This window comes from Actinomyces haliotis (assembly GCF_015355765.1).
GTDB classification, from domain to species: domain Bacteria; phylum Actinomycetota; class Actinomycetes; order Actinomycetales; family Actinomycetaceae; genus Actinomyces; species Actinomyces haliotis.
The window spans coordinates 1-57181 of record NZ_JACWNA010000024.1; the positions used below are offsets into that span (position 1 = coordinate 1).

Below are 57181 nucleotides of genomic sequence, written 5' to 3' on the forward strand. Positions count from 1 at the left end.
CCAAACTTATATCGGCCCGGGGCGGGCCCCCCCCCCGTGGGGGGCCCGCCCCCCGCCGCGCGTGGGTGGAGGAGCGTCTCAGCGCCGGGGCTGCGAGTCAGTCCTCGTCGTCGTCCTCGTAGTCCTCGTCATCCTCATCGTCGTCATAGTCGTCATCGTCGTCCTCGTAGTCGTCGTCGTCCTCATCCTCGTCGTACTCGTCATCGTCGTCCGAGTCGTCGGTGTCGACGATGTCGAAGGGCAGCTCGATGCCGTGGGCGGTGAAGAGGGCGTCGTCGTAGGTGAAGAAGGCGTCCTGGAGGGCGTTCTCGGCGGCGACGACCGCGGGCGAGAGCTCGTCACCCGTCGCGGCCGCGTCGAGGTGCGCCTCAAAGGCGGCGATGAGTCGGTTGAGCGCGGACCGCGGGTCGTTCGTCATGCCCTCAGCCTACCGGCCCGCCGCAACGGGTGACACCCCGCCCGCGGTCCCAGCCGCGGACGCCGACGGCGGCCGCCCACCGTGAGGTGGACGACCGCCGTCAAGCGTCCGCGACGCGATCAGTCGGTGACGCCGAGGGTCTCGCGCATGCGGGTGTCGAAGATGTCCGCGCCCTTGATCCGGGTCGCCTCCTCCGGGCCGACGACGACGCGCACGCCGTCGCGCAGGAGCTGCGCGGCGCCGCCGTCCGGGCCGAGCGGGAGGACGACCTGCTCGGGCTGGGGAGCGTAGGTCGCGCTCGGGGTGCCGCCCGCGATGAGGGAGCGGATGTTCTCCGCGACGACCGCGGCGTGGGCGCGAGCGGCGTCGGCGCGCTTGGTCTCGCGCACGTCCGTGATGTCGCCGATGGCCCAGACGCCCGGGTGGTCGACGACTCGCAGCTGGTCGTCCACCCGGATCGTGCCGTTGTAGTGCCGGATGTCGTCGTAGGCGTCGCCGAGGAAGCCCGTCGCGGCCGCGGCGCCGTAGGCACGGAACCACATGTCAGCCTCGATGGAGCGGCCGTGCTTCGTGCCGACGCGGAACGGCGAGAGCACGCCCGGGTCGACCGGGGGGAGCGAGCTGAGGTGGTCGCCGGTGATGATCTCGACGCCGCGCTCCTGGAGCTGGAAGGCGATCGCCTCGCGCAGCTCGGGCTTGTTGCCCTTGCGGGGCAGGATCTCGTCCTCGCGCTCGAGGAGGATCACCTCGACGCCGGGGAAGGCCGAGGTGATCTCGCCGACCATCTCGATGCCGACGTCGCCGGCGCCCGTGACGAGGACGCGCTTTGCCTGCTCCAGGTTCGCGTGCGCGCGCTCGATGCGGGCCTTGGCGATGACCGAGGAGGACTCGAGGTGCTTGGCGGGGAACGGGTAGGCCGTGCCGGTGGCGAGGACGAGGTAGTCGGCCTCGACCGGGCCCTCCCCGGCGACGTGGACCGTGGTGCCGTCAACGGCGAGGGCGGTGCCGTGCAGGACGCGTCCGTTCGCGAGGAGGTTGTCGTAGGGCAGGAAGATCTTCTCCGCCCACTCGCGGTCGACCGTGGCGCGCAGGGCCGCGGCGTGGTTGACGAAGGTGTCCTTCTGCTCGACGAGGGTAACCTCGGCGACGTCGTCGAGGGCCTTGGCGACCGTGATGCCGCCGTACCCGCCTCCGACGATGGTGACGCGAGCCATGGATGTCCTTCCTTCCGGTGCTGGTTCGGCGCCGTCGCGCGTGCGGCGGCGCCCGCTGTGGGTGAGTCTAGGGGGCCGTGCGCGGCTCACGCGAGGCCGCGGCGGCGCAGGAGCGGCCCGATCTCCGGGTCGCGCCCCGTGAAGGCGCGGTAGGACTCGGCGGGGTCGCGCGAGTCGCCGCGCGAGAGGAACTCGCGTCGGAAGCGCTCACCGGCCTCGCGGTTGAGGCCGAGGTCCCCGTCCTCGGCGCCCTCACCGTCCGTGCGGAACCACTCGGTGGCGTCGGCGTCCATGACCTCGGACCAGATGTAGGCGTAGTAGGCGGCCGAGTAGCCGCCCGCGAAGGCGTGCTGGAAGTAGGTCGTGCGGTAGCGCGGCGGCACGAGGGCGTCGTCGATGCCCTCCTCGGCGAGCGCGGCGTGCTCGAAGGGCTCGACCTGCTCGGGGTCCGTGGGGACGTCCTCGGGCGCGAGCGTGTGCCAGTGCTGGTCAATGAGGGTGGCGCCGAGGTACTCGGTGGTGGCGTAGCCCTTGCCGAAGGCGCCCTGGCTCCGGAGCTGCTCGGCGAGCTCGGCCGGCAGCGGCTCGCCGGTGTCGACGTGCTTGGCGTAGGAGGCGAGGACCTCGGGGTGGAGGGCCCACTTCTCGTTGACCTGGGAGGGGAACTCGACGACGTCACGCGGCACGGAGGTTCCGGACTCGCTCGGCCAGCGCGTGTCGGCGAAGAGCCCGTGGAGGGCGTGGCCGAACTCGTGGAAGGCGGTGATGACGTTGTCCCAGGTGAGGAGGGTCGGGCCGGACTCGGGCCTGGTGATGTTGAGGCAGTTGATGATGACGGGGCGGCGGCTGAGGAGGTGCGACTGGTCGACGAGGTTGTTCATCCAGGCGCCGCCCTCCTTGCCCTTGCGCGCGTAGTAGTCGCCGACGAAGAGGCCGAGCAGGGGCGCGTCCCGCCCCTCGCCGTCGTGGACCTCCCAGACGCGCATGTCGGGGTCGTACATGTGCTCGGCGAGGTCGGGGCGCTCGTGGAAGGTGATGCCGTAGAGGCGGTTCGCGGCCATGAAGACGCCGTCCTCGACGACCCGCGACAGCTCGAGGTACGGGGCCAGGACGGCGTCGTCGACGCCGAAGCGCTCCTTGCGCTCAGCCTCTTCGTAGCGGCTCCAGTCGGCGGCACCGAACTCCTCACCGGGAAGGGTCTCCGGGTCGGCCGCCATGCGGGCGGCGTAGACCTCGGCGTCCCGGCGGGCGTTCGCCATGGCGGGCGCGGTGAGCTGGGCGAGCATCGCCGTGACGGCGGGCGTCGTCCGGGCGGCGGACTCGGAGGCGACGAGGGCCGCGTGGTGCTCGTAGCCCAGGAGGCGGGCGCGCTCGGCGCGCAGGGCGACCTCCTCGAGGATGAGGGCGCGCGTGTCGTGCTCGCCGGAGAGGTTGCGTCCCTTGGCGCGCTCCAGGAGCGCGACGCGCGCCTCGTGGGGAACGGTCGTGGCGAGGGCGGGCGTCTGGGTGAAGTTGGCGACGTCGGCCTCGTGCATCGCGTCCGCGATGTGCGTGCCGACCTTCGTCGACAGCGTCGCGAGGCGGGCGTTGATCTCGCGGAGACGGTCCGCGTCAGCACCGGCGAGGGCCACGCCCTGGCGCTCGAGGTCCTCGACGCCGAGGCGGATGAGGCGGGCGGTCTCGGAGTCGATGACGGCACCGTCGGCGTCGACGGGCTCGGTGCCGGCGTCGCGTGCGGCGGAGACGAGGTCGTCGAGGGCCTTGTAGCGGCCGTAGATCCGCGGGTCGAGGCGGAAGGCGTCGTAGTGGCTGGACAGGTCCGGACCGAGGCGCTCCTCGAGGGCGTCGAGGTCGGGGCAGTCGGTCGTGGAGGTGAGGGTGAAGAGCACGGTGAGAGCGCGGTCGAGGAGCTCGCCGGCGCGCTGGAGGGCCTCGATCGTGTTGGCGATCGTGGGGCGGTCCGCGTTCGAGGCGATCGCCTCCCACTCGGCCCGCTGCTGAGCCATCCCGACGCGGACGGCGGGCTCGACGTCCTCGTGGCGGACGGCCGCGAAGTCCGGGAGGCCGAGGTCGAGCGACCACGGGTGGGCGAGGCTGTTGGAGCCGGGCAGGGACTCGGGGGCGCCGTCGGCGGTGGCGGACGTGTCGGGGGTAACGCTCATGGGCGCCATCGTGCCACGGTGGACGTTCCATCCTTCACATCACGAGGTCTCCTATAGGTCGTCAGTCCTACGAGCCAGTAGCCTTATGACCATCGAGGCGCACACGGGCACGATCCCGGCGCCGCTCCCCCATCCACCAAGGAAGAAGCGCATGAACGTAGCCGAACAGCTCGTCTCCCAGCTCGTCGACGCGGGCGTCCACCGGATCTACGGAATCGTCGGTGACTCGCTCAACCCGATCGTCGACGCCGTCCGCAAGACCGGCGGCAGCGCCAAGGGCGGGATCGACTGGGTCCACGTGCGCCACGAGGAGGCCGCGGCCCTCGCCGCCGCCGCCGACGCCCAGCTGACCGGCGAGCTCGCCGTCTGCGCCGGCTCCTGCGGCCCGGGCAACCTGCACCTCATCAACGGCCTCTACGACGCCCAGCGCTCCGGCGCCCCGGTGCTCGCGATCGCCTCGCACATCCCGAGCGTCCAGATCGGCGAGTCCTACTTCCAGGAGACCCACCCGGACCGCCTGTTCAACGAGTGCTCCGTCTACTCCGAGCTCGTCTCCACCCCGGCGCAGGCCCCGCGCGTCATCAACTCGGCGATCCGCCACGCCGTCGCACTCGAGGGCGTCTCCGTCATCACCCTGCCGGGCGACATCTCGCACGAGAAGGCCACCGCCCCGACGCCGGTCTACGCCCCGGCGCGCCGCGCGGCCCTCACCCCGAACCCGGCGGACGTCGAGGAGGTCGCCAAGGCCCTCAACGACGCCAAGAAGGTCGCCATCTTCGCCGGCGCCGGCGTCAAGGGCGCCCACGACGAGGTCCTCGCCTTCGCCGACGCCCTCAAGGCCCCTATCGGGCACTCCCTGCGCGGCAAGGACTTCATCCAGTACGACAACCCCTTCGACGTCGGCATGACGGGCCTGCTCGGCTACGGCGCCGCCGCTGAGGGCATGAAGGACGCGGACGTCCTCCTGCTCCTGGGCACGGACTTCCCCTACGACCAGTTCCTCCCGGACACGACGACGATTCAGGTCGACAACCGGGCCGAGAAGCTCGGCCGTCGCACGGACGTCACCTACGCCGTGCACGCGGACGTCATCCCCTTCATCGAGGCAGTCCTGCCGCGCCTCAAGGGCCGCCGCTCGGACAAGTTTCTCAAGGACACGATCAAGCGCCACGCCAAGATCATGAAGGCGCCGGTCGGCTCCTACACGCGCAACGCGGAGAAGCTCAAGCCGATCCACCCCGAGTACGCCGCGCACCTGCTCAACGAGCTCGCCGACAAGGACGCGATCTTCACCGCGGACACCGGCATGTGCAACGTGTGGACCGCCCGCTACATCGACCCGCTGGGCTCGCGCCGTCTCATCGGCTCGTTCCTGCACGGCACGATGGCGAACGCCCTGCCGCACGCGATCGGCGCGCAGGTGGCCTACCCAAACCGTCAGGTCATCTCGGTGTCCGGTGACGGAGGCCTCTCGATGCTCCTCGGCGAGCTCGTCACGGCGCGCATGCACAACCTGCCGCTCAAGGTCGTCACCTTCAACAACTCAACCCTCGGCATGGTCAAGCTCGAGATGCTGGTGGACGGCCTGCCGGACTTCGGCACAAACGTCCACGACGTCAACTACGCGGGGGTGGCCGAGGCCATCGGCTTCCACGCCGAGCGCGTCGACGACCCGAAGAAGCTCAAGAAGGCCCTGGAGAAGGCCTTCGCCTTCGACGGCCCGGCCCTCGTCGAGATCATGACCGACCCGAACGCCCTGTCGCTGCCCCCGGAGATCACCGGCGAGCAGATGCTCGGCTTCGCCACCGCCATGAGCAAGATCGTCCTCAACCGCGGCGCCGGCGAGGCGGTCTCCATGGCCACCTCGAACATGCGCAACATCCCGCGCTTCTGAGCGTCGGCGCCGGGCACCGTCCGCGACGGTAGTCCGGGCCCACGGACGACGACGGCGGGGCGCCCTCCTTCGGGAGAGCGCCCCGCCGTCGTCCTGCGAGCTCGCGCCGTGAGGCCGGGCAGCACTGGCGCCGCCCCGTAGATCACTCGGCGGTCTCGCCGCGCGCCAGCCGCAGCATGAGGTCGACGGCGTCCGCCTCGACCGGGTCGTGGGCGATCGAGCCGGTGGCGAGCCGTGACCAGTACCCGTCGGCCGCGAGCAGCGCGACCCGCTGTCCCGGAGAGAGAGCCTCACGGGGCCCGACCCACTCGGCGCAGAACTCGTCCCAGGCCTGGTTGACGCGCGTCGCGGCGTGGAGCCCTGAGAGCAGGAAGGCGAGCTCGCCCGGACGCACCGTCCCCTCGATCCCGGAGCGCACGAGCGCGACGACGCGCTCAGCGGGGCTCGCGTCCTCGGCCGGCTTGCCGAGGGCGTCCAGGAGCTCGGCCTTCCAGCCGGCCAGGAGGTGCTCGGCCATGCCCTCGACGAGCGCCTCCCGGGTCGGGAAGTGGTAGACGACTCCCCCGCGCGTGAGCCCGGCGCGCTCGGCGACCGACTCGAAGGTGAGGGCGTCGACGCCGTCGTCGGCGACGACGGAGAGCGCGGTGTCCACGATGAGCGCCTTCTTCGACGACCTCACGCGGCTGCCTCCGCCGTGACGGACCCGTCCGGGACCTTCCGGGAGCGGCCCGTGGGTGAGGGGACGTGGCGGAAGGCCATGACGGCGGCCGCGAGGACGAGCACCGCGGCCAGCGACGCCGTCACCTGCATGGCGTGCGTGAAGGCGGTCTGCCCGTGGGCGAGGAGCTCGAGGGAGGCCGGGTCACCACGGTCCGTCGCGGCGGACAGGGAGGCCAGCGAGCCGTGGCCGACGGCCTCGGCGTGCCCCGCGCCTCGCAGGAATGCACGGTAGCCAAGGTCCTGGACGGTGCCGAGGACCGCGATGCCCAGCGCCGCCCCCATCTCCATACCGGTCTCCGAGATCGCGGAGGCGGCGCCGGATCGCTCAGCCGGGACGGAACCGAGGACGGCGTCCGTGGCCACCGTGAAGGCGATGCCCGAGCCCGCCCCGATGAGGGCGAGGGCGCCTCCGAGCCAGACGTAGGAGCTCGCGCTCTCGGCGAGGGCGAAGCCAGCAAGGCCGAGCGCGCACAGCAGCTGCCCGACGCCGATCGCGCGCCCCTGCCCGAGCCGCGCGACGAGCGCGCCGATGACGATGACGACGGCGATCGAGGCGAGCGAGAGCGGGAGCTCCGCCAGGCCCGCGCGCAGCGTGGAGTACTCGCGGACGAGCTGGAGATACTGGCTGAAGAAGTAGAGCAGCCCCACCATGGCGAAGATCGCGATGACGGAGGAGAGGACCGACCACGTGAAGGCGGGCAGACGGAAGAGGCTGACGTCGATGAGGGGCTGGGCGAGGCTGCGCTGACGCCGCAGGAAGAGGGAGCCGAGGCCGAGACCGAGCACGGTGGACACGATGACTGTCAGGTTCGGCCCGTCATGGGCGAGGGTCTTGACGGCGAGGACGAGCAGCACGATTGCACCGATGGACAGGAGCGAGAAGAGGAGGTCGACCCGGGAGCCGTCCGCGTTGCGCGACTCAGGCAGCAGGAGGACTCCCGCGAGGAGCACCACCACCATGATGGGGGCGTTGATGAGGAAGACGCTGCCCCACCAGTAGTGCTGGAGCAGGAAGCCGCCGAGCGCCGGCCCGACGGCCATGCCCGCGGTGGAGCCGGCGCCCCACACGGCGATCGCGGTCGTGCGGGTCGCGGGGTCCGGGAAGATGTTGCGGATGAGCGAGAGCGTGGACGGCATGATCGTCGCGCCGAAGACGCCCTGGAGCGCGCGGGCGGCGATGAGGACGCCGGAGGTCGGGGCGAAGGCAGCGAGGACGCTCACGGCCCCGAAGCCGGTGGTGCCGATGAGCAGGAGACGACGGCGCCCGACGCGGTCGGCGACGTTGCCCATCGTGACGAGCAACCCAGCCAGGACGAAGGAGTAGACGTCACCGATCCACAGGATCTCCGTGGCGCTCGGGGCGAGGTCACGGGCGAGTGCGGGGATCGCGAGTCCGAGGACCGTGCCGTCCACGCCGAGGAGCGCGACCGCGAGCGTGAGGACCGCGAGGGCGGACCACTCGCGCGCGCCGGCACGGGGCTCAGCGGATCGAGTGCGAGGTGTCTGGGTCATGCCTCAAACTTTACTGGACGTGCAGTACAGAAATCACGCGTCGAGACGGGGTCTGGCTCGTCACACCGACACGGCACCCCCACCACCCTTCTGCGCCGGGATCGGGCGATCCTGACTCCGGGACCGGGCGACCTGCTCCTTCTCGTCCAGGGCGTCGATCAGACCGTCAGCCGTCGAGCCCCAGCACACCGACGACGTCGGGCCGGAAGTAGCCGGGGCCCTTGAGGACCTTGCCGTCCTCGCGGTAGATCGGCTTGCCGTCCTCGCCCAGCTTGGACATGTTGGAGCGCTGCACCTCGGACAGGACGGCGGCGAGGTCGATCCCGGTCTCCAGGGCCATGCCGTAGATGACGTACACGAGGTCCGCGAGGGCGTCCGCCGTCTCGACGACGTCACGGGTGCCGTCGTCGGCGGCGACGGCACGCTCGTAGGCGGCGTCAACCTCGGCGCGCGCGGCGGGCCCGTAGACGGCGCCCACGAGCTCGCCGAGCTCCTCGGCGATGAGGCTCATGCGCATCCCGAGGCTCGCCCGGTCGAGGCTCGGCCCGTCCGTCTGGACCGGGAGCCCGTAGACGTGGTGGAAGCGGCGGACGAGGGCCTCGGGGTCGTCACCCTCGCGCTGGCCGACGCCGTCGTGCGCCACGAGCGGCGTGGTGGCGCCGGTCGTGTGGGCGGAGCCGTTGCCACGGCCGGTCGGGGCGGGCGAGACGGGAGTGGGCCCGTCCCAGGGTGCGCGGGGCTCACGGGGCTCACCTGGCAGGAGGGAGGCCGTCCACTCGTCGAAGAAGTGGTCGCCGCGGTGGTACGTGCGGCGGCGCAGGCCCTCCTTGACGAAGCCCAGACGCCAGGCGACGCGCCAGGAGGCCCAGTTGGGCACGCCGTCGTCGATGAGGCAGGCCCAGCCGAGCACAGGCAGCGCCAGCGGTCCGGAGGGATCGAGGACCGTCTCGATGAGGGTCTCGAGCGCCCGGTGGAGGAGTCCCCGGCCGCGCGACTCCGGGTCGAGCCAGAACCCGAGCTCGCCTCTCCTGTTGCCCAGGATGAGGACGTCGACCATGCCGACGAGCCGACGCGCGCCGTCGGCGAGCTCGTAGACCGCCCAGGTGAGGTCGCGGTCCTTCGACCAGCCGGGCTCGACGACGTGCTCGATGAAGCCGACGGCGTCCTCACGTGCGTAGGGCGAGGGGACCGTCGTCCACCGCTGGATCTCGGGGTCCTGGCAGATCTCAGCGATCCGGTCGACGTCATCGGCTGTGGGAGCCGAGAGGAGGAGCTCGGGCAGGATGCTGCCGTCCTCGCGCTGGACGGCGGGGACGCGGATCTCGAAGGGCTGCATGGCGGCAGCCTAGCGAGGGTGTGCGACAGCGATCCGCGTCGTCCCGAGAGGCTCTCGGCCGGCCCGCGGTCTCACCGGTCGCGGCAGGCGCTCAGACGCCTGCCGACTGAGTGCCGGCCGTCGTGCCCGCCGTCGCGTTGGGCCGCGGCCCCTTCGACAGCGCGGGCCAGGACAGGAGGAGTACGAGACCGCCGAGGACGCCGTAGACGAGGGCGACCCAGGTGCCGTGGGCGTCGGCGAACCAGCCCACGATCGGCGGGGCGATGAGCATGATGACGCGGGCGAGCCAGGACACGAGGGTGAGGCCGAGGCCGGGGCGCAGGCCCGGGATGTCGTCGGCGGCCGCGTAGGCGACCGGGACCGCGACCGCGCAGCCGGCCCCGGAGACCATGAGCCCGAGGATCGTGCCGGTGACCGAGCTGAGGGCGAGGGCGAGTCCCATGCCGGCCATGACGAGGACTCCCCCGCCGGCGATGACCGCGCGCGCCCCGAGGCGGTCGATGACGGTGTCACCGAGGAGCCGGCCGATGATCATGACGCCCTGGAGGGCAACCATCCCCATCCCGGTCATCGACGTGCGCGCGCCCTGCTCGGTGAGCAGGAGGGAGGACCAGTTGCTGGTGACGTCCTCGGGGAACATCGCGGCCGCGCACATGAGCCCCAGGACGACGACGAGCACCGCCGTGACCATCCTCGGGACGGACCCGCCAGCAACGGTGCGCACGGCGGCGCGCTCGGAAGAGACGTCAACGGGCACGGTCGCGGCCCCGGCTCCCGCCGCGGCGTCCTCGAGGGCCTCCGCCAGGGGGGCCGAGGGGCCGCCGGTCACCGCCGGGTCCTCCGCGAAGCCGACGACGCGCCGGTCGTCCGAGTCCGGTCCCTTGATCGTCCACGGGTAGGCGAGACCCGACACCGCGGCGAGCAGCACGAGGACGCCCGCCATGTGCCAGCCGATCGGGACACCCGCACCGGCGATCGCCTGTCCCATCGCGGCGCCGGCGACGGCGCCGAGCGACCAGGCGGCGTGGAAGCTCGTGATGATGGACCCGCCCCAGCGACGCTCGACGCGCAGGCCGTGGGCGTTCTGAGCGACGTCGACGACGGCGTCCATCCCGCCGACCCAGGCGAACGCGAGGGCGAGGACGATCCAGGAGCTCGAGACGCCCGCGACGAGGAGGCCGGCCCCGAGGACGACCATGCCCAGGCTCGCGACCTTGGCGGAGGTGAGGCGGTTGATGAGCCAGGACGCCGCGAGGCCGGCCACGAGCGCTCCCACGGAGACGAACATGAGCGCCTGACCGAAGGCGGCCTTCGTGATGCCGAGGTGGGCGACGAGCTCCGGGTAGCGAGGCACCAGGTTGGAGAAGCCGACACCGTTGGCGAAGAAGGTGAGGTAGACGGCAGTGCGGGCCCGGACGAGCTCGGCGGGGCGGCGGTCACGGCGGCGCTGGGGACGTGCGGGGTTGGTCACGGTGGCGTCCTTGGAGTCAGACGGGGATGCGCGGGGACCGCCGACGCGGGAAGTGCGGACGTGCGGCTCGCTGAACGGACCAGCCGGTCGGCACCCCGGGCGTGTTCACGCTGACGGAGGAGCACGGGGCGAGCACGACGGAGGCCCCGATCCAGTGGATCGGGGCCTCCGTACCGTGTGTCCGAGGGGGGACTTGAACCCCCACGCCCGTTTAATGAGGCACTAGCACCTCAAGCTAGCGCGTCTACCTATTCCGCCACTCGGACTGTGTTGTCATCGCCTCTCGGGTTCAGCACCTCGCGGCGACGCAGAGAAAGTTAGCACGGTCCCTCCCTGTCGGAGCAAATCGGTTCCGGGTGCCGTCCGTCACAGCGACTCGACAGAGATCCTCGCTCCCACGGAGACGCTCTCCCCGGGCTCCAGGACGACGGCGTTTCCGCCGACCCGGGCGCACTCGACGCACAGCATCGAGGCGAACTCGTCGTCCGCCATGTCCTTGAAGGCAGCCGCCCCCTCGCGCCACGGGTTCCACACGACGACGTCGGTGGCGTCGACGGGACGCACGAGGATCCGTCGCGCCCCGGCCGGATCGGTCACGGTCACGGCGCCGAGCGCCGGGTAGATCCGGTCGACGGGACCCGCCACGCGCAGCTCGCCGTCCTGGACGTGGATCGCACCGCCGTCCGTCTTGTCGACGTACTCCGCACCCTCAAGACCCGTGAGACTCACCGCCGTCACGTCCCCGACAGCGAGGTAGGTGTGCAGCGCGGCCTCGACCCGCTTGGGGAGGGAACCGGTCGCGCGGAGCGACACCGACAGGCTCAGCTCCTCGCCGAACCGGGCCTCGTAGAGCGCGGCGACGCCGTCCTGCTGCGCCGAGAGCACGAGGGACACCGCGCCGTCGGGCTCGCGCTGGGCCGAGCGCAGGAACCAGGGACTGACGCGGCCCCAACCGTGGGACGGGCGCTGGTCGCCGTCGGGGCCCGCCGCGAACCAGGGCAGGCACAGCGGGACGCCTCCCCGGATGGCGGTGGCGCCGTCGAACACCGCCTCGCGGGAGGTGAAGATGACCTCCTTCGCTCGGCGGGGCGCCCACGAGGTCAGGTGCGCACCGTGCAGGTAGAGCTCACCGCTCGCCGCCGGGGCGTCGATGACGAGCCGCTCCTGCCCGCCTCGCCCCGGCGCGAGCGCCACCGTGCGCGGGAGGCGGACGCCGTCGGACGTCGATGGACGGAGGGCGGACCCCATCGTCTCGGACACGGAGGACCAGTGGGAGGCGGCGCTGCGCAGGAAGCTCATGGGGGCACGCTAGTAGGCTGATGAGCGTCCCGTCAGCGAGAGCAAGGCGCCATCCCATGACCTCGTCGGTCTCCCGACCCACCTCCGGCAGCGCCGGCCCCTTCGACGCCGTTCTCGTCGACCTCGACGGGACCCTCACGGACTCCGCGCCCGCGATCCTGTCCTCCTTCGAGGCGGCGCTCACGGAGCTCGGGATCGACTACGGATCCCGTGACGAGCTCATGCGTCTCGTGGGCCCTCCGCTGTCGGAGGGCTTCCGGCTCTTCGCCGGCCTCACCGGCGAGGCCAACGCGAACGCCGTGGCCGTCTACCGACGCCACTACCGCGAGCACATGCTCGACTCCCCCGTGTGCGACGGCATGGCCGAGCTGCTCCGCTCCCTGCACGGCCAGGGGGTCCCTCTCGCGCTGGCCACGTCCAAGCGCGAGTCCATGGCGGTGCAGATCGTCGAGCACAAGGGCCTCCTGCCCCTCTTCACGGCGACCTCGGGTGCCGACGACGCCGATCAGCACGGCGCCAAGGCCGACGTCATCCGCACCGCGCTGGAGCGGCTCCGGAGCGCCGGCGCGCCCACGGGGCGCGTCGTGCACCTCGGCGACCGCGCCCACGACGTCGACGGCGCCCACGAGGCGGGCGTCGAGTGCGTCGGCGTCCTGTGGGGCTATGGCGACGAGGCCGAGCTGGGGCACGCCGAGCACCTCGCCCACGACGTCTCCGAGCTGGCGCGCCTCCTTGGGGGTGAGGCCGCGTGAGCAGCATCGACGACGAGCGCAGGGACGTCCCGCGCGACACCGTGGGCGGCGCGGCCGCCAAGGCGGACGCAGGCACCACGGCTCCCGCTCCCGCAGACGGGTCGACCCGGCTCAGTGAGGGCGGCGGCTCGTCCCTGCTGGACGCGCACGACGCGCCTCCCGGCACCACGAGCTCCGACGACTCGGCCGCCGAGGACTCAGCCCCTGACTTCGAGTGGGAGGGCGAGGTCGCGGCCGTCGAGGTGACGGCCGCACGCGACCTGGCCCGCCAGACGGGGGCCGATCGCGACAGCGACCTGTCCCCCGAGCCCCGGGAGCCTGAGGCGCCCGTGGAGCCCGAGGACGCCGACCGCGCCACGGCGGGCCGCTCACGGGCGAGCGGCGGCGCACGCCTCATCGGGCGACTCCGCGACGCGCTCAGCGCCCAGATCCAGCGGGCCGACGAGCGCCGCGAGGCGGAACGGGTCTCGACGCTGCGCTACGAGGAGGCCGCCTCACTCCCCGCGCCCGCGGCCCCTCCGTCCCAGGAGACCTCGACCCGCGTCACCGCCCCGGAGGGCATCACGGTGCGGGACGCCGCCATGGAGACGCTGCCGCGGTGGCTCGTGCGCGGCGGCATCGGCGCGTGGCTGCTGCTCGGCATCATCATCATCGTGGCTCTCGTCTTCCTGGCCACCTCGAAGGTCATCCCCGTCTTCATCGGCGTCTTCCTCGCCCTCGTCGTCACGGCGATCCTCCACCCCGTGGTGGAGGTCTTCGCACGCGTCATGCCGCGCTACCCAGCCACCTTCCTGGGGCTCCTCGTGGCGCTGGCGGTGGTGGCCGGCCTCATCACCTACGTGGTCACCTCGGTGACGAACCAGTGGAACACGCTCGCCGTCCAGTTCTCCGACGGCGTCAACACGATCCTCGACTTCATCGAGCACGGGCCGCTGCCGGTGCATCTCAGCCAGCAGGAGCTCGTCGCGCAGGTGCAGAAGGCGGTCGGCGAGGCCCAGAACTACGTCCAGACGAACGCCCCGTCGCTCGCCAGCGAGGTGCTCGCCAACGCGGGCACGGTCGCGGACGTCTTCGTCGTCCTGGCGCTGGCGCTGTTCACGACGATCTTCTTCCTCGCCTCCGGCGGACGCATGTGGCGCTGGTTCCTCAACGAGCTTCCGGCGACCATGCGCGAGCGCGTGCACCGCGCCGCGGGCGCCGGCTGGTATACCTTCGCGGGCTACGCGCGCGGCACCGTCATCCTGGCGGGCACCGACGCCGTCATGGCGGGGATCTTCCTGCAGATCGTGGGGGTCCCGCTCGCGGCGCCGCTGGCCGTGCTCGTCTTCATCGGCGCCTTCATCCCGCTCATCGGCGCACCGACGGCGATGGTCGTCGCGATGATCGTGGCGCTCGCCGCGAAGGGCTTCGTGGCCATGGTGGTCGTCGGCCTGGGCGTGGCGGGCATCGGACAGATCGAGGGGCACATCCTCCAGCCGCTCATCATGGGTCGGCAGGTCTCCCTGCACCCGGTGGTGGTCATCATCGCGGTGGCCGTGGGCACCTTCTCGATGGGGCTGCTCGGCGCGGTCATCGCGGTGCCGCTGGTGAGCGTGGTGTGGTCGGTGTACTCCGAGCTGCACGTCAGGGACGCCCCGGTGGTGGGCGAGCTCCCGACCTACAACGCCGAGCGCAACGCCTGACCACTCGTCTCACGCCCAGTCCCGGCTGCCGGCGGAGACGACCCCGGTCAGGACCTCGAGGTGCTCGGCGAGGAGGGCGGTGACGCCGTCGCCGGACTCCACCGTGCCGCGCACGACGACGGCGGGCGCGCGCCGGCCGACGTTCCGGTACCGCTTCCACATGCCTGCGGAGCAGACGACGTTGAGCAGGCCGGTCTCGTCCTCGATGTTGAGGAAGACCGTGCCTGCGGCCGTGTGGGGCCGCTGGCGGTGCGTGACGACGCCGGCGACCCGGACCCTCTGCCCGTCAGGGCGGTGCGCGACCTCGCTCACCGGGATGACGCCCGCAACGGTGAGGTCCTCGCGCAGGAAGACGGTCGGGTAGGACTCGGAGGACACGCCGGTGAGACGCAGGTCCGCGACCTGCCGCTCGTGCGCGGTCATCTCCCGCAGCGCCGGGGCGTGAGCCCCGACGGCGGTCCCGGGGAGCGGCGGCTGGTACCACGCCTGCACGGGCTCCGCGCGGACCACCGGACGGTGCGACCCCCTTCTGCGCCGCCCCGTGCGCACGGAGTGCTGCTCATGCTTCTTCCCCTGAGATGACGGACCTTCCAGGAGGTGCCGCTGCCCGTACTCCCCGGCCAGGACGCCGGCGGCCCACAGCGCCTCGCGGCGCTCGACCCCGAGCGAGGCCAGCGCCCCGCAGGCGGCGAGGGTCTCGAGGCGGGTGCGCGAGAGCCGCACGCGGCGCGCGAGGTCGGCGACGTCCGTGTAGGGACCGTGGGCGTCGCGCTCGGAGACGATCGCCTCCGCGACGTCATCGCCCAGGCCCTTGACCCGGGCCAGGCCGAGGCGGACGGCGAGGTCGGGGTGGACGTCCAGACGGGTGAGGGCGTCCGGTGAGGGGCGCTGGGGCACCCAGGCGCCGTCCTGCTCGGCGTCCCGGTCGTCATCCCCGTCAGCACCGCCGGGACGCTGCTCGACGTCGGCCTCCTCGCGGGAGGCGTTGACGTCCGCGGGCAGGACGCGCACGCCGTGGCGCCGGGCGTCAGCGACGAGGGTCTGCGGGGACCAGAAGCCCATGGGCTGGGCGGCGAGGACGCCGGCGTAGAAGTCCTCCGGCTTGCGCGCCTTGAGCCAGGCGGAGGCGTAGACGAGGTAGGCGAAGGAGAAGGCGTGCGACTCCGGGAAGCCGAAGTCGGCGAAGGCACGCAGCTTGTCGAAGACGGCCTCCGCGGTGGGCTCGTCGACGCCGCGCTCCCTCATGCCTTCGACGAGCCTGGCGTGGAGCGCCTCCATGCGCTCCACGGAGCGCTTCGAGCCCATCGCCTGACGCAGGGCGTCCGCCTCCGCGGGGCTGAAGCCTGCGGCGTCGATGGCGATCTGCATGAGCTGCTCCTGGAAGAGCGGTACCCCGAGGGTCTTCTCCAGGGCCGGTCGCAAGGACTCGTGCAGGTAGGTGACGTCCTCCTTGCCCAGGCGCCGTCGGATGTAGGGGTTGACGGCGTCGCCCTGGATGGGACCGGGGCGGATGAGGGCGACCTCGACGACGATGTCGTAGAAGACCGCGGGACGCAGCCGGGGCAGGGTCGCCATCTGGGCGCGGGACTCGACCTGGAAGACGCCGACCGTGTCCGCGGCCGTGAGGAGCCGGTAGACGGCCGGGTCGTCCTCCGGGAGCGTGTGCAGCCCCCAGGCGCGACCGACCTGCGCCGGCCGCAGGAGGCCGTCGTCGCCGGGGACGCGGGTTCCGTCCGGCAGGCGCCCGACCTCGAGGTCCGGGACGGTCTCGCCGCGCTCGGCGAGCGTGGTGAAGGCCAGCCGCAGGGCGGTGAGCATGCCGAGGCCCAGGAGGTCGAACTTGACGAGGCCGGCGGAGGCGCAGTCGTCCTTGTCCCACTGCAGGACGGTGCGCCCCTCCATGGCGGCCCAGCGCACGGGGCAGACCTCGGTGACGGGCTGCGCGCACAGCACCATGCCGCCGGAGTGGATGCCGAGGTGACGGGGCAGCAGGAGGAGGCGGTCCGCCACCTCGAGGACCTGCTGCGGGATCGTGTCGGGGTCCGCGGGCGTGGTGCCGGGCTCTGCCGCGACGCCCGGGGGGCCCGTGCCGGCGCTGCCACCGGCACGGGCAGGGACAGCAGCCTCAGGGCCCTCCATGCTCTCCGTGCCCTCCGCCTCCACGGCGTGCTCGGGCGGGACGGGCTCGTCCGCCCACTTGCCGGGCGTCCCGCGCCTGCGCCCGCGGGACCAGCCGTGGTCGATGCCGGAGGCCCAGCGGTCCTGGAGACCGACCGGGTGGCCGAGGGCGCGGGCGGCGTCGCGCACGGCGGAGCGGGGCCGGTAGGAGATGACGTTGGCGACCTGGGCGGCGTAGTCGCGCCCGTAGCGGGCGTAGACGTCCTGGATGACCTCCTCACGACGGCACGCCTCGATGTCGAGGTCGATGTCCGGGTAGCCGGAGCGGCCTGGGGAGAGGAAGCGCTCGAAGAGCATCTTGTGGCGCACGGCGTCCACGGCGGTGATGCCCAGGGAGTAGCACACGGCGGAGTTGGCGGCCGAGCCGCGCCCCTGGCACAGGATGCCGGCGCTCTCACAGAAGTCGACGATGGAGCGGACGATGAGGAAGTAGCCCGGGAAGTCGAGGGCCTCGATGACGTCGAGCTCGTGGGAGAGGACCTCCCAGGCCTCCGGGTCCTGCTCCGGGGTACCGTAGCGGTCCAGGGCGCCGCGACGGGTGAGCTCGCGCAGCCAGGAGGCGGGCGTGTGCCCCTCAGGGACGTCCGGGGCGGGCAGGTCCGGGACGACGAGGGAGAGGTCGAAGGCGAGGTCGCCGGCGACCTCCGCGGCCGCGTCGACGGCGTGCGGGGCGCGGCGGTGCAGGCGGGCCATGTCCTCCGGCCCGCGCAGCCAGCGGCCGACGGCGGGCAGGTGGCCGCGAGCGCCGTCGAGGTCGGTGACGAGCCGGGTGGCGGTGAGGACGTCGGCGAGGCGGGCGTCGCCCGGGCGGGCGCAGCGGACGGCCCCGGTGGCGAGCAGCGGCAGGCGGTGCTCACGGGCGAGGGAGGACAGGGCCTCGGTGAGGGCGGCGTCGGTGGGGCCGCCGTCGAGGGCGATCTCGACGGCGAGGGTGGGGCTGCCGGCGGTGACGAGGAGGTCGCTCATCTCCCCCAGGACCCGGGAGGCGGCGGCCAGGTCCCAGGTGTCGGGGCGGTGCGGGTCGCCCAGGGCGCGGCGCAGGGGGCCGTTGGCGGTGCCGGTGAGGACGAGGCAGGCGGGCGCGGCGTCGGGCTGTCCCTCCGGTCGCAGGGCCTCGGCGAGGTCGGGCAGGCTGTGGGCGGGGTCGGCGCGGTGCCCGGCGTCGAGGTTGTGGTGGGAGATCGCGGCGGACAGGCGCCGGTAGCCGAGGGGGCTGCGGGCGAGGACGGGCAGGTGGGAGCCGTCGGCCAGGGTGAGCTCGGCGCCGTGGACGGTGGGGACGCCGTGGGCGCGGCCGGCCTCGGCGTGCTTGACGATGCCAGGCAGGCCGTCGTGGTCCGTGAGGGCGAGGGCCTCGAGCCCGAGCTCCGCGGCGGCGGTGGCGAGGTCCTCGGGCTCGTTGGCGCCGTCGAGGAAGGAGTAGGCGGAATGGGCGTGCAGCTCGGCGTAGCGGTGCGTGGAACGGGCGCCTCCGCCCGCTCCCCCGCTGCTCACCGACACCTCTTCGAACACGCGTACAGAGTAGCGCTCCCCTCGGACACGTGAACGGGGGTGGTTGTCCGTCCCGCCGCGCCCCAGGACCGCCCACCCTGCGGTCGCCGCAACGTCCACGGAACGGGACGGCGCTACGGTGCGCCCACCGGCACGAACGGTCGACGTCGGGGTCTGCCGGACCCCGCGATCCCCTCCGCGGAAGGTCACCATGTCCAGCACCCCTACGGCTCCCGAGGCCGCCACGAGCGACGAGGGCCTGCGCCGCTCCCTGCACAGCCGCCACCTCACGATGATTGCCATCGGCGGCGCGATCGGCACCGGCCTCTTCGTCGCCTCCGGTGCGACCATCTCGCAGGCGGGCCCCGGTGGCGCGCTCCTCGCCTACGCCCTCGTCGGCATCATGGTCTGGCTCATCATGCAGTCCCTGGGCGAGATGGCGGCCTACCTGCCCGTGGCCGGCTCCTTCGGCGAGTACGGCAGCCGCTTCGTCTCCCCCTCCTTCGGCTTCGCGATCGGCTGGAACTACTGGTTCAACTGGGCGATCACCGTCGCCGCCGAGCTCGTGGCCGCGGCGCTCGTCATGAAGTACTGGTTCCCAGGGACGCCCTCGATCGTGTGGTCGGCGCTGTTCCTCCTCGTCCTGTTCGTCATCAACGCCTTGTCCGCCCGCGCCTACGGCGAGAGCGAGTTCTGGTTCGCGACGATCAAGGTCGTCGCCGTCGTCGTCTTCCTCGTCCTGGGCGTCGCGATGATCGCCGGGATCATCGGGACGTCGCCGGGCACCGGGAACTGGACCACGGGCGAGGCGCCCTTCGTGGGCGGCCCCAAGGGAGTCCTGCTCGTCCTGCTCGTGGCGGGCTACTCGTTCCAGGGCACGGAGCTCATCGGCACGGCGGCAGGCGAGGCGGAGGATCCCGGTCGCACCATCCCACGCGCGATCCGGACGATCTTCTGGCGCATCCTGCTCTTCTACATCGGCGCGATCGCGGTCATCGGCTTCCTCATCCCCTACACGAACCAGAACCTGCTCTCGAGCTCCGAGTCGAACATCGCGGTGAGCCCCTTCACCCTCGTCTTCGACAAGGCCGGCGTCCTCGGCGCGGCCAGCGTCATGAACGCCGTCATCCTCACCTCGGTACTCTCGGCCGGCACCTCCGGCCTGTACTCCTCGACGCGCATGCTCTTCGCCCTGGCGGAGCGCGGTCAAGCCCCGAAGTTCCTCATGCGCCTGTCGCGTCACCAGGTGCCGATGAACGCGCTCATCACCACGACCCTCGTGGGCCTCGCGGGCTTCATCACCTCACTCGTCGGCGACGGCGCCGCCTACGAGTTCCTCCTGACGATCTCCGCGCTCGCGGGCTTCGTCACGTGGGCGGGGATCTCGTGGTGCCACTGGCGCTTCCGCGCCGCCTTCAAGGCTCAGGACCGCAGCCTGGACGAGCTGCCGTACCGTGCGCGCTTCTTCCCGGCCGGCGCGATCGTCGCCCTCGTCGCCTGTATCGCGATCATCATCGGTCAGGCCTACGAGCCGCTGAGCGAGGGAGCCTCCGTGGGCGAGGTCCTGCTGCCCTTCACCGGCGTCCCCGTCTTCTTCGGCCTGTGGTGGGGGCACAAGCTCGTGACGCACGCCCCGGCCGTGGACCTGGCGACGGCGGACCTGGGCCGCGACTGAGCGGCCGGTAGCGCCCTCAGGTCAGGCGACGACGAGGAGCGCCCCGAGGACGGCCAGCGTCCACGAGGTGAGCGAGCCGATGAGGAACTCCTCGGCCTTGAGGCCGCTGGGGTCCTTGGAGATCTCGGGGAAGCGGATGACGCCCTTCGCGGCGATGATCGCAGCGAGGGCGACGTTCGCACCGGCTCCGGCGAGGAGGATGAGGAGGACGCGCTCGAGCGGGCCGATCCAGCGGCCTCCGTGGAGCGCGGGAACCGCGTTCTCAGGCGCACCTGACAGCATCCCGTCGTTCGCAACCGATGTTGCGCCTGATGACTTGCGATCAGCCTGAGGATCGTTCGAGCCGTCTCGTCCCGCCGTGACGGCGTCGGAGACCGATGGTGAGAGGGCGGCGTCCGGCGACGCGCCGTCGAGCCTCACCCCGTCCCGCCGGGCGCGGCCGGCGACGTCGGCGCCGCGGGCGAGCGCGAGGACGGCGGCGACGACCTCGTTGGCGGGCGTCGTGAGGAGCATGAGGGCTCCGGCACCAGCCGTGAGGCGGTCGACGCTCCCTGCCGGACCGAGACCGTGACCACCGGAGTGGGCGTCGATGACCGCGCACAGGGCGACGACGAGGATCATGACGCCCCACCGGGTGACGACGGTCCGCTCGTCGGCGGTTCGCAGGGTCGTGAAGGCCCACGCCGCGGCTCCCACGAGTGCCACGGCGGTGCCGATGAGCCCGGCCCCCAGGAGGACGAGCCCGGCGAGGACGGCGACGAGCCCGAGGCCGGCCCCGATGAGCAGGAGGGCGGTGCGACGAGCGGCCCGCGGCCGGCCGGAGGTCACCTGGAGCGCGAGGGAGACGGCGCCGAGCAGGAGGACGAGGAGCGCTGTCATCGGACCTGCTCCTTCCTGCCCCTGGTCGATCTTCTGTCCTCGACGCCCTCCCCAGCCCGCTCGTCACGGCGGCCGGACTCACCATCGCGGCCGACCGCGGCGAGGAGCTCCTGGGCGGCGAGGATCCCTGCGCCGGCGCCGCGGGCGAGGGCGGAGACGGCCTGCTGACTCAGGCGCTCCTCCCGGGCGACGTCCACCTGGGTCCGTCCGAGCAGGAGGGCGCCGAGGACGCGGCGCTGGCGGGCCTGGAGACGGGATACGGTCTGGTCGCGCAGCAGGAGCATCGCGTTGGCGAGCGACTGCCGACTCGCGGCGTCCTCGGGACCGTCGGCGACGCGGAGCTGCGTGAGGGCGAAGTCGCGTCCCGAGTCCTGGAGGGCGTGGGCAGCCTCGATGGCGTCTCGGGCGGCCCACCACGCGGCCCCGTCCTGGACGACGTCCTCGGCGTCGGGGTCGACCTCGCGGACCTCGCCGAGGCCGAGCCCGAAGCGCAGCCGCAGCCCCTCAGGCAGGAGGAGGGAGACGCGCAGGGTGAGGTCGAGGGCGGCACCCAGGTCGGGGGCGATCACCTGGAACTCGTCGCCGACGGTGGGGTGCGCGCGCTCGAGGAGGTCGAGGCCCTCGCCGGCGGCCTCGAGGACGTCGAGGAAGGTGCGCTGTGCGCCAGCGCGGTCCTCGAGGCGTCGGGAGCCGACGATGTCGGCGATGACGGCGCAGACGGGCGCGCCGGACGGGGACGCGTTCGCGGAGGTGGGGGCCGAGTCGCGAGCGCCGGTGGTGGAGGAGGTCACGACTCCACGATATTACTTGTACTCCTTGATCTACAATCGCTTTCCCGGAGGAGGTGCCGACGGACCTTCCACGACCCTGCTTGTGAGCATCCGTCTACAAGCGGGATCGAGGAGTCACACGTCGGAGAGCGCACCGCCGGCGTCGAGGTAGCACTTCCCGCACAGGGACTCGTACGTGACGTCGACACCGTCGATCGCCACCTGGTCGCCGTCGAGGACGAAGCGGTCCCCCACCTTGCGCGCGTTGAAGATCGCCTTGCGACCGCAACGGCAGATCGTCTTGAGCTCCTCCAGCGAGTGGGCGATCTCGAGCAGGCGCCGGGACCCCGGGAAGGACACCGTCCGGAAGTCGGAGCGGATGCCGTAGGCGAGGACGGGGACGTCGTCGACGAGGACGAGCTCCATGAGCTGATCGACCTGGCGCGGGGTGAGGAACTGCGCCTCGTCGACGAGGACGCAGTCGACGCCCTCGAGGAGGGACCGCGTGGAGGTGGCGTCGCCGAGCGCGCGCTCGCGCACGAGGGCGCGGACGTCGTCCTCGGGCGTGACGAGGAGGTCGACCTCGCGGGCGAAGCCGAGGCGGGAGACGACGGTCGACTCGCCCTTGGTGTCGACGTCGGCCTTGATGAGCAGGACCCGCTGGCCGCGCTCCTCGTAGTTGTAGGCGGTCTGGAGGAGGCCGGTGGTCTTGCCGGAGTTCATGGCGCCGTAGCGGAAGTAGAGCTTGGCCATGGTTCTCCTCTGTGACGGGTGGGGATCGGGAGGGAGGCGGGGTGCCACCGCCTGCTGGAGGCGCCTGCGCCCGGCAGCGCCCGACCGCGCGCGCGTAGGAGCGGGCGCGGCCCGATGCTACCTGCGGTGAGGGGGCCGAGCGGTGGCCGTCGGGCCGCAGACGCTCCCGGCGGGCGCCCTCACCGCTCCATGGATAGGCTCGCGGGCATGTCCTCACGCAGCGCAGACGGTCGCGGACGGCTCCGGGCCAGGATCGAGCAGGCTGAGCGCGTCCTCGCCCCGGCGCTCGATCGGCTCCCGGGCGCGTGGCGCACTCGAGCGGCACTCGTCCTGGCTACGGTCGGTGCGGCGGCGCTCGCGCTGTTCACTGCGATCGCCGACGGCGCCATCGAGAACGACGACCTCTCGGCGCTGGACCCGGCGGTGACGGACTGGGCAGTGCGCAGCCGCGAGACCGCCCTGACCTCGGGCGCGTGGTTCTTCACGGACCTGGGCGGCACGGTGGGGCTCATCGTGCTCACCCTCGTGGCGGCGGCGTGCCTCGCGGTCGCGCACCGCCGGGTGCACGCGGCGATGCTGCTCCTGACGACGGCGGGCTCCTCGGTGACGACGGTGCTGCTCAAGCTGGCCTTCGGGCGGCAGCGCCCCTCGACGGACCTGCTGCTGGGGGCGCCGTCGGCGACGTACTCCTTCCCGTCGGGCCACTCCTTCAACACGGCGGTCTTCATGGGCACGCTGGCGGGCTTCGTCGTGCTGTCTGGAGCGAGCCGGGGCCGGAAGACGGCGGCCGTGCTGGCGGCGGTCGCGGTCACGGTGCTCGTGGGCCTCTCCCGGGTGTACCTCGCCTACCACTGGATGACGGACGTGCTGGGCGGGTGGACGCTCGGCGTCGCCTGGCTGTGCGCGAGCTGCCTGCTGGCGCTGCTCGTGGCGGCCAGACGGCGCCGGAGCGCGACCGCTCAGGGGTAGTCACGAGTAGACGGCGTCGAGCCACCACCTTCCCGAGCGCACGAGCAGGAGCGGTGGTCCCGTGTGCGTGACGACCTGGAGGTAGGCGCGCCGCGAGGCGCCCTCGGGACGCCACCAGCCCTCGTCGACGGGCCAGGGACCGGCCCAGGACACGACACGGCGCTCCCCGGAGCCGCCCCCGGCGACCGCCGCCCCCGCCCGGGACAGCCCGAGGACGGCGGGAACGTGCTCGAGCTGCCCCTGGGCGCTCACGAGAACCTCCCGACCGTCGGCGTCGGCGAGGAGGACCGGCACGGGGGCCGCGGGGACGACGGAGGGCGAGGGCAGGGGCAGCGCCCCGGACCAGGGTGCTGGGTCCCCCGGGCCGGCGACCGCGGAGGAGCCGCTTCCCTGCACCCGGGCCGGACGGCGCCGCGGGCGCGAGGAGGGTTGCCCCGGCGCCCCTGCGCCGACGGGCCGCTCACCCCAGGCGTTGAGGCGGGCGCACGAGCGCGGATCCCTCCCCTCGACGAGGACCGGGACCTGGACGCCACCGGCTCCGAGGAGGGACTCGACGCGCTCGGCGGCTCTCCGGGCACGTCGCCGCCCCAGCTCGCCGGGGGCCGACCACAACCCGGCCTGGGAGGCGCCCGCGGGCACGAGCTCGAGGGCGGTGAGGCGGAGCCGGGTGAGAGCGGAGGCGGGCGGCCGTCCGGAGCGCCCGGAGAGCCAGCCCTCGAGCTGCCAGCGGACCCGGTCGGTGAGCTCGGCGGCGCTCGGCGTCGTCTCGAGCATCCAGGAGCGGGAGAGCTCGGCGCCGTTCTCGCAGGCGGCCTCGACGAGGAGGCGACCGGCGGCGAGCCCGCGCCCCACGAGGAGCGCGGAGAGTCTCTCGGCGATCTGGCGGGCGGCGAAGGCGGCGGCGTCGACCCGCTCCACCGGCGGGTCGAGCGCGGTCTCCGCGACGGCGTCGGAGGCCGGGCGGGCGCTGCGCGGCACCTGGCGCGAGCTCCCGGAGGCGAGAAGGTGGGCCTTCTCCCCCACGGGGCCGAAGCGGGCGGAGACGTCCGGCAGGGGCAGTGCCGCGAGCTCCCCGAGGGTGCGCAGCCCGAGCCGTCCGAGGGTCTCGAGCAGGTCCCGGGTCTCCTCGCGGGCGCGACGGGTGGGTAGGGCGGTGAGGAGGGAGTCCAGGGGCCAGGGGGCGAGGAAGGCGGGGGTCTCCCCCGCGGGGACGAGGACGCCGTGGCGTGCGGCGAGGACGGCGCCGAGGAGGGAGTCGGCGACACCAACCTGGCACTCGACGCCGGGTCCCTCGGCGACGGCCTCGACGAGTCCGGAGGCGAGGGCCTCCTCGCCGCCGAGCCAGCGGGACGGGCCGCGCGCGCCGGACAGGGCCAGGCCCGGCCGGGCGACGACGGGGTCGGCGAGGAGGGTCCCGAGGGAGTCCATGACGGTCTCGAATGCGCGGGCCTCGCGCCCGGGCTGCGGAGGCAGGATGACGAGCCCGGGGCACAGGGAGCGGGCGGTGCGCAGGCGGGCCCCGACGGCGACCCCGGCGGCGCGGGCGGGTGCGGAGGCCGCCTGGACGCCTCGTCCTCCGACGACGGCGACCGGGGTGACGGCGGGGTCCGGCAGGAGCCGCTCGCCGCGGGGCGCGGGCCTGCCGGCGAGGAGACGGCGCTGCTCGCGGGCCTCGAGGGTGAGGGCGACGACGGGCCAGTCGGGCACCCAGACGGCGACGAGTCGCGGCGTCCCGGCCCCGGCGGGCGCGGCGGCCCCGCCGGAGGACCTGGTGGCTGCGGTGGTCGCCACGGCGTTTGCCACGGTGGTCGACGCCGTGGGACCGGCGGAGGACGCGGAGGGGGCGCTCATCGTCGGCTCCTCGTCAGGGGAACGACCTCGGCGAGTCCCGCCCCGGTGGGCGTGGCGCCCGGTCCCGGCGCCTCGGGCACGGGTGCGGCGAGGGAGGCGCTCACCCCGGAGGGGGCGAGCTCGAGGCGAGAGCCGGCGCCGGGGCGGGCGGGGTCGCGCAGCGACCAGCGCAGGCCCCGCAGGTAGCCGGCGGGCATCTCACGAGCGGGGAGCTCCGGGACCGGTTCCGGCTCCGGGAGCGAGACGTTCTCCAACGGACGGACGGGCGCCTTGCCGAGACCGTGCACGAGGGCCAGGCTTCCGCGGGAGTCCGCACGTCCCTCCCGCGCCGGGTCTCCTGGGACCGGCTCCCCCGGGGACTGCGTCGCCCCTGCCGGGTGCGGGTCGGTTCCGGGCTCGCCGGTGTCCACCCCCTGAGGGGTCGCGACGAGACTGCGCGCCCCCTCCCAGGGCAGGTCGCTCAGAATGAGGGCGTCCCGCTCGCGGGCGCGCGCGAAGAGGGTACGGCGGTCCCGCGGTCGCAGGCGGGAGGCGGCCGCGGCGTCGACGAGGAGGACGTCGACGCCGTCGAGCAGGGCGCTCGTGGCGGCGAGGAGCAGGGAGGGCGACAGCTCCGCGGCGGGGACGACGAGGAGGCGCTCGAGGTCGAGCCCGGCCTCCGCGGCGGCGCTCCAGCCCAGGTCCTCCCCGCCGACGACGGCGCACCAGCCGTGCCTCCCCTGGCGGCGGGCGGCGGCAGCCAGGAGGACGGTGCGCGACCCGGTGACGGCGAGGGCCCCGGCGGAGTCCGGTCCGAGGCCGAGCCAGGGGTCCGTCCCCGCTTCGTCGACCTCCCAAGGGGCTTCCACCGGGGAGAGGAGGTCGAGCGCCATGGCACCGCGGGAGGCGGCCGCACCGGCAGTCCCGAGCCCCTCGTCCCGGGCGGATCCGCTCCCGAGCCCGCTGCTCCCGGCGGGCGTCCCCTCGGCGGCGGCGTCGAGGGCGCGGGTCATGGCGCGCTGGACGTCGCGCGCGGCGGCGTCGTGCAGCCCGGCGCGCTGCTCGGCGAGGGCCAGGGCGGCCCGCGCCGCGGCCAGGCGTGACGCCCCGTCCGTCCCGCTCACCGGTACCTGCTCCATGGCTCCTCCTCCCCCGACGGACCTCACCGCCCGACCGTTCGAACACGTGTTCGATGTGGCGGGGGAAGAGTAGCGCCGACCCCGGACACGCGGAAGGGGCTCTTAACCGCGCACCTCGCACCCCACCCGACGCCCTCGTCAACGCCCCGCCCGCGTTCCGCGCAGAGCCCACCGATTCCTGTCAGCCCCTCCCGCTAGGGTGAGCACGAGCACACCTGATCCGGCGACCCGCAGGTCGCCCGCACTCGCCAGGAGGCACCTCATGACCGCTGACCTCACCCGACCCCGCGCCCAGTCCCCCTACGACCACCTCCCCGCCCTGCCCACCTTCGCCCTCGCGAGCGACGACGTCGCCGAGGGCGAGCGCGTCGAGGACCGCTTCACCGGACTCGGGGAGAACGTCTCCCCCGAGCTCCACTGGTCCGGCTTCCCGGAGGGCACGCGCTCCTTCGTCGTCTCCTGCTTCGACCCCGACGCCCCGACCCCCGCCGGCTTCTGGCACTGGACCGTCGTCGACCTCGACGCCTCCGTCACCTCGCTCGCCCAGGGCCTGGGCGAGTCCGACCTCATGCTCGACGGCGCCGCCTTCCACGTCACGAACGACAACGGCACCCACGCCTGGACGGGTCCGTACCCGCCCGCAGGGGACGGCGACCACCGCTACGTCTTCGCCGTCCACGCCCTCGCCGTCGACACCCTCGGGCTCGAGGACGAGGCCACGCCGACGGCCGTCGCCTTCAACGTCGCCCAGCACGCCGTCGCGCGCGCCACCCTCACCGCCACCTACTCCGTGCCCGGCGAGCCGGGAGCCGCTCCCTTCATCCAGGACGCCCTGTGAGCGCCGAGGGCCGGCCGCTCGCCCTTGTCACCGGGGCGACCTCCGGGATCGGCCGCTCCGTGACCGCGGACCTCGCCCGCGACCACGACCTCATCCTCCTCGCGCGCACCGAGGAGAACCTGGCCGCCCTCGTCGCCGAGCTCGCCGCGGGCTCCGCGACCGCCGGGGCCACCGTACGGACCGTCCCCGTCGACCTCACCGATGACGAGGCGCTCGCCGACGCCGTCGCGGCCCTGGATCTCGAGGGGCTCGACGTCATCGTGCACTCCGCCGGCGTCGAGGCGGCGGGGAGGCTCGAGGAGCTCGCCCCGGCCCGCTGGCGTGAGGTGCTCGACCTCGACCTCGTCGCGGTCGCCCACCTGACAGCCCTGCTCCTGCCGGCGCTGCGGGCCCGGCGCGGCCTCGTCGTCATGGTGAACTCCGGAGCGGGACTGCGCGCCTTCCCCGGGCAGTCGCTCTACTGCGCCGCCAAGGCGGGTCTGCGGGCGCTGGCGGACTGCCTGCGCGAGGACGAGCGCGGCCGCGTGCGCGTCACGACGGTCTACCCGGGGCGTGTGGACACGCCGATGCAGGAGCGGATCCAGGCCGAGCGCGGAGCCGCCTATCGTGCCGAGGACCACATGGCACCGACGTCGATCGCGGCCGGCGTGCGCCTGGCGGTGGACACGCCGCTCGACGCCGTCGTCGAGGACGTCTCGATCCGGCCCGCCGGGATGCTCTGAGACAGCGGCCCACCGGTTCCCGAAGGGCTCCCGGTCCGTGCCTCTCAGTGCCCCTCAGTGCCCCTCAGTGCCCCTCAGTGCCTGTCAGTGCCTGTCAGTGCCCGCCGGGGAAGCCCAGGGACCGCCAGGCCTCGTAGAGGCCCACGGCGGCGGAGTTCGCGAGGTTGAGGGAGCGGTTGCCCTCGGCCATGGGGATGCGCACCCGGTCGGTGACACGCGGGTGCGCCATGATCTCCTCGGGCAGGCCGGTCGGCTCCGGGCCGAAGAGGAGGGCGTCGTCGCCCTGCCAGTCGACGTCGGTGTACCAGCGCTCTGTGTGGGCGGTGAAGGCGAAGATCCGCCCAGGGACCTCCCCGAGGCACTCCTCCCAGGTCTTGTGGACGCGGGTGAGGGCGAGATCGTGGTAGTCGAGGCCGGCGCGGCGGAGCTTGGCGTCATCCATGTCGAAGAGCGGGTCCACCAGGTGGAGCGTGGAGCGCGTGTTGGCGCTCAGGCGGATCGCGGCGCCGGAGTTCCCCGGGATGCGGGGCTCGAAGAAGATGACGTGAAGCACGCGGACCATCCTGCCACCCGACGGCGGCGGGACGGCCCGCGTGCTCCGGCTCACGCCATGGCGCCGCTGCGGGAGCGGGCACGGCGAGAGTCGAGAAGGCTCCCTTCGCGCACGCCTCGGGCGCGCCCCAACGGCTCAGCCCAGGGTGTCGAGGACGATGTTGAGGCCCTCGCTCATGGTCGGGTGCGTGATGACGGCGTCGCGCAGCTGCTGCCAGGTCATGTGACCGAGCATGGCCATCTGGACGCTCGTGGCGACCTCGCTGGCGGCCTCGCCGATGATGGCGGCGCCGAGGATCTCGTCGGTGTCGGCGTCGACGATGACCTTGTAGAACCCGTCGGTCTGGCCGAGGGTCTTGGCCCGTGGGACGGAGGCGGTCGGGGTCTTCGCGACTCGGACGCTCCGGCCGGCCTCGGCGGCCTCGATCTCGGTCATGCCGACGTGCCCGAGCTCGGGGGTCGTGAAGACGGCCCACGGGATGAGGCGGCCCTGCGTGGAGGCGTCCTTGCCGTTGAAGAGGTCACGGAGCACCCGGAAGTCGTTCCAGGAGGCGTGCGTGAACTGCGGCGTGCCGGCGACGTCGCCCGCCGCGTAGACGCCCTCGGCCGTGGTGCGCAGGTGGTCGTCCACGCGCACGAAGCCTCGGTCGGTGAGCTCGACGCCGGCCGCGTCGAGGCCGAGGCCCTCGGTGACGGGCTTGCGGCCGAGCGCGACGAGGAGGTGGGAGCCGGTGGCCTCGCGGCCGCCCTGGGTGTGCACGACGACACCGTCGCCCGAGCCGTCCGCGGGGCTCACGGAGGTGACGCGGGCACCGGCGAGGACCTCGACGCCGAGCGCCTCGAGGTCCTTGGTGACCTGCTCGGCGACGTCGGCGTCCTCGCGGTCCAGGACGAGCTCGCCGGCGTGGAGGAGGGTCACGGGGACGCCGAGCTGCCCCATGAGGGAGGCCATCTCGACGCCGATGACGCCACCGCCGAGGACGACGAGGTGGCTCGGGAGCTCGGGCAGGGTGAGCAGGTCCTCGCTCGTCCAGTAGGGGGCCTCGCTGAGGCCCTCGATGGCGGGGACGGCGGGCGTGGTGCCGGTGTTGATGAGGACCTTGGCGCCGCGGACACGGCGGACGGTGCCGTCGGAGACCTGGATCTCGACGGTGCGCTCGGCGACGAAGCGGGCGGTGCCGAGGACGAAGTCCATGCCGGAGCCCGGGAAGAGCTTGTCGCGGTGAGCGGCGACCATGCCGCCGACGACCTTCTCCTTGCGGACGCGCAGGTCGGCGAGGTCGACGCGGGCCTGGACGAGGGCCTCGCTGCCGCCGTCCGCCTCGGGGAGGCTGACGCCGTAGGCGGCGGAGCCCTGGACCTCGCGCAGCACGCGGGCGGCGGAGATGAGCGTCTTGGTGGGGATGCAGGCGACGTTGACGCAGGTGCCGCCGATCTTGTCGCGCTCGACCATGACGACCTTGTCGCCGGCCTTGGCGCGGGTCATGGCGAGGGACTTGCCGGCCTTGCCGCCACCGACGACGAGGAGGTCGACGTCCTCGACCTCGGGGCTGGCGGTGGGGGTGGTCTGGTCGCTCATCGGTGCGTTCTCCTTCTCGGTGTGAGCTTCTCAGTGCGTTCTCGTGTCGACGGTTCACATCAGTGGTCGCACGGTGCCGTGCCGGGCACCGCCCAGGTCTCTGCTCCGAGGCATCCACCTGGTCCGAATGTCCTCGCCATCCGAGGCTCTGACGCATTCCGGTCGGGTGCCGGTCGTGTCGGAGCCGTGACCAGCACCCGACCTAGACTCGCCCGCGACACGGCGCACGGGCGCTCGATCCGACCGTCGCGCGTACGAGACGGACGGAAGGACTCCGCATGAGCGAGACGACGAACGGACTGCGCGACCCCGAGGAGGCTCTTGGCGAGGCCGTCGGCTGGCACACGGCCCTCGAGCGCCCGGAGCTCCTCGCGGCCCCCGTGGCCGCCGCCCTGCAGGCCCTGGCGGCCACGGGCGAGGAGGGGGCCGCCCTGGCCGGCCGCGCCCTCGTGTGCGAGATCGACCCGGCCTTCTCCGACACCGACGCCCTCAACACCGAGTTCTCCCTCGACCCCGACGCCACCGGCAACTGCGTGCTCGTCGCCGGGAAGCGCTCCGGGGAGGAGCGCGTCGCCGCCTGCGTCGTGCGCGCCACGGACTTCGCGGACGTCAACCACGTCGTCAAGCAGATGATCGACGTGCGCAAGGCGTCCTTCCTCCCCCAGGACCGCGCGGTCGAGATGTCCGGGATGGAGTACGGCGGCATCACGCCCGTCGGCCTGCCCTCGCAGTGGCGCCTCCTCGTCGACGCCGCCGTCGCCGCCCGGGACACGGTGCTCATCGGCTCAGGCGTGCGCCCCTCGAAGGTCCTCGTGCCGGGTGCCCTCCTCGCGGCGCTCCCGACGGCGGAGGTCGTCGAGGGCCTGGGCGTGCGCCCCGCCTGAGCGACTCGGGCAGCCCGGGCAGCCCGAGCGGCCCGCCCGCTCGCCCGCCGGCGCGCTCGGCGGGCGGCAGCGGACCGCGCCCGGTGCGAGCGCCCAGCACGAACGGCGTCGGGGGGGGCCCCCCCCCCCGGGGGGCGGCGGCCCGCCGGCCACCCCCTCAGGGGTGCCCGGCCGACGCCGTTCTCAGCGGGTGGGCCCGCCGTTGGTCCGGGTCTCAGACCTCGCCGCGGGCGAGGTTGCGCAGGACGTACTGGAGGATGCCGCCGTTGCGGAAGTAGTCCGCCTCACCGGGGGTGTCGATGCGCACGGTCGCCTCGAAGTCGGTGCTCGTCCCGTCCTCCTTCGTCGCGGTGACGTGGACGGTGCGGGGCGTCGTGCCCTCATTGAGAGCGGTGAGACCGGTGATGGAGAAGGTCTCGGTGCCGTCCAGGCCCAGGGAGTCGGCGGACTCGCCGGCCGGGAACTGGAGCGGGACGACGCCCATGCCGATGAGGTTGGAGCGGTGGATGCGCTCGAATGACTCGGCGATGACGGCCTTGACGCCCAGGAGCGCGGTGCCCTTGGCCGCCCAGTCGCGCGATGAGCCGGAGCCGTACTCCTTGCCGCCCAGGACAATGAGCGGGATGCCGGCGGCCTGGTAGTCCTGCGAGGCATCGAAGATCGAGTCCTGCTCCCCGGTGAGGAAGTTCCTCGTGTAGCCGCCCTCGACGCCGTCGAGGAGCTGGTTGCGCAGGCGGATGTTCGCGAAGGTGCCGCGGATCATGACCTCGTGGTTGCCGCGGCGCGAGCCGTAGGAGTTGAAGTCCTTGCGAGCCACGCCGTGCTCGGCGAGGTACTTGCCGGCCGGGGAGTCGCTCTTGATAGCGCCGGCCGGGGAGATGTGGTCCGTGGTGACCGAGTCGCCGAGCTTGGCGAGCACGCGGGCACCGATGACGTCCTCGACGGGGGTGAGCTCCATGGTGAGGCCCTCGAAGAAGGGAGCCTTGCGCACGTAGGTGGAGGCGTCGTCCCAGGCGAAGGTCTCGCCGTCGGGGGTGTCCAGGCCCTGCCAGCGCTCGTCGCCGGTGAAGACGTCCGCGTAGTCCTTCGAGTACATGTCGCGATCGATGGTGGCGTCGATCGTGGCCTGGACCTCGGTGGGGTCGGGCCAGATGTCGGCGAGGAAGACGTCCGTGCCGTCGACGTCCTGGCCCAGCGGCTCCTTCTCGAAGTCGAAGTCCATCGTGCCGGCGAGCGCGTAGGCGATGACGAGCGGCGGGGAGGCCAGGTAGTTCATCTTGACGTCGGGGTTGATGCGGCCCTCGAAGTTGCGGTTGCCGGAGAGCACGGAGACGACGGCGAGGTCGGCGTCGTTGACGACGGCGGAGACCTCCTCCGGCAGCGGGCCGGAGTTGCCGATGCAGGTGGTGCAGCCGTAGCCGACGAGGTTGAAGCCGAGATCGTTGAGCGCCGGCCACAGGCCCGCCTTCTCGTAGTAGTCGGTGACGACCTGGCTGCCGGGGGCGGTCGAGGTCTTGACCCAGGGCTTGGAGCGCAGCCCCTTGGCGACGGCGTTCTTCGCGAGCAGGCCGGCGGCAACCATGACGGAGGGGTTGGAGGTGTTGGTGCAGGAGGTGATCGAGGCGATCGCCACTGCTCCGTGGTCGAGCTCCGTCTGCGTGCCGTCGGCCAGGGTGACGGGCGTGCGACGGTGCGCCCGGTCGTCGGCGTCGCCGCCGGCGGAGGCCGGGGCCTCGGGCGTCTCGTCGAGCGAGCCCGGGGCGACGGGGTCGGACGCGGGGAAGGTCTCCTCGATCGCGGTGTCCCCGGCGGGCGTCGCGTCCTGCCCGGCGTAGGTCGGCAGGACCTCGCGGAAGGCCTCCTTGGCGCGGGAGAGCTCGATGCGGTCCTGCGGGCGCTTCGGTCCGGCGATGGAAGGCACGACGGTGCCGAGGTCGAGCTCGAGGTACTCGGAGTAGACGGGCTCGCGCGAGGGGTCGTGCCACATGCCCTGGGCCTTGGCATACTCCTCGACGAGGCGCACGCGGGCGTCGTCGCGGCCGGTGAGGCGCAGGTAGTCGAGGGTGACCTCGTCGATCGGGAAGATCGCGGCGGTCGAGCCGAACTCGGGGCTCATGTTGCCGATGGTGGCGCGGTTCGCGAGCGGCACGGCGCCGACGCCCTCGCCGTAGAACTCGACGAACTTCCCGACGACGCCGTGCTCGCGCAGCATCTGGGTGATGGTGAGGACGACGTCCGTGGCGGTGGCGCCGGCCGGGATCTCGCCGGTGAGCTTGAAGCCGACGACGCGCGGGATGAGCATCGAGACGGGCTGGCCGAGCATCGCCGCCTCGGCCTCGATGCCGCCGACGCCCCAGCCGAGGACGCCGAGGCCGTTGACCATCGTCGTGTGGGAGTCGGTGCCGACGCAGGTGTCGGGGTAGGCCTGGGTGACGGGCTCGCCGTTGGCGCCGATGGCGTCGCGCGTGAAGACCGTGCGGGCCAGGTACTCGATGTTGACCTGGTGGACGATGCCGGTGCCCGGCGGCACGACGCGGAAGTTCGCCAGCGCCCCCTGGCCCCAGCGCAGGAACTGGTAGCGCTCGGCGTTGCGCTCGTACTCGCGCTCCTTGTTGCGCTCGAGCGAGCTGGTCAGGCCGAAGGAGTCGATCTGGACGGAGTGGTCGATGACCATCTCGGCGGGCGCGAGAGGGTTGATGACCTCGGGGTTCCCACCGAGCTCGGCGACCGCCTCGCGCATCGTGGCGAGGTCGACGATGCAGGGAACGCCGGTGAAGTCCTGCATGACGACGCGGGCCGGGGAGAACTGGATCTCGGTGTCCGGCTCGGCGCTCGGGTCCCACTCGGCCAGGGCGCGCACGTGATCGGCCGTGACGTTGGCGCCGTCCTCGGTACGGAGCATGTTCTCGGCGAGGACCTTGAGCGAGTAGGGCAGTCGCTCGAGGCCCTCGACGGCGTCGAGCCGGTAGATCTCGTAGGGGATCCCGTCCACGTCCAGCGTGGACCGGGAGTGGAAGGTGTCGAGGCTCGTCACCGTCGTCGCTCCTGTTCTCGGTCGGCAGTCCCGGCGGTGCCAAAGGTGCGGCGCCCCGGAGTGAGTCGGTGCTCACGTTAGACGACGTGACGTGCGGACGCGGGAACACCGCGTGACAGAGGTCTCCATTTCGTCAGCAACCCGTCGCGAAATCGGCCGGCGACCCGCGCCGGTCTCAGGCGCGCTCGAGGACGGCGACGGTCTCGAAGTGGTGCGTGTGCGGGAACATGTCGAGCGCCGCGAGGGCCGCTGGCGCGTAGCCGGCGCCGAGCAGCGTGCCGAGGTCCCGTGCTAGGGCTGCCGGGTCGCAGGCGACGAGCACGATCCGCCGGGGCCCGAGGGCCGCGACCGACTCGATGACCTCGCGGCCTGCTCCGGAGCGTGGCGGGTCGAGGACGACGACGTCGGCGCGCTCGTCGCGGCCCGGGCCGAATGAGCTCCCGAGCGCGGCGACGGAGGCGGCGGTGACGCGCCCGGCGTGCAGGCGGGTGCCGGGCAGGTCGTGGAGGGTGCGGCGGGCGTCGCGGACGGCCTGCTCGCTGCCCTCGAGGCTCGCGACGTCGCAGCCGAGCAGGGCGAGCGGCAGGGTGAAGAGCCCCGCCCCGGAGTAGAGCTCGAGGACGCGGGTCCCGGCGACGGTGTCCCGGTCGAGCGGGGCGTCCCCCTTGCGGGTGCCGACGGCGGTGGGCCGCGAGCCGAGGGCGGCGCGGACAACGCGGTCGACGAGGACGGCGGGAGCGTCGCGGTGGACCTGCCAGAAGCCGTCGGCGTGGACCGAGTAGCGCAGCTCCCCCAGGCCCAGTCCGTCGGCGTCGACGACCTCGTCGACGCGGCGGCGGCCGGTCGCGTGCGCGGCTCCCGTCAGCACCGTCTCGCCGCGGTCGTCGGTGAGGACGACGACGGGCTCACCGCCCGAGGGGGCGACGGCGTGGACGCGGGTGCCGGGGCGCAGCTGCTTGCGCCAGCGGCTCCGCTCGGTGAGCCCGAGCTCGCGGATGCCCGGGACGGCCAGCGGGAGGGAGCTCACCGGCAGGACGGTGCCGGAGCGGAAGGCGTTCATTCCGGCGCGGCCGTCCGAGGTCGCGGTCAGCTCGACGCGGGTGCGGGTCCCGGTGCCTGCGAGGGCCCGCACGCGCGTTTCGCCGCTGCGCTCGGCCCGGGCCTCGGAGGGCATGGCCTCGACGAGCACGCCCCCGGGCGCGCTGGACTCGGGCAGGGCGAGGACGGCGTCGGCGACCTGCTCGCCGCCGAGGCGGCGCAGGCAGTCGGCCAGGACCCAGCGCTTCCAGGTGCGCTGCGCGGGCAGGGCGACGTGGGAGAGCTCTCCTCCGCCGACTCCCCCGGGTCCGGCCTCGGGCCACACGGGATCGACGCGGTCGGGCGAGGCGCTGAGGACCTCGACTGCGTCGGCGCGCCACATCTTGGAGGTCTTCTGGGTGAGGCGGGCGCGGACGGTCTCGCCGGGCAGGGCGTGGCGGACGAAGACGACGCGGCCGGTCGGGTCGTCGACGGGCCGGGCGACGCAGTGGCCGCCGTGGGCGGGGGCCCCGACGGCGAGGATGAGCTCCTCAGGCGCGGCGGGGCTCACGCGTGCTCCTCCACGGGCGTCTGGCGGGCCTCCGAGAGGTCGCGGGCTGCGGCGTCGGCGTCCTTGATGCCGGTGGGCGTGTGGGCGCGCACGCCGCGGTGGATGTGGGTCTCGCCGGGCAGGCCGAGCTGCCAGGGCACGGAGGCGACGACGACGCCGGGGGTGAACAGGAGCGCGGTCTTGAGCCGCAGGGCCGTCTGGTTGTGGAGGGCCTGCTCCCACCAGTGGCGGACGAGGTACTCGGGGAGGAAGACGACGACGAGGTCGCGCGGGGACTCGCGGCGCACGGAGCGCACGTAGCTCGTGAGCGGCCGGATGATGTCGCGGAAGGGTGAGTCGAGGACGGTGAGCGGGACCGGGAGGTCGGCCTCCTCCCAGTCCTCGAGGAGCTGCTCGGCGCCGCCGTCGCCGGTGTCGACGGTGACGGCCTCGATGGAGGTCGGATGGGTGGACTGGGCGTAGGTGAGGGCGCGAAGGGTCGGCTGGTGGAGCCTGGAGGCGAGGACGACGGCGTGGACGTGGGCGGGCAGGACCCGCGCGTCGTGCAGGTCCTCCACGGCGACCTCCTCGGCGACGCCGCGGTAGTGCCGGCGGATGCCGTTCATGAGGACGTAGATGATCGCCATCATCGTCAGGGTGATCCAGGCGCCGCGGGTGAACTTGGTGAGGAGCACGATGACGAGGACGAGGCCGGTGCCGACGACGCCGACGCCGTTGATGACGCGGGAGCGCTGCATGCGCTGGCGCGCCTTGGCGTCGGTGGCGCCCTTGAGCTCGCGGGTCCAGTGCCGGACCATGCCGATCTGGGAGAGCGTGAAGGAGATGAAGACGCCGACGATGTAGAGCTGGATGAGGCGGTTGGTGTTCGCCTGGAAGCCGATGATGAAGGCCATGGCGCCGACCCACAGCACGATGATGCCGTTGGAGTACCCGAGGCGGTCGCCGCGCTGGGCGAGCTGGCGCGGGAGGAACTCGTCGCGGCCCAGGACGCTCGCGAGCACCGGGAAGCCGTTGAAGGCGGTGTTGGCGGCGAGGACGAGGATGAGACCGGTGACGACGGTGACGAGGTAGAACATCGGTTTGAAGCTCGCGAAGACGGTCTCCGCGACCTGGCCGATGACGGGGTCCTGGTGGTACGAGGAGCCGAGGGCCTGCCCGTTCGAGAGCAGCTGGGTGGCGGGGTCCTCGACCAGCTTGACGCCGGTGGCGCCCGCCAGGTGGATGATGCTCATGAGCATGAGCGCGGCGATCGTGCCGAGCATGAGGAGCGTCGTCGCGGCGTTCTTCGACTTCGGCTTCTTGAAGCTGGGGACGCCGTTGGAGATAGCCTCCACGCCGGTGAGGGCGGCGCAGCCGGAGGAGAAGGCGCGCAGGATGAGGAACGCCCCGGCCAGGCCGGACAGGCCCGTCTCCCAGCCCGCCTCGGGCACGACCGTGAGCCCGGCGGAGGAGGCCTGACCGAGGTGCCCGGTGAGCTCCTCCGCGAGACCGACGACGACCATGACGGCGATGGAGGCCATGTAGATGTAGGTCGGCACGGCGAAGGCGCCGCCGGACTCGCGCGAGCCGCGCAGGTTCATGACGGCGAGGACCGTGACGATGGCCGCAGCGATCGGGACCTTGTAGGGGGCGGTCGCGGGCACGGCCGCGGCGAGGTAGCCCGTGCCGGAGGAGACGGACACGGCGACGGTGAGGACGTAGTCGCACAGGAGCGCCGAGGCCACGAGGAGGCCCGCGTGCGGGCCGAGGTTCGTGGAGACGACCTCGTAGTCGCCGCCGCCGGAGGGGTAGGCGTGGACGGTCTGGCGGTAGGAGGCCACGACGACGACGAGGACGCCGACGACCGCCAGCGCGATCCAGGGCGAGAGCGCCGTCGCGGCGAATCCGGCGACCGCGAGGGTGACGAGCACCTCGTCCGGCGCGTAGCCGACGCTCGAGAGGGCGTCGGACGCGAAGACGGGGAGGGCGATCCTCTTGGGGAGGAGTGTCTCGCCGAGGGCCTGGCTGGGAACCGGGCGGCCGACGAGGATCCGCTTGACGCGGTCGGCGAAGTCACGCACGACCAGGAATGTTACGTCCGCGTTCTCGATGGTCCAAGACGCGGAGTACGGTTCTGCCGTGCACTTCGTCATCATGGGGTGCGGTCGCGTGGGGGCCTCGATGGCCGCCCAGCTCGACCGCATGGGCCACTCAGTGGCCGTCATCGACCAGAACGCCGAGGCATTCCGGCGTCTTCCCGCCGAGTTCTCCGGCCGCAAGATCAAGGGCGTGGGCTTCGACCGCGACGCCCTCGAGCAGGCCGGCATCGACGAGGCCTACGCCTTCGCCGCCGTCTCGAACGGTGACAACTCCAACATCGTCGCCGCGCGCGTGGCCCGCGAGACCTTCGGCGTCGACCACGTCGTCGCCCGCATCTACGACGCGCGGCGCGCGGAGGTCTACGAGCGCCTGGGCATCCCCACGGTCGCGACCGTCCGCTGGACGGCGGAGCAGATGATGCGCCGCGTCCTGCCCGGCGGCACCCAGCGCGAGCTCGAGGACCCCTCGGGCGAGGTGGCGCTCGTCCAGCCGGACGTCTCCACCGCCTGGGTCGGCATGACCGTGGGCGCCCTCGAGGAGCGCCTCGACGTGCGCGTCGCCTGGCTGTCGCGCGGCTCCGGGGCCGTCGTCCCGAGGCCCGGAACGGTCATCCAGGAGCACGACCTGCTCCACCTCGCCGTCCGCTCGGACCGGCTCACCGCCGTCCAGCGCACGCTGTCCCGCCAGCCCGCCCAGGAGGCCTGAGCCATGAAGATCCTCATCGCCGGCGCTGGCTCCGTCGGCCGCTCCATCGCGCGCGAGCTCATCAGCCACGGGCACGAGGTCACACTCGTGGACCGCTCGCCCGAGGCGATGCGCATCGCCTCCGTCCCTGACGCCGACTGGCAGCTGGCGGACGCCTGCGACGTCGACTCCCTCGCCGAGTCCGGCGCGGGCGACGCCGACGTCGTCGTCTCCGCGACCGGTGACGACAAGGCGAACCTCGTCATCTCGCTCCTGTGCAAGACGGAGTACGCGGTGCCCCGCACGGTGGCGCGCGTCAACAACCCGAAGAACGAGTGGCTCTTCGACGAGACCTGGGGCGTGGACGTCTCCGTGTCGACGCCGCGCATCATGACCGCTCTCGTCGAGGAGGCGGTGAGCGTCGGCTCCCTCGTCTCGGTCTTCACCTTCCACCAGTCCGGCGCGCACATGCACGAGCTGACGATCCCGGACGACTCGCCCGCCATCGGCGAGCTCGTGAGCGAGGTCGAGCTGCCGCCGCACACGGTGCTGGCTGCGATCCTGCGCGACTACCGCCCCATCAACCCGGACCGGGACGAGCGCTTCGAGCGCGGCGACGAGCTCATCTTCCTCACCGCCCGCGAGGGCGAGTCGACCCTCGCGGAGATCCCGGACATCTTCGCCCCGAACGAGGAGGAGGTCCCGCCGGCCCAGGAGCCCTCGGGCGACCTGGGCTGAGCACCGACCGGGCAGGGCCCGCCGTCGGTGGGCCTCCCGCAGGCGGCCGGCGCGTCGGCGTCATCGGTCAGACGGCGTCGGCGTTCCCCCGCCTCACGAGGAGCCAGACGAACCAGCAGGTGAGGGCGAACAGCGGCAGCCCCAGGGCGAGGCGGGCGACGCCGAGGGCGGAGACCGTCGCGTCGCCGCCCAGGTAGAGCGGGAGCTCGACGACGAGGCGGAGCGCGAACATGGCCGCCAGGACGAGGGTGCCCAGGACGTAGCGCCGGCGTCGTCGCGCCTGCGCGGGGTCGGTGCGCCAGGCGGTCCAGTGCCCGGTCGGTGCGGACGACGCGTCATCCCCTCCGTCCGACTGCCCGGTCTCCCCCGCGCTCGCCTCCCACAGCCCCATGAGGACGCCCACGAGCGGCCAGCGCGCGGCGACGGAGCCGAGGCAGGCGATGAGCCAGACGACGTTGACGACGAGGCCGGTCGCGTAGAAGTTCGAGGCTCGACCCGTGCGCCACGCCCAGGCGGCCGAGACGAGAGCGAGGACCGCGCCGCCGATCACCTGGGTGAGTCCCTGCCGCTGCGCGAGGCGGGCGACGAGGGCGACGGCGCTCACGGCGAGGGAGGCCACGAGGGCGGGGACGAGCGCCGTGGGGCGCACCGCCATGACGACGACGAAGACGAGGGTCGGCAGGGCCGACTCGGCGGCGCCGCGCCACCCGCCGATCGCGGCGGAGGCGTCGAAGCGCTCGGCGCCCACGGAGGACAGACCGGTCCCGGCGGGCCGCTCGACGCGGGTCACGCGTCGGGTCCCAGGATCTCGTAGCTGGGGTCGTACATGGTGGGGCGCGTCCGGCCGGGGGCGACCATTCCCTCGGCGGCGAGGTGGGTGCCCGGGCGGACGCCGGCGATCTGCCGGCGCCCGATCCACACGAGGTCGATGGAGCCGGTGCCGTCGAAGAGCTGGCCGACGAGGACCGGCTTGTCGGAGGCCGGGCGGTAGGTGACGGCGCGCAGGACGCCGGAGACGCGGGCGCGGCGGCGCGGCTGGAGCGCGCGGATCGGGACGGTGCCGCGACGGATCGCGGACACCTCCTCGTCCTGGGCGGCGAGGTCCTCGCGGCTGGCGCGCAGCCCGTGCAGCCGACGGCGCAGGGAGTCGAGCATGCTCAGCGGACCTCGGCGATGGTCGGGCCGGGCTCGAGCGGCTCGAGCCCGGGCAGGGCCTCGGCGTCGGGGCCGGTGACGGAGCCGGGCGCGTGAAGCGGGAGGATCTCACGCGGCGGGCGGGCCTGCTGGTCGCGGACGACGACGACGCCGTTGAACACGTCGCGCAGGGTGCGCGAGGCCTCGTCGTCGACGGCGGCAGGTCCCTGGAGGACGCCGCGGAGGAACCAGCGGGGTCCGTCGACGCCGAGGAAGCGGACGGGCACGCGCTGCTGCTGGCCGTCAGGCGTCTGGACGGGGACGCGCGCGGCCACCTCGGGCCCGTGCTCGCCCTCGACGACGCTCGGCTCTGCCTTGGCGCGCTTGAGCTCGGCGACGATGTCGGCGCGCAGCTCCTCCCAGACGCCCGCAGTTCGCGGGGCGGCGAAGGCGCGCAGCTCGAGGGTCGAGCCCTCGAGGACGAGGACCACGGCGCCGGCCTCGGCCCCGGGGCGCGGGTTCTCGAGGCGCAGCTGCATGCCGTCGACCCCGGGGACCCGGATCGAGCCGAGGTCGATGAGGCGGGTGGACTCCGGGGCGGGGGCCTCGGCGAGGTCCCAGGGGCCGGAGGGCTCCGCGGGCGGCTCGGGGCGTCCGTCGTCCTCGACGGCGTCGCCGGGCTCCGAGGGGCTCACCTCCGTCCTGGCGGCGGCGTCGGTGTCATCAGCGTGGTGGTGGCGGGAGAACAGACCCATGGGGGCTCCTGGTCCGTGGACGGGCTTGCCGGCGCGGTGGCCGGACGGTGGGTGCGCGAGACCCGCGCCGGTGCGGTGCGCCTGGCGCGGGTCGGGTGCTCGTCGCTTCGGGCTCAGCCGGCGCAGTCGGTGCACACCGGCAGGCCGGTGGCGTCGTCGACGTAGGCGAGCTGGCTGCGGTGGTGCACGAGGAAGCACTCGGAGCAGGTGAACTCGTCCTCCAGCTGGGGGACGACGCGGACGCTGAGCTCCTCGCGGGACAGGTCGGCGCCGGGCAGCTCGAAGCCCTCGGCGACCTCGTTCTCGTCCTCCTCGATCGCCTCGGAGGACTGGTCCTTCTGACGGGCGGTGAGCTCCTCGATGGAGTCTGACTCAGGCTCGTCGTCGTGCTTGCGCGGTGCGTCGTAGTCAGTCGCCATGGCCTGGTCACTCTCTCTCGTCGACGGCTCTCGGTGGCTCTCAGGCGGTGGGGAGGACCGCCGGGAACGGCCACGCGCGCGCGGCGTGCGCGCACGCGGAGAAGCCGCCCCTCCGAGCAGGGCACGCGCACCATAGCACCGGGGGGACCAGGCGGAAACTCCTGCTCGGCGGCCCCCGGAACGGCTGTGGGTGAACACCTCGGCGACGCGCCCCGGCGCCGGTGGCGGGGCGGGACCTCGGGGCCACGTAGGCTGTGCCCCGTAGGTGCGAGAAGAGGAGGAACACCCCGATGATCGAGCTCGAGCTCCTGGGTGCCAACGGCGGCTCCGTCGTCATGACCGACCAGGCCGGTGAGCGGTACAGCCTCGTCATCGACGACGCCCTCCGCGCCGCCGTGCGCCGCGACCACCCGGGCTCGCTCCCCCGCCAGTCGCAGACCCCCGAGCCCGAGGCCGCACCGACGACCCCGGCCCGTCCGAAGGACCTTCAGGCCCTCATGCGCGCCGGGGCCTCCGCCGAGGAGGTCGCTGCCGCCACCGGGCAGGACGTTGAGCACGTGCGTCGCTTCGAGGGCCCTGTCCTCGCCGAGCGCGGCTGGGCCGTCGAGCAGGCGCGCCTGTGCCGCATCGGCTGGGAGAAGGACTCTCCCCTCCTCGGTGAGCTCGTCGTCGACCGTCTCGCCACGCGGGGCGTGGACCCCGAGTCCCTGGAGTGGGACGCGCTGCGCGAGGGCCGGCAGCCCTGGCAGATCCTCGTGACCTTCCTCGAGGGCGACACCGAGCACCGCGCCACGTGGACCCTCGACCTCCCGGCCCGCACCGTCGCGGCGAGGGACGACGAGGCGCGCTGGCTCACGGAGGCCGGCGCCGGCGGCCGCCGCCCCGCCGTCTTCGACCAGGACTCCGAGGCTCCGGGCGCCTCCGCCCAGGAGCGCGCGTCCTACGGCTCCGTCCCGGCCGAGGACTCCCCTGCACCCGCTCCGGAGCCCGCCGACCTGGACCACGCCGACAAGGCCCCGACCGGGACCTCCAGCGCCCCGGTCGACTCCGACACCGACGCGCTCCTCGCCGACCTCGCGTCCAACCGCGGGCGGCGGGTCGAGGTCGAGGTCCCGGAGGACGACGAGGTCGACCCCGGCTCGGCCCACGCCGCCGAGGCCGACGACGAGACGAGCCCGCACGGCCAGGCTCGCGTCTTCTCGATGCAGGAGCGCCGCCGGGCCTTCGTGGGCAACCACCCTGCGGGCTCGAAGCTCCACCAGGGCGAGGACGGCTCGTCCGGGCAGCCGGCGCCCGGTGCCCGCCCGCAGCCGGACGCGTCGCGGGCCCAGATGGACGCCCCGACCGCCGAGGTCGCGGAGGTCACCGAGCGCGGCACCCAGGGCGCCCTGCCCGAGATGCCCCCGGCGCCGAAGGCGAAGCCGAAGCGCCGTCCCCGCCGGTCAGTGCCCTCCTGGGACGAGATCGTCTTCGGCGCGAAGCCGGAGTGAGCGCCCGGCCGCGGAGATCCGCGGCCGTCGTACACCAGCTCTCACGGCTGACTGAGGCTCGCTGAGGCCGCCCCCAGGGGCGGCCTCAGTCGCGTCCGGACTGTCGCTGGCTCACAGCCCTCAGCCGTCGACGGCTCCGAGGCGCACTGGGCCCGCGCGAGCGCGCCCCTGTTCCGGACCGAGCGCTCAGGCCTGCGCGAGGAGGAGGGGGACGGTCGTCTCCGCCGGCGTGATCGAGCCGTGGACCCCGGGCATGGCGATCGCCGACTCGGAGTGGACCCGGGGGTCGACGACCACCCAGGCGCCGGCCATCGCGACGAGCACGTCGCCGAGGACGGTCATCGTGCGCGCCGACACCGGCCCCAGGAGGATCTCCGCCTCCGCCCGCGTGCCGACCCACGCGGCCCTCTCTCCGAGCTCGGCGCGCCACCGCGCGGCCACCTCCTGGGCGAGATCCGGGTCCGACCCGGGCACGTAGAGGTGGTTCATGCGCGGCTCGCCCGCGAGCCCGGCGACGTCGCGCTGGAGGCTCTCGTGGTCGGTGACGGTGACGCGGTGCTCGGCGTCCGTGTCCACCATGCCGTGATCGGCGGTGAGGATGATCCGCGTGCCGCGCGGGACGCGTCGGACCAGCTCGGCCATGGCGGCGTCGAGTCGCTCGAGCTCGCGCAGCCACTCCTGGGAGCGCCAGCCGTGGCCGTGGCCGGCGTGGTCGAGCTCGCCGACGTAGAGGTAGACGAGGGGCGCCCCACGGCGGAGGGCGCTGACCGCGAGACCGGGACGGTCCTCGAGGCGGTCGGCGGCCAGGTGCCGCGGCCCGCGGAGCCCGGCCTCGGTGAGCCCGGAGCCGGAGAAGCGGGCCGGCCCGATCGACAGGGCCGCCGGTGCGGACTGGCCGGTCGCGTCGCGTCGGAGGGCGGGGTCGTGCTCGAGGCGCTGGAAGACGGTGGGGACGTCCTGCCACGTGCGCGGGTCGGGGACGGTGCCCTCCCACGTGATGAGGCAGAGGTTGTCCTCAGCGGCGGGGACGACGCCCGTCTCCGCGGGCGGCAGCAGCGGGTTGCGCACCGAGTAGCCGACCATCCCGGTGACGCCGGGCAGGGCTCCGGTCCCGAGCGTCGTGAGCGCGGCCGCCGTCGTCGAGGGGACGCAGGTGCGCGCCGCCGGATCAGGTCCGACCGGCGTGCCGAGCAGACCCGACCCGAAGGGCTCCGCGTCCGCGAGCCATGAGCGCAGCGTGGGAGCGTGCCCACGACGCTCGCGCAGGAGCTCGAGCCCCAGGCCGTCCACGAGGACGACGACGGTGCCGCCTCCCCGGGCGGCGCCGCGCTCGGCCCGGGCGGGGTCGAGGATGCCCCAGGCGTCCGCGGCAGCACGCGCCTCGTCGTCGGTGAGGACTCCGGGGCGGCCGGGGTCCCGCAGGCGCAGGCCCGCGCTCACGGCCGCGGCGCCGAGGACCTCGCGCAGGCTCGGTGCGTCGGAGGGCTCGACGAGCGGGCGCCTCGGGCTCGACGTATCGCCGATCACGGCGCCGTTCGCTGGAACGCTCACAGGTCTGCTCCCGCAGCGCGTGCCGTGGCGGCGGACAGGGCGCGGGCGAAGGCCTCTGCGCGCTCGAGGGCCTCGTCACCCTCGACGCCGGCCGCGACGCGCACCGCGATGTCGTCGGGCATGGAGACGCCGGTGAGGCCGTGGTCGGCCTGGCACGAGGGGTCCCCGCAGGTGGCGGGCTCGAGGTCGAGACGCCGCACGGCGCCCCAGGAGATGACGATCGTCATCTCCGTGAGGCGGCCGCCGCCGGCTGCGGGCACGGCGACACCACGCGTGAGGGCCACCGAGCGGATCCGGCTCACGGCGACGGCCTCGGAGGTGGCGACGGCGGCCGGAAAGCCGTCCTCGCGGACGGCGTCGTCCACGTGGACGATGAGGAGGCGCGAGGGAGTGAGGACGAGGACCGTGAGGTGCCGGTGGACGTCGGTGTCGTCGAAGGTGGTCTCCGCCTGGACGAGGTCGCAGGACACCGCCTCCCCCGCGAGCGAGACGTCAAGGGTCCCGAGCACGAGCTCGGGGTAGTAGCCGGCGCGGGTGACCTCCTCGCGCAGGGCCTCGGGGATCCCGGTGGTCGGTGTCGTCGACGTCATGGGCGCGATCATGCCATCGCGGGCCGCCGTCGCGCCCGTCACCCCCGGGTGTCGCTCCGGGCGCAGCGGCGTCATCCCGCGAGAATGCCCGCATGCCGAAGTCCCCCACCGTGACTCCTCCCCCGACCGACGGCGAGATCGTCGAGCAGGACCTCTCGACGGAGATGCGCTCCTCCTTCCTGGAGTACGCCTACTCGGTCATCTACGCCCGGGCCCTCCCGGACGCCCGTGACGGTCTCAAGCCCGTCCAGCGCCGCATCCTGTTCCAGATGGACCGGATGGGGCTGCGTCCCGACCGCCCTCACGTGAAGTCCTCCCGCGTCGTCGGGGACGTCATGGGGCGTCTGCACCCCCACGGCGACGTCGCCATCTACGAGGCGCTCGTGCGGCAGGCCCAGCCCTTCACGATGCGGCTGCCGCTCGTCGACGGCCACGGCAACTTCGGCTCCCTCGATGACGGTCCCGCGGCCCCCCGGTACACCGAGGCGCGCCTCGCGGCCCCGGCGCTCGCCCTCACCGCGGACATCGACGAGGACACCGTCGTCTTCTCCCCCAACTACGACTACACGCTCACCGAGCCCGACGTCCTGCCGGCCGCCTTCCCGAACCTCCTCGTCAACGGCGCGACGGGGATCGCCGTCGGCATGGCGACCAACATGCCGCCCCACAACCTCGTCGAGGTCGTCGGCGCGGCCCGCCACCTCATCGAGCACCCGGACGCCACCCTCGAGGACCTCATGGCCTTCGTGCCCGGCCCGGACCTACCGGCCGGCGGCATGATCGTCGGGCTCGACGGCGTCCGCGAGGCCTACCGCACGGGCCGCGGCAAGTTCGTCACCCGGGCGACGGCGCGCATCGAGAACGTCACCGCCCGCAGGAAGGGCATCGTCGTCACCGAGCTGCCCTACATGGTCGGCCCGGAGAAGGTCATCGCCCGGATCAAGGACGCCGTCGGCTCCAAGAAGCTCCAGGGCGTCACGGACGTCCAGGACCTCACGGACCGCAAGAACGGCACGCGGCTGGTCATCTCGGTGAAGAACGGCTACAACCCGGAGGCCGTCCTCGCCCAGCTCTACAAGCACACGCCGCTCGAGGACTCCTTCGGCATCAACAACGTGTGCCTCGTCGACGGCCAGCCCCGCACGCTGGGCCTGCGCGAGCTCCTCGAGGTCTTCGTGCGCCACCGCCTCACGGTCGTGGAGCGCCGCACCCGCTATCGCCTCGGCAGGCGGCGCGAGCGCCAGCACCTGGTCGAGGGCCTCCTCATCGCGATCCTCGACATCGACGAGGTCATCCAGGTGGTCCGCTCCTCGGACGACGCCGCCACCGCGCGCACCCGCCTCATGCAGGTCTTCGATCTCTCCGAGCCGCAGGCCTCCTACATCCTTGAGCTCCAGCTGCGTCGGCTCACCAAGTTCTCGGTCATCGAGCTGGAGAAGGAGCGCGACGAGCTGGCCGCGGAGATCGAGCAGCTCGAGGCGATCCTCGCCGATGACAGGCTCCTGCGCGGCGTCGTCTCCCGCGAGCTCGCCTCCGTGGCGGAGGAGTTCGGCACTCCCCGTCGCACCGTCCTGCTGGAGGCCGCCGGCAAGGGCGCCGGTGCTCTCACCGGTGGCGTCGGCTCGCAGGCAGGTGCCGGTGCCGGAGCCTCCGCCGCGGCGCGCGCCGCGAGCGAGGCCATGATGCTCGCCGGCGCCAAGGACGTACCGCTCACTGTCCCGGACGACCCCTGCCGCGTCATGCTCTCGGCGACGGGCCTCGTGGCACGCACCCAGGGCGCGAAGCCGGTGCCGCGCACGGGGGGCCGTCAGTCGCACGACGCGCTCACGAGCCAGGTCCCGGCCACCGCGCGAGGAGCCGTGGGCGCCGTGACGGACACGGGCCGCCTCGTGCGTCTCGACGTCGTAGCCGCGCCCGAGGTGCCGCGCCTCGAGGGCTCGCCGTCCCTGGCCGGCGGCACGCCGGCACGGCTGCTCGTCGACATCGAGCCTGAGGAGAAGGTCGTCGGCCTGGTACCGCTCTCGCCCGAGGACCCGACGTCTGCGGAGCCGATCGTCCTCGTCACCGCACAGGGCGTCGTCAAGCGCGTCAAGCCCCGGGACGAGCCGCGCTCGGGAGACGCGTGGGAGGTCATCTCACTGGCTGACGGCGACCGCGTCGTCATGGCCGGGACGGCCTCGGACGCGGACATGCTGGTCCTGGTGACCTCCGACGCGCAGCTCCTGCGCTTCCCGGCCTCCAAGGTGAGGCCCCAGGGTCGCGGCGCCGCCGGCATGGCCGGCATCGCGCTGCATGACGGGGCCCGCGTCATCGCCGGCTCCGTCGTCGCCGAGGACCTGCTGGCCGAGGCCGAGGTCGTCACGGTCGCCGGCGCCCAGGGCGCTCTGCCGGGCACGGCGGGCTCGGTGAAGGTCTCCCCGCTGGACCGTTACCCGGCCAAGGGCCGCGCCACGGGCGGTGTGCGCGCGCACCGCTTCGTGCGCGGCGAGGACGAGCTCGTGCTCGCGTGGGTGGGCGTGGGGCCCCGCGCCGTCGGGTCCGGTGGTCAGGCCATCGACCTCCCGGAGCCGGACGAGCGGCGTGACGCCTCGGGATCGCCACTGCCCGGGCCCATCACGGCCATCGGCTGAGAACGGCGCGGTCCTGCGACTCGCAAGCCGCGGAGGCGGGGCCCCACGGCGCGCCGGTCGGCCGTCGCCGATCAGGCTCCCCGACCGGTCGAGTGGGTCCACAGCCTCAGGGCCGTGGCCGTCGACCGCTCCGTGTTGGAGGCCGCGTTGGCCAGCTCGGTGGCGAGGTCCTGCGACTCGCCCAGCGAGTTGGAGATGACGGCGACGACGCCCGCGTCGAGGAGGACGTCGGCGTCCGCCTTGACCCGGCCGGCGACGATGAGCGTCGGGACGCCCGCCTCCCTCGCCACGGCGGCCACGCCCGCAGGCGTCTTGCCACCGAGGGTCTGAGCATCGACGGATCCCTCGCCGGTGATGACGAGCTCAGCGCCCTTGACGGCGTCAGCCAGGCCGACCACCTCGGAGACGAGCTCGATACCGGGCTGAAGGGTCGCGTCGAGGAAGGCGAGGAGCGCGAAGCCCAGGCCCCCCGCAGCACCGGCTCCGGGCTGCGAGGCCTCCTCCTCGTGCCCCGAGGCGGCGGCCCAGCGGCCGAGGACCTCGTCGAGGTAGGCGACGTCCTCCTCGCTGGCGCCCTTCTGCGGACCGAAGACGGCGCTGGCGCCGCGCTCGCCGAGGAGCGGGTTGTCCACGTCGCAGGCGACGTCGACGTGAAGCCCAGCGAGGCGCTCGTCGAGACCCGACAGGTCGACGGAGGCCACCCGCTCGAGCTCGGCGGGAGTGGAGCCGATCGTGGCGCCGTCGGCGTCGAGTATCCGGGCCCCGAGCTCGACCAGCATGCCGGCACCGCCGTCGTTCGTTGCGGAGCCGCCGATCCCGAGCAGCAGGCGCGTGGCCCCCGCGTCGAGCGCCGCCCGGACGAGTCGGCCCACGCCGCGGGTGTCCGAGGCGCGCACGTCGCGGTCCTCGGCGGAGATGATCTCCAGCCCGGAGGCGCTCGCCATCTCGGCGACGGCGGTGCCGTCGGCGAGAGCGATCCGGGCGGTGACCGGCCGACCGAGGGCGTCGACGGCGTCGACGTCCCGCAGCTCGGCCCCGAGGGAGGCGGCGACGGCGTCGATGAAGCCCTCACCGCCGTCGGACACGGGCAGCTCGACGACGTCGGCCTCCGGGACGACGGCGCGCACGCCACGGGCCATGGCGGCGGCGGCCTCCGCCGCCGACATGGCCTGCTTGAAGGAGTCGGGAGCGATGACGATTCGCATGCCCCATCCTCACCCAGAGCCGTGCCGCGCGGCCAGCGTCCGGACGCCTCAGACGTCGAGGCCGTAGAGGACCGTGCCGCGGGTCGGCTCGTAGCCGAGGCCCTCATAGAGGCCGACGACGCCCGTCGGGTTCTCGGAGTCGACGCCCGCGCCCGCGTACTGCATCCCGGAGTCCCGGTAGGCGCGCATCGCCGTCGTCAGAAGCGCCGTCGCGACGCGGCGATGGCGGTACTCGGCGCCGACGCCGAGGATGTCGGTGTAGCCCTCCGTCCAGCCGAGGGCGTCCCAGTCCTGCTCGTAACGGCTCGAGATGAGGTACCCGGCCACACGAGAGCGATCGCCCGAGCGGTCGACGGCCACGAAGCTCCAGCCCGGCTCGAAGTAGGGTCGCCGCTCGGTCCACTCCTTGGCGGAGACCTGCTGCGACCCCCACGCGTCCGCGAAGGCGGCGTTGTGCGCTCGCCGGACGTCGTCGTCGATCTGAGGGGTCCAGGGCTCGACGGTGAGGAAGCGGTCCGTCTCGATCTCGGGGATCGCCACGTCGAGACGACGACGCACCTCCCGGTACCAGCGCCGCGGCGTGAATCCGATGCTCTCGAGGATCCCGCGCCAGGTGGTGTCGTCGTCGAGGACACCGGTGACGATGTGCGCTGCCTCGAAGGAGCCGCCGGTCACCTGGGCACGGCCCACGCGCTCAACGCCGATGAGGTGCTGGGCGCACTCGGTCTGCCAGTGGATGATGGCCGCTCCGACGCCGCGTCCCCGGTACTCCGGGTCGACGATCCCGCTCATCGAGGCGTAGATCTCCGAGGAGGGACGCAGCCGGACGATCGCGAAGGCACGCATGACGCCGTCGGCGTCGCGTCCGGCCACCCCTGAGTAGACGGGATCGGCGAAGTACTCGGCGGTCTCGACCTCGCTCGTGCGGTACGGAGGGTTGTCCACGGCCTCGGCACGCGCGATGAGCGCCGCGACCTCGGGATTGTCAGCCGGGCTCAGCGGGAGCCAGGTGAGAAGGGTCGGCAGGGCGGAGCGCGGCCCGGGCCGCAGCATCGACCAGGCGCTCGAGGCGCCGAGCCGGTGGGAGGAACCGTAGGCAGGAGCCACGTGCACCACTCTCGTCCGTCGGGAGGGTCCGCGCCTGCTCAGCCCGGACCCGTGGGGTCGATCCCGAGGCTACCCGACGTCGACGCCGCGCACGTGCCCGCCGACCGTAGCCTCGGTCAGGCGTCGATGCGCTCCCGGTCGATCTCGCGGGCGCCCTCGACGATGAAGTCGCGGCGAGGCTCCACGTGGGAGCCCATGAGGAGCTCGAAGACGTTCTCGGCCTCCGCGAGCTCGGCCTCGTCGCCCAGGGTGATCCGGCGCAGGGTGCGGTGCTCGGGCTCCATCGTCGTCTCGGCGAGCTGGTGCGCGTCCATCTCGCCCAGGCCCTTGTAGCGCTGCGGCTCCTTGAAGGTCCTCCCCTGCTTCTCGAGCCTCTTGAGGGTCGTCACGAGCTCCTCGTCGGAGTACGTGTAGATGACCTCGCGCTTCTTGCGGCCCTGGCCGCTGACCTCGATGCGGTGCAGGGGCGGCACGGCGGCGAAGACGCGCCCGGCCTCGATCATGGGGCGCATGTAGCGGAAGAAGAGGGTGAGCAGCAGCGTGCGGATGTGGGCGCCGTCGACGTCGGCGTCCGTCATGAGGATGATCTTCCCGTAGCGGGCCGCGTGGAGGTCGAAGGTGCGCCCGGAGCCCGCGCCGACGACCTGGATGATGGCGGAGCACTCGGCGTTCCCGAGCATGTCCGCCAGGGAGGCCTTCTGGACGTTGAGGATCTTGCCGCGGATCGGCAGGAGCGCCTGGAACTCGGAGTTGCGGGCGTTCTTCGCGGTGCCGAGCGCGGAGTCGCCCTCGACGATGAAGAGCTCGGAGGCGGCGACGTCGTCGGAGCGGCAGTCGGCGAGCTTGGCCGGGAGCGTGGAGGTCTCCAGGGCGGTCTTCCGGCGGGAGATCTCCTTGTGCATGCGGGCGGAGACCCGGGCTCGCATCTCACCGACGATCTTCTCCTGGAGCGCGCGGGACTGCGTCTTGAGGTCGCGCTTGGACGAGGTGAGGATCCCGGTGAGCTCCTTCTCGACGACCTTGGAGACGATCTGGCGCACGGGCGCCGTGCCGAGGACCTCCTTCGTCTGCCCCTCGAACTGCGGCTCGGGGACGCGGACGGTGACGACGGCGGTGAGCCCCGCGAGGATGTCGTCCTTCTCAATCCTCCCGTCCTTCGCGGTGACCTTGAGGGCGCGGGCGTTGGAGTCGATCTGCTTGCGCAGGACCTTGGTGACGGCCTGCTCGAAGCCGGTGAGGTGCGTGCCGCCCATCGGGGTGGCGATGATGTTGACGAAGGAGCGCTCGGTCGTCTCGTAGCCGATGCCCCAGCGCAGCGCGACGTCGACGGTGCAGGTGCGCTCGACCTCGACGGGACGCAGGTGACCGGTCTTGCGGTCGAGCTGCTGGACGGTCTCCGTGTAGGCCCCCTCGCCGGTGAGCCGGAAGGTGTCGGTGACGGATCCGTCGGTGGCGAGGAAGTCGACGAAGTCGGCGGTGCCGCCGTCGGCGCGGAAGAGCTCGGCGCCGTCCTTGTCCCCCGTGTCGAGGAGGTCGCCGGATCCCTCGGTGGCGTTCTTGGCACTGGCCCGCAGGGCCGGGTCGTCCGTGGGGGCCGTCGAGTCCGTCGCGGGGGTGGCCTCCGCGCGGGCCGCGACCTCCTCGGGGCGCTCGTCGGTGAGGGTGAGGGTGAGGCCGGGGACGAGGAAGCTCGTCTGGCGCAGCCGGGCGCGCAGCGCCGCGGCGTCGTACTCGGCGGGCTTGGGGAAGATCTGGGGGTCGGCCCAGTAGCGCACGCGCGTGCCGGTGACACCGCGCTTGACCTTGCCGATGACACGCAGCTCGGTGGCCTCGGTGAACTCCTCGAAGGGCGAGTCGGGGCTGGGACCGGACTTCGGGTCGGTGAAGACCCCGGGAACGCCCCGTCGGAAGCTCATGGCGTAGGTCTTGCCCCCGCGGTCGACCTCGACGTCCATGCGCGCGGACAGGGCGTTGACGACGCTCGCGCCGACGCCGTGGAGGCCGCCGGCGGCGCCGTAGGAGCCGCCGCCGAACTTCCCGCCGGCGTGGAGCTTGGTGTAGACGAGCTCGACGCCGGTGAGGCCGGAGCCGGGCTCGATGTCGACGGGGACGCCGCGGCCGGTGTCGCGGACCTCGACGGAGCCGTCCTCGTGGACCGTCACCGCGATGGAGTCGCCGTATCCCTCGAGGGCCTCGTCGACGCCGTTGTCGATGATCTCCCAGACGCAGTGCATGAGGCCCCGCTGGTCGGTGGAGCCGATGTACATGCCGGGACGCTTGCGGACCGCCTCGAGCCCCTCAAGGACGGAGAGGTGTCGGGCGTTGTAGGAGCTCGAGGAATCTGGCACGGCGGCAACCTAGCGGATCGGCGGTGCGGCGCGGATCCTCCCGCGCCGCAGGGTCCGTGTGGGCTTCGTATCCGCCCTCCCCGCCTGCCTTCCCCGTTTCGCCTCCGGCGCAGACCGTGCGCCCCAGGCGGAAACGACCCGAATGTGATCGTCCCGTGTCATGAGGGGTGGTGGAGTAGCCACATGAGCCAGACAAGCATCCCCGCCGTCACCGAGCAGGCGGCCGCACCGGCCGACTCGGCCGCACCCGCTGCGGGCTCCTCCTCCGAGCGCCCGCTCACCACCGCCGACCGCTGCGACGCCTGCGGCGCCCAGGCCTACGTCCGCGTCGTGCTCGCCTCTGGCGAGCTCCTCTTCTGCGCCCACCACGGCCGCGCCAACATGGCCGCGCTCGAGTCGCAGGCGCTCTTCATCCAGGACGAGTCGGCTCGCCTCGTCTCGGAGGACTGAGCACCGCGCCCCTTCCCCATCCGTGCACGAGGACGGCGCCGCGCCGGGCCATGAGCCCGCCGCGGCGCCGTTCGTCGTCCCTTCTCGGGCGAGGGCCGGGTGGGGACCGTCCGGTCCCGCCGGTCAGCTCTGCCGGGGATCCCCCGGCTGCTCGTCCAGGTGCTGGTCCCACAGGGCGTGGAAGTGGTGGACCGGACCGTGGCCGTGCCCGACTGCTAGCTCATCCGCGTGCGCGATGGCGCTGGCGAGGTAGGTCTTGGCGTCCCGCACCGCCTCGAGCCAGACGGCCCGGCGCGGCCGGAGAGCCGCGATCGCGGAGGACAGGGTGCAGCCGGTGCCGTGAGTGTTCCGGGTCTCGGTGCGCGGCGCCGTGAGGAGCTCGACGCCGTCGGCGTCGGCGTAGACGTCCGTCGCCTCACCCGCGAGGTGACCGCCCTTGAGCAGGGCCCGGGGGATCCCGAGGTCGAGCAGGGCACGTGCCTGGTCGACCATGCCGTCGACGTCGACCGCCTCCGCCTCGTCCAGCAGGACGGCGGCCTCGGGCATGTTGGGCGTGATGAGGTCCGCACGCGTGCACAGCTCGCGCAAAGCCTGGACGGCCTCCTCCTCGAGCAGACGGTCACCGGAGGTGGCCACCATGACGGGGTCCAGGACCGTGCTCCCGAGCCGCGGGAGGTACTCGCTGACTACGCCGATGAGTCCGGTGGTGGAGAGCATCCCGATCTTGGTCGCGTCCGGGGCGACATCGTCCAGGAGCGTGTCGAGCTGCGCGCGGACGAAGTCCTCCGGCACGTTGAGCACGCCGGTGACGCCGGTCGTCGACTGGGCGGTGAGCGCGGTGACGACACTCATCCCGTAGGCGCCGAGCGCGCTCATGGACTTGAGGTCCGCCTGCAGCCCGGCCCCTCCTGAGGGGTCCGAGCCGGCGATCGTGAGGACGCGGGGGATCATGCGCGGGCTCCTTCGTCCCAGGCGGCACGCAGGGTGCGCGTCGCAGCGGCCGGGTTCTCCGCGAGGCAGATCGCGGAGACGACGGCGGTTCCGGCCAGGCCGCCGGCGGCGAGCTCAGGGAGGTCTCGCGCCGTGATGCCGCCGATGGCGACGGCCGGCAGACAGGTGCGGGCGGCGAGGGCGGCGACGCCGTCCGTGCCCAGGCCCGTGGGCGCGTCCGTCTTGGTGGCGGTGGCCCGGATCGTGCCGATGCCGAGGTGGTCGCAGGCGCCCTCGGCCTCCGCGGCGGCGACCTCCTCGGGCGTCGACGCGGACAGGCCGAGGTAGGCGCCGTCGCCGATGAGGCGCCGGACGACGACGGCGGGCAGGTCCCTCTGCCCGACGTGGACGCCGGCGACGCGGGAGCCGAGCGCGCGGGCCGCGAGGAAGACGTCGACGCGGTCGTTGACGAGGACGGGGACCCGTTCCCCGACCGCGGCGCAGACGTCGAGGACCTCCTGCAGGAAGGCCGCTCCGTCGGTGTCCTTCGCGCGCAGCTGCACGCAGGTGACGCCGGCGTCGACGGCCTCGGTCACGGTCTCGAGGACCGTGCGGCCGCGCGCGGCGCACTGGGCGGCGTCGGTGACGAGGTAGAGGCGCAGGTCCGGGGCGGGCCGCGGCGTCACCGGTCCTCCTCCGTCACGGGTGTCGAGGCGACGGCGTCACGGCCGAGCCCGGCGAGCGCGTCGAGGAGCGCCGGCTGGAAGGAGCCGGGGCCCTCGCTGCGGGCCGCGGCCCGCTCGGCGGCGGCCGAGTAGAAGGCGTGGCAGGCGACGACGGCGTCGAGGTCGGACACCGGCGCCGCTCCCCCGGTGCGAGCCGCGGCGACGAAGGCTCCGATGAGGGCACCGAGGGCGCAGCCTCCGCCGGTCATGCGGGTGAGCATCGCCGAGCCGCCGCCGACGCGCACGGTCCGGGTGCCGTCCGTGATGAGGTCGACGGGTCCGGACACGGCGACGACGCCGCCGGTCCGGGCGGCAACGGCGTGGGCGGCCTCGCGCGCACCGTCGACGTCGTCGGAGGTCTCGGGGCCGCGGCCTCCCCCTCCGAGCCCCGCCAGCGCGATGATCTCCGAGGCGTTGCCCCGCACGACGTCGGGGCTCATGCCCAGCAGGCGGTGGGCGAGTGCGGTGCGGTGAGTGAGGGCGCCGATCGCGACCGGGTCGAGGACCCAGGGCGTCCCGGCCTTCTTCGCGGCCTGCGCCGCCTCGAGGTCGGCGAGACGCTGCTCGGGCTGGGGCGTGCCGAGATTGATGAGCACGGCGGAGGCGACGGCGGCGAAGGGACCGGCCTCATCGGTGATGTCGACCATGGCGGGCGCGGCTCCGGCGGAGAGCAGCACGTTGGCCGTCACGTTGGTGACGACGGAGTTGGTGAGGCACTGGACCAGGGGCGGCGCTGCTCGCAGCGTCTCCAGGACCTCGGAGCGGACGGCGTACGGCACACCCATGACATTCCCTTCGTCAGCATGACCTGAACAGGTTCGACGGGTGTTCTCTCAGCCTCGCGGCACCCCGTGTCAGGGCACAGGCTACCCCGGAACCGGCAGCCGGGCGGGTGAGAGCGCAGGAGCCCCGCCGACCACGGGGGTCGGCGGGGCCTCGTGCGCGTCGAAGCGCTCAGTCCAGGTAGTCGCGCAGGACCTGGCTGCGCGAGGGATGGCGCAGCTTCGACATGGTCTTCGACTCGATCTGGCGGATGCGCTCACGCGTCACCCCGTAGACCTTGCCGATCTCGTCGAGGGTCTTGGGCTGGCCGTCGGTGAGGCCGAAGCGCATCGAGACGACGCCCGCCTCGCGCTCGGAGAGCGTGTCGAGGACCGCGTGGAGCTGCTCCTGCAGGAGCGTGAAGCTGACCGCGTCCGCGGGGACGACGGCCTCGGAGTCCTCGATGAGGTCGCCGAACTCGCTGTCGCCGTCCTCGCCGAGCGGGGTGTGCAGGGAGATGGGCTCGCGGCCGTACTTCTGGACCTCGACGACCTTCTCGGGCGTCATGTCCAGCTCCACGGCGAGCTCCTCGGGCGTGGGCTCACGGCCCAGGTCCTGAAGCATCTGGCGCTGCACGCGGGCGAGCTTGTTGATGACCTCGACCATGTGGACGGGGATGCGGATCGTCCGGGCCTGGTCGGCCATGGCACGGGTGATGGCCTGGCGGATCCACCACGTCGCGTAGGTCGAGAACTTGTAGCCCTTGGTGTAGTCGAACTTCTCGACGGCGCGGATGAGACCGAGGTTGCCCTCCTGGATGAGGTCCAGGAAGAGCATGCCACGGCCGGTGTAGCGCTTGGCGAGGGAGACGACGAGTCGGAGGTTGGCCTCGAGCAGGTGGTTCTTGGCGCGCTGGCCGTCGTTGGCGATCCAGTGCAGCTCGCGGCGGTACTTGGCCTCGAGGTCGTTGCCCTCGGTGGCCAGGAGGTGCTCGGCGTAGAGGCCGGCCTCGATGCGCTTGGCGAGCTCAACCTCCTGGGCGGCGTTGAGGAGCGCGACCTTGCCGATCTGCTTGAGGTAGTCCTTGACGGGGTCCGCGGTGGCGCCGGCGGTGACGACCTTCTGCGCGGGCTCGTCGCCCTCGTCGGAGTCGGAGACCGTGTACGAGCCGTCCTTGGACTTCTCGCTGTTCTTGGACCGCTTCGACTTCTTGCCGGCGGCCTTCTTGGCCTCCTCGCGGCGCATGCGGTCCAGCTCGCCGGTGAGGGCGGCGATCGAGGGCTGCATCTTGATGCCCTTGATGACCCATCCGCGGAAGATGTAGCCGTTCTGGGTGAGGAAGTCGCGGGCGACCATCGGGGCGGAGTCCCCGACGACGAAGCGCGGCACCGGGCCGTGGCCGTACGGGGCCAGGGTGATCGGGTCCTCGAGCGTGCCGTTGCCGGCGATCGGGAGGTTCTCGATGGTGGTGCGCGAGCGCACGTAGAGCGTGGCGCCGGGGGCGAGCTTGACGTCCTTGAAGGAGGTGGGCGTGTTGAAGGGGGCCCGCTTGGAGCCGTCGCCGTTCTCCTCGAGGGTCACGTCCAGGTAGTAGTCGCGCAGCTCGGGCGCAGGGCCGTCCTCCTCGTCGGGCTCGCCGTCCTGCGACCCGTCGTCGGACTCATCGTCGGCGTCGTCCTCGGAGCCCTCGTCCGACTCGTCATCGTCATCCGAGTCGTCATCGGGCTCGTCGTCCAGGTCGACCTCCTCGTCCTCCTCCTCGAGGTCGACGTCGTCGACCTCCTCGGGGGTGTCATCGACGTCGTCGGCGCGCTGGGCGCGCTTCCGCGAAGCGGTGCTGGTGGCCACGGAGTTCCTTTCACGTGGGAGGGCGGTTCAGGTGGCGGACCCGCGCCTCCCGGGCGCAGGTCACCACCGACGCTGCAGGCAACCGTGCCATTGTAGCGTTTATTCCCACCGGCACCCGTCGGCACCGGGGCGGGTGGGGCGCACCCGGGCCGTCCCCGCTCGGTACCCTGGCCGCATGAGTGACCTGCCCCGGACGATGACGCTCGTGCGCACCGCCGTCTCGGCGAGCCTCGACGAGGTCCTCGCCGAGCGCCGCACCGCCCTCGTCGGCGTCGGGGGCGCCGCCGACCTCCTGGACGCCGCCACCACCCTGCTCTCCGGCGGCAAGCGCATGCGCGCCGTCCTCGCCGCTACCGGCCTCGCCCTCGCCGTCGAGGACCCCGCCGAGCGCGAGG

General features: G+C 73.1%; 46 protein-coding genes, 1 tRNA gene and 1 riboswitch (1 of these 48 cut by a window edge). Of the genes, 14 read left to right on the forward strand and 33 right to left on the reverse strand.

Annotated elements, in window-relative coordinates; genetic code table 11:
- Window positions 1-97 precede the first annotated feature (97 nt).
- The 3 genes from IXW69_RS09985 to IXW69_RS09995 all read right to left on the reverse strand — a co-directional run bounded on the left by IXW69_RS09985 (window position 98) and on the right by IXW69_RS09995 (window position 3794).
- The gene (locus tag IXW69_RS09985; protein ID WP_194786201.1) at window positions 98-418 is read right to left on the reverse strand and encodes a DNA primase; all 321 of its coding nucleotides are present in this window, start codon (window positions 416-418) and stop codon (window positions 98-100) included.
- 119 nt (window positions 419-537) lie between these two features.
- Window positions 538-1632 (reverse strand): NAD(P)/FAD-dependent oxidoreductase, encoded by a 1095-nt coding sequence (locus IXW69_RS09990; protein WP_194786202.1) that lies wholly within the window; start codon window positions 1630-1632, stop codon window positions 538-540.
- An 86-nt stretch (window positions 1633-1718) separates the two neighbouring features.
- A complete protein-coding gene (locus IXW69_RS09995; RefSeq protein WP_194786203.1) occupies window positions 1719-3794 on the reverse strand; it encodes a M3 family metallopeptidase in 2076 nt (691 codons plus the stop codon).
- 151 nt (window positions 3795-3945) lie between these two features.
- On the opposite strand from IXW69_RS09995, the gene IXW69_RS10000 reads away from it, so the two are divergent.
- On the forward strand, window positions 3946-5688 hold the full coding sequence (locus tag IXW69_RS10000; RefSeq protein ID WP_194786204.1) for a pyruvate dehydrogenase: 1743 nt from the start codon (window positions 3946-3948) through the stop codon (window positions 5686-5688).
- A 142-nt stretch (window positions 5689-5830) separates the two neighbouring features.
- Here IXW69_RS10000 and IXW69_RS10005 read toward each other — a convergent pair whose 3' ends face one another.
- The 6 genes from IXW69_RS10005 to IXW69_RS10030 all read right to left on the reverse strand — a co-directional run bounded on the left by IXW69_RS10005 (window position 5831) and on the right by IXW69_RS10030 (window position 12026).
- Window positions 5831-6367, reverse strand: coding sequence for a TetR/AcrR family transcriptional regulator (locus IXW69_RS10005; protein WP_194786205.1), 537 nt, complete (start codon window positions 6365-6367; stop codon window positions 5831-5833).
- Window positions 6364-7920, reverse strand: coding sequence for an MFS transporter (locus IXW69_RS10010; protein ID WP_194786206.1), 1557 nt, complete (start codon window positions 7918-7920; stop codon window positions 6364-6366). Before IXW69_RS10010 ends, IXW69_RS10005 begins: the two co-directional genes overlap by 4 nt.
- A gap of 166 nt (window positions 7921-8086) precedes the next feature.
- The gene (locus IXW69_RS10015; RefSeq protein WP_194786207.1) at window positions 8087-9256 is read right to left on the reverse strand and encodes a bifunctional GNAT family N-acetyltransferase/nucleoside triphosphate pyrophosphohydrolase family protein; all 1170 of its coding nucleotides are present in this window, start codon (window positions 9254-9256) and stop codon (window positions 8087-8089) included.
- 91 nt (window positions 9257-9347) lie between these two features.
- Window positions 9348-10727 carry an MFS transporter gene (locus IXW69_RS10020; RefSeq protein WP_194786208.1) on the reverse strand — a complete coding sequence of 460 codons (1380 nt, stop codon included), beginning with the start codon at window positions 10725-10727 and terminating at the stop codon, window positions 9348-9350.
- 178 nt (window positions 10728-10905) lie between these two features.
- Window positions 10906-10993 (reverse strand) — tRNA-Leu (locus IXW69_RS10025).
- A gap of 100 nt (window positions 10994-11093) precedes the next feature.
- Entirely contained in the window at window positions 11094-12026 is a 933-nt protein-coding gene (locus tag IXW69_RS10030; RefSeq protein WP_323745274.1) for a D-hexose-6-phosphate mutarotase, read from the reverse strand.
- Window positions 12027-12082: 56 nt separating this feature from the next.
- Here IXW69_RS10030 and IXW69_RS10035 point away from each other — a divergent pair, with 56 nt between their 5' ends.
- Both IXW69_RS10035 and IXW69_RS10040 read left to right on the forward strand, forming a co-directional pair.
- A complete protein-coding gene (locus IXW69_RS10035) occupies window positions 12083-12778 on the forward strand; it encodes an HAD hydrolase-like protein (RefSeq protein ID WP_194786209.1) in 696 nt (231 codons plus the stop codon).
- A gap of 329 nt (window positions 12779-13107) precedes the next feature.
- Window positions 13108-14460 (forward strand): AI-2E family transporter, encoded by a 1353-nt coding sequence (locus IXW69_RS10040; RefSeq protein ID WP_407646564.1) that lies wholly within the window; start codon window positions 13108-13110, stop codon window positions 14458-14460.
- A gap of 9 nt (window positions 14461-14469) precedes the next feature.
- Here the strand turns inward: IXW69_RS10040 and dnaE are convergent, their stop codons facing one another.
- Entirely contained in the window at window positions 14470-18150 is a 3681-nt protein-coding gene (gene dnaE, locus IXW69_RS10045) for a DNA polymerase III subunit alpha (RefSeq protein ID WP_323745275.1), read from the reverse strand.
- 190 nt (window positions 18151-18340) lie between these two features.
- Here dnaE and IXW69_RS10050 point away from each other — a divergent pair, with 190 nt between their 5' ends.
- Window positions 18341-19804 carry an amino acid permease gene (locus IXW69_RS10050; RefSeq protein WP_194786210.1) on the forward strand — a complete coding sequence of 488 codons (1464 nt, stop codon included), beginning with the start codon at window positions 18341-18343 and terminating at the stop codon, window positions 19802-19804.
- A gap of 21 nt (window positions 19805-19825) precedes the next feature.
- Here the strand turns inward: IXW69_RS10050 and IXW69_RS11780 are convergent, their stop codons facing one another.
- The 3 genes from IXW69_RS11780 to IXW69_RS10065 form a co-directional block, all read right to left on the reverse strand.
- Entirely contained in the window at window positions 19826-20683 is an 858-nt protein-coding gene (locus IXW69_RS11780; RefSeq protein WP_228525273.1) for a hypothetical protein, read from the reverse strand.
- Entirely contained in the window at window positions 20680-21390 is a 711-nt protein-coding gene (locus IXW69_RS10060; RefSeq protein ID WP_323745280.1) for a SatD family protein, read from the reverse strand. Before IXW69_RS10060 ends, IXW69_RS11780 begins: the two co-directional genes overlap by 4 nt.
- Before the next feature lie 198 nt (window positions 21391-21588).
- Window positions 21589-22206 (reverse strand): thymidine kinase, encoded by a 618-nt coding sequence (locus IXW69_RS10065; RefSeq protein WP_194786212.1) that lies wholly within the window; start codon window positions 22204-22206, stop codon window positions 21589-21591.
- A gap of 207 nt (window positions 22207-22413) precedes the next feature.
- On the opposite strand from IXW69_RS10065, the gene IXW69_RS10070 reads away from it, so the two are divergent.
- Window positions 22414-23175, forward strand: coding sequence for a phosphatase PAP2 family protein (locus IXW69_RS10070; protein WP_194786213.1), 762 nt, complete (start codon window positions 22414-22416; stop codon window positions 23173-23175).
- On the opposite strand, the gene IXW69_RS10075 is transcribed toward IXW69_RS10070, so the two are convergent.
- A complete protein-coding gene (locus tag IXW69_RS10075) occupies window positions 23176-25026 on the reverse strand; it encodes a Y-family DNA polymerase (protein WP_194786214.1) in 1851 nt (616 codons plus the stop codon). It abuts the gene before it with no gap.
- Window positions 25023-26144: a hypothetical protein gene (locus IXW69_RS10080; protein ID WP_194786215.1), complete on the reverse strand. Its 1122-nt coding sequence runs from the start codon at window positions 26142-26144 to the stop codon at window positions 25023-25025. The genes IXW69_RS10075 and IXW69_RS10080 overlap by 4 nt, the downstream gene beginning before the upstream one ends.
- 262 nt (window positions 26145-26406) lie before the next feature.
- Between IXW69_RS10080 and IXW69_RS10085 the strand changes: the two genes are divergently transcribed.
- Together IXW69_RS10085 and IXW69_RS10090 are read left to right on the forward strand one after the other, a co-directional pair.
- Window positions 26407-26982, forward strand: a complete 576-nt coding sequence (locus IXW69_RS10085) for a YbhB/YbcL family Raf kinase inhibitor-like protein (RefSeq protein ID WP_194786216.1) — start codon at window positions 26407-26409, stop codon at window positions 26980-26982.
- The gene (locus IXW69_RS10090) at window positions 26979-27704 is read left to right on the forward strand and encodes an SDR family oxidoreductase (RefSeq protein WP_194786217.1); all 726 of its coding nucleotides are present in this window, start codon (window positions 26979-26981) and stop codon (window positions 27702-27704) included. The genes IXW69_RS10085 and IXW69_RS10090 overlap by 4 nt, the downstream gene beginning before the upstream one ends.
- Before the next feature lie 94 nt (window positions 27705-27798).
- Here the strand turns inward: IXW69_RS10090 and IXW69_RS10095 are convergent, their stop codons facing one another.
- On the reverse strand, window positions 27799-28257 hold the full coding sequence (locus IXW69_RS10095) for a tRNA (cytidine(34)-2'-O)-methyltransferase (protein ID WP_194786218.1): 459 nt from the start codon (window positions 28255-28257) through the stop codon (window positions 27799-27801).
- Between the two features lie 135 nt (window positions 28258-28392).
- On the reverse strand, window positions 28393-29835 hold the full coding sequence (locus IXW69_RS10100) for a dihydrolipoyl dehydrogenase family protein (protein ID WP_194786219.1): 1443 nt from the start codon (window positions 29833-29835) through the stop codon (window positions 28393-28395).
- A 278-nt stretch (window positions 29836-30113) separates the two neighbouring features.
- On the opposite strand from IXW69_RS10100, the gene IXW69_RS10105 reads away from it, so the two are divergent.
- Window positions 30114-30719 carry a YbaK/EbsC family protein gene (locus IXW69_RS10105; protein WP_194786220.1) on the forward strand — a complete coding sequence of 202 codons (606 nt, stop codon included), beginning with the start codon at window positions 30114-30116 and terminating at the stop codon, window positions 30717-30719.
- 214 nt (window positions 30720-30933) lie between these two features.
- On the opposite strand, the gene IXW69_RS10110 is transcribed toward IXW69_RS10105, so the two are convergent.
- The 3 genes from IXW69_RS10110 to IXW69_RS10120 all read right to left on the reverse strand — a co-directional run bounded on the left by IXW69_RS10110 (window position 30934) and on the right by IXW69_RS10120 (window position 37401).
- Entirely contained in the window at window positions 30934-33753 is a 2820-nt protein-coding gene (locus IXW69_RS10110; RefSeq protein WP_194786221.1) for an aconitate hydratase, read from the reverse strand.
- A gap of 175 nt (window positions 33754-33928) precedes the next feature.
- On the reverse strand, window positions 33929-35341 hold the full coding sequence (locus IXW69_RS10115) for a class I SAM-dependent RNA methyltransferase (protein WP_194786222.1): 1413 nt from the start codon (window positions 35339-35341) through the stop codon (window positions 33929-33931).
- Window positions 35338-37401: an APC family permease gene (locus IXW69_RS10120; protein ID WP_194786223.1), complete on the reverse strand. Its 2064-nt coding sequence runs from the start codon at window positions 37399-37401 to the stop codon at window positions 35338-35340. The genes IXW69_RS10115 and IXW69_RS10120 overlap by 4 nt, the downstream gene beginning before the upstream one ends.
- Before the next feature lie 58 nt (window positions 37402-37459).
- Between IXW69_RS10120 and IXW69_RS10125 the strand changes: the two genes are divergently transcribed.
- Together IXW69_RS10125 and IXW69_RS10130 are read left to right on the forward strand one after the other, a co-directional pair.
- Window positions 37460-38125, forward strand: a complete 666-nt coding sequence (locus tag IXW69_RS10125) for a potassium channel family protein (RefSeq protein ID WP_194786224.1) — start codon at window positions 37460-37462, stop codon at window positions 38123-38125.
- 3 nt (window positions 38126-38128) lie between these two features.
- A complete protein-coding gene (locus IXW69_RS10130) occupies window positions 38129-38842 on the forward strand; it encodes a potassium channel family protein (protein ID WP_194786225.1) in 714 nt (237 codons plus the stop codon).
- 67 nt (window positions 38843-38909) lie between these two features.
- Here IXW69_RS10130 and IXW69_RS10135 read toward each other — a convergent pair whose 3' ends face one another.
- The 4 genes from IXW69_RS10135 to IXW69_RS10150 form a co-directional block, all read right to left on the reverse strand.
- Window positions 38910-39632 carry a DUF3159 domain-containing protein gene (locus IXW69_RS10135; protein WP_323745276.1) on the reverse strand — a complete coding sequence of 241 codons (723 nt, stop codon included), beginning with the start codon at window positions 39630-39632 and terminating at the stop codon, window positions 38910-38912.
- On the reverse strand, window positions 39629-39997 hold the full coding sequence (locus IXW69_RS10140) for an OB-fold nucleic acid binding domain-containing protein (RefSeq protein WP_194786226.1): 369 nt from the start codon (window positions 39995-39997) through the stop codon (window positions 39629-39631). Before IXW69_RS10140 ends, IXW69_RS10135 begins: the two co-directional genes overlap by 4 nt.
- Before the next feature lie 2 nt (window positions 39998-39999).
- On the reverse strand, window positions 40000-40731 hold the full coding sequence (locus IXW69_RS10145) for a DUF3710 domain-containing protein (RefSeq protein ID WP_194786227.1): 732 nt from the start codon (window positions 40729-40731) through the stop codon (window positions 40000-40002).
- Window positions 40732-40844: 113 nt separating this feature from the next.
- Window positions 40845-41150 carry a DUF4193 domain-containing protein gene (locus IXW69_RS10150; protein ID WP_194786228.1) on the reverse strand — a complete coding sequence of 102 codons (306 nt, stop codon included), beginning with the start codon at window positions 41148-41150 and terminating at the stop codon, window positions 40845-40847.
- A 290-nt stretch (window positions 41151-41440) separates the two neighbouring features.
- Here IXW69_RS10150 and sepH point away from each other — a divergent pair, with 290 nt between their 5' ends.
- On the forward strand, window positions 41441-42640 hold the full coding sequence (gene sepH / locus IXW69_RS10155; protein WP_194786229.1) for a septation protein SepH: 1200 nt from the start codon (window positions 41441-41443) through the stop codon (window positions 42638-42640).
- 186 nt (window positions 42641-42826) lie between these two features.
- On the opposite strand, the gene IXW69_RS10160 is transcribed toward sepH, so the two are convergent.
- Both IXW69_RS10160 and IXW69_RS10165 read right to left on the reverse strand, forming a co-directional pair.
- Window positions 42827-44164 (reverse strand): alkaline phosphatase family protein, encoded by a 1338-nt coding sequence (locus IXW69_RS10160; RefSeq protein WP_407646565.1) that lies wholly within the window; start codon window positions 44162-44164, stop codon window positions 42827-42829.
- Window positions 44165-44187: 23 nt separating this feature from the next.
- Window positions 44188-44781, reverse strand: a complete 594-nt coding sequence (locus tag IXW69_RS10165; protein WP_194786230.1) for a DUF5998 family protein — start codon at window positions 44779-44781, stop codon at window positions 44188-44190.
- Between the two features lie 92 nt (window positions 44782-44873).
- On the opposite strand from IXW69_RS10165, the gene IXW69_RS10170 reads away from it, so the two are divergent.
- Window positions 44874-47411, forward strand: a complete 2538-nt coding sequence (locus IXW69_RS10170) for a DNA gyrase/topoisomerase IV subunit A (RefSeq protein WP_194786231.1) — start codon at window positions 44874-44876, stop codon at window positions 47409-47411.
- Between the two features lie 71 nt (window positions 47412-47482).
- Here the strand turns inward: IXW69_RS10170 and IXW69_RS10175 are convergent, their stop codons facing one another.
- The 3 genes from IXW69_RS10175 to IXW69_RS10185 all read right to left on the reverse strand — a co-directional run bounded on the left by IXW69_RS10175 (window position 47483) and on the right by IXW69_RS10185 (window position 52071).
- The gene (locus tag IXW69_RS10175) at window positions 47483-48616 is read right to left on the reverse strand and encodes a glycerate kinase (protein ID WP_194786232.1); all 1134 of its coding nucleotides are present in this window, start codon (window positions 48614-48616) and stop codon (window positions 47483-47485) included.
- A gap of 48 nt (window positions 48617-48664) precedes the next feature.
- Complete coding sequence (locus tag IXW69_RS10180; RefSeq protein WP_407646563.1) at window positions 48665-49723, reverse strand: GNAT family N-acetyltransferase; 1059 nt, start codon at window positions 49721-49723, stop codon at window positions 48665-48667.
- 116 nt (window positions 49724-49839) lie between these two features.
- Window positions 49840-52071: a DNA gyrase/topoisomerase IV subunit B gene (locus IXW69_RS10185; protein WP_323745277.1), complete on the reverse strand. Its 2232-nt coding sequence runs from the start codon at window positions 52069-52071 to the stop codon at window positions 49840-49842.
- A 183-nt stretch (window positions 52072-52254) separates the two neighbouring features.
- On the opposite strand from IXW69_RS10185, the gene IXW69_RS10190 reads away from it, so the two are divergent.
- Entirely contained in the window at window positions 52255-52521 is a 267-nt protein-coding gene (locus tag IXW69_RS10190; protein WP_194786233.1) for a DUF7455 domain-containing protein, read from the forward strand.
- Between the two features lie 123 nt (window positions 52522-52644).
- Here the strand turns inward: IXW69_RS10190 and thiD are convergent, their stop codons facing one another.
- From thiD to IXW69_RS12090, 4 genes are all read right to left on the reverse strand, one after another.
- On the reverse strand, window positions 52645-53472 hold the full coding sequence (gene thiD, locus IXW69_RS10195; RefSeq protein ID WP_228525277.1) for a bifunctional hydroxymethylpyrimidine kinase/phosphomethylpyrimidine kinase: 828 nt from the start codon (window positions 53470-53472) through the stop codon (window positions 52645-52647).
- Complete coding sequence (gene thiE / locus IXW69_RS10200; protein WP_194786234.1) at window positions 53469-54137, reverse strand: thiamine phosphate synthase; 669 nt, start codon at window positions 54135-54137, stop codon at window positions 53469-53471. The genes thiD and thiE overlap by 4 nt, the downstream gene beginning before the upstream one ends.
- The gene (gene thiM, locus IXW69_RS10205) at window positions 54134-54961 is read right to left on the reverse strand and encodes a hydroxyethylthiazole kinase (RefSeq protein WP_194786235.1); all 828 of its coding nucleotides are present in this window, start codon (window positions 54959-54961) and stop codon (window positions 54134-54136) included. Before thiM ends, thiE begins: the two co-directional genes overlap by 4 nt.
- Window positions 54949-55038: riboswitch (TPP riboswitch) on the reverse strand. Its footprint overlaps the gene before it by 13 nt.
- Window positions 55039-55130: 92 nt before the next feature.
- A complete protein-coding gene (locus tag IXW69_RS12090) occupies window positions 55131-56786 on the reverse strand; it encodes an RNA polymerase sigma factor (RefSeq protein WP_323745278.1) in 1656 nt (551 codons plus the stop codon).
- A gap of 175 nt (window positions 56787-56961) precedes the next feature.
- Between IXW69_RS12090 and IXW69_RS10215 the strand changes: the two genes are divergently transcribed.
- Window positions 56962-57181, forward strand: partial view of a polyprenyl synthetase family protein gene (locus IXW69_RS10215; protein ID WP_194786236.1) — the start only. 968 nt of this gene lie beyond the right edge of the window; the window shows 220 of its 1188 coding nt (coding positions 1-220); the start codon lies at window positions 56962-56964; the stop codon falls past the right edge of the window.

What these genes read in the sequence shown, in the direction of transcription:
- IXW69_RS10075 (WP_194786214.1), bottom strand. Translation starts at nt 25,026, where the DNA reads ATGAGCGCCCCCTCCGCGTCCTCCGCCGGTCCCACGGCGTCGACCACC.
- IXW69_RS10015 (WP_194786207.1), bottom strand. Translation starts at nt 9,256, where the DNA reads ATGCAGCCCTTCGAGATCCGCGTCCCCGCCGTCCAGCGCGAGGACGGC.
- IXW69_RS10165 (WP_194786230.1), bottom strand. Translation starts at nt 44,781, where the DNA reads ATGACGTCGACGACACCGACCACCGGGATCCCCGAGGCCCTGCGCGAG.
- IXW69_RS10170 (WP_194786231.1), top strand. Translation starts at nt 44,874, where the DNA reads ATGCCGAAGTCCCCCACCGTGACTCCTCCCCCGACCGACGGCGAGATC.
- IXW69_RS10050 (WP_194786210.1), top strand. Translation starts at nt 18,341, where the DNA reads ATGTCCAGCACCCCTACGGCTCCCGAGGCCGCCACGAGCGACGAGGGC.
- IXW69_RS10030 (WP_323745274.1), bottom strand. Translation starts at nt 12,026, where the DNA reads ATGAGCTTCCTGCGCAGCGCCGCCTCCCACTGGTCCTCCGTGTCCGAG.
- IXW69_RS10080 (WP_194786215.1), bottom strand. Translation starts at nt 26,144, where the DNA reads ATGGAGCAGGTACCGGTGAGCGGGACGGACGGGGCGTCACGCCTGGCC.
- IXW69_RS10145 (WP_194786227.1), bottom strand. Translation starts at nt 40,731, where the DNA reads ATGGGTCTGTTCTCCCGCCACCACCACGCTGATGACACCGACGCCGCC.
- IXW69_RS09990 (WP_194786202.1), bottom strand. Translation starts at nt 1,632, where the DNA reads ATGGCTCGCGTCACCATCGTCGGAGGCGGGTACGGCGGCATCACGGTC.
- IXW69_RS10000 (WP_194786204.1), top strand. Translation starts at nt 3,946, where the DNA reads ATGAACGTAGCCGAACAGCTCGTCTCCCAGCTCGTCGACGCGGGCGTC.
- IXW69_RS09995 (WP_194786203.1), bottom strand. Translation starts at nt 3,794, where the DNA reads ATGAGCGTTACCCCCGACACGTCCGCCACCGCCGACGGCGCCCCCGAG.
- thiD (WP_228525277.1), bottom strand. Translation starts at nt 53,472, where the DNA reads ATGATCCCCCGCGTCCTCACGATCGCCGGCTCGGACCCCTCAGGAGGG.
- IXW69_RS10105 (WP_194786220.1), top strand. Translation starts at nt 30,114, where the DNA reads ATGAGCGAGACGACGAACGGACTGCGCGACCCCGAGGAGGCTCTTGGC.
- IXW69_RS10140 (WP_194786226.1), bottom strand. Translation starts at nt 39,997, where the DNA reads ATGCTCGACTCCCTGCGCCGTCGGCTGCACGGGCTGCGCGCCAGCCGC.
- IXW69_RS10100 (WP_194786219.1), bottom strand. Translation starts at nt 29,835, where the DNA reads ATGAGCGACCAGACCACCCCCACCGCCAGCCCCGAGGTCGAGGACGTC.
- IXW69_RS10035 (WP_194786209.1), top strand. Translation starts at nt 12,083, where the DNA reads ATGACCTCGTCGGTCTCCCGACCCACCTCCGGCAGCGCCGGCCCCTTC.
- IXW69_RS10175 (WP_194786232.1), bottom strand. Translation starts at nt 48,616, where the DNA reads ATGCGAATCGTCATCGCTCCCGACTCCTTCAAGCAGGCCATGTCGGCG.
- IXW69_RS10085 (WP_194786216.1), top strand. Translation starts at nt 26,407, where the DNA reads ATGACCGCTGACCTCACCCGACCCCGCGCCCAGTCCCCCTACGACCAC.
- IXW69_RS11780 (WP_228525273.1), bottom strand. Translation starts at nt 20,683, where the DNA reads ATGACAGCGCTCCTCGTCCTCCTGCTCGGCGCCGTCTCCCTCGCGCTC.
- thiM (WP_194786235.1), bottom strand. Translation starts at nt 54,961, where the DNA reads ATGGGTGTGCCGTACGCCGTCCGCTCCGAGGTCCTGGAGACGCTGCGA.
- IXW69_RS10010 (WP_194786206.1), bottom strand. Translation starts at nt 7,920, where the DNA reads ATGACCCAGACACCTCGCACTCGATCCGCTGAGCCCCGTGCCGGCGCG.
- IXW69_RS10070 (WP_194786213.1), top strand. Translation starts at nt 22,414, where the DNA reads ATGTCCTCACGCAGCGCAGACGGTCGCGGACGGCTCCGGGCCAGGATC.
- sepH (WP_194786229.1), top strand. Translation starts at nt 41,441, where the DNA reads ATGATCGAGCTCGAGCTCCTGGGTGCCAACGGCGGCTCCGTCGTCATG.
- IXW69_RS10130 (WP_194786225.1), top strand. Translation starts at nt 38,129, where the DNA reads ATGAAGATCCTCATCGCCGGCGCTGGCTCCGTCGGCCGCTCCATCGCG.
- IXW69_RS10065 (WP_194786212.1), bottom strand. Translation starts at nt 22,206, where the DNA reads ATGGCCAAGCTCTACTTCCGCTACGGCGCCATGAACTCCGGCAAGACC.
- IXW69_RS10190 (WP_194786233.1), top strand. Translation starts at nt 52,255, where the DNA reads ATGAGCCAGACAAGCATCCCCGCCGTCACCGAGCAGGCGGCCGCACCG.
- IXW69_RS09985 (WP_194786201.1), bottom strand. Translation starts at nt 418, where the DNA reads ATGACGAACGACCCGCGGTCCGCGCTCAACCGACTCATCGCCGCCTTT.
- IXW69_RS10150 (WP_194786228.1), bottom strand. Translation starts at nt 41,150, where the DNA reads ATGGCGACTGACTACGACGCACCGCGCAAGCACGACGACGAGCCTGAG.